Annotated in this window: 53 protein-coding genes and 2 pseudogenes (1 of these 55 cut by a window edge); 37 read left to right on the top strand and 18 right to left on the bottom strand. The window is 59.4% G+C overall.

The genetic code is table 11. The features are described from left to right. Positions 1–167: the 5' end (the start) of an SDR family NAD(P)-dependent oxidoreductase gene (locus tag ACY9XZ_RS16315; protein WP_463458078.1), read on the bottom strand. The gene continues 610 nt to the left of window position 1, outside the view; only the first 167 of its 777 coding nucleotides appear in the window; it begins with the start codon at positions 165–167; its stop codon lies off the left edge, out of view. 103 nt (positions 168–270) lie between these two features. Here ACY9XZ_RS16315 and ACY9XZ_RS16310 point away from each other — a divergent pair, with 103 nt between their 5' ends. The 8 genes from ACY9XZ_RS16310 to ACY9XZ_RS16275 all read left to right on the top strand — a co-directional run bounded on the left by ACY9XZ_RS16310 (position 271) and on the right by ACY9XZ_RS16275 (position 7,020). Continuing rightward, complete coding sequence (locus tag ACY9XZ_RS16310) at positions 271–906, top strand: IS6 family transposase (RefSeq protein ID WP_463458077.1); 636 nt, start codon at positions 271–273, stop codon at positions 904–906. A gap of 57 nt (positions 907–963) precedes the next feature. Further along, positions 964–1,776, top strand: coding sequence for an alpha/beta fold hydrolase (locus tag ACY9XZ_RS16305; RefSeq protein ID WP_463458076.1), 813 nt, complete (start codon positions 964–966; stop codon positions 1,774–1,776). Positions 1,777–1,816: 40 nt separating this feature from the next. Further along, on the top strand, positions 1,817–2,443 hold the full coding sequence (locus ACY9XZ_RS16300) for an FAD-dependent oxidoreductase (RefSeq protein ID WP_463458075.1): 627 nt from the start codon (positions 1,817–1,819) through the stop codon (positions 2,441–2,443). 107 nt (positions 2,444–2,550) lie between these two features. Beyond that, the gene (locus ACY9XZ_RS16295) at positions 2,551–3,720 is read left to right on the top strand and encodes a thiolase domain-containing protein (RefSeq protein ID WP_463458074.1); all 1,170 of its coding nucleotides are present in this window, start codon (positions 2,551–2,553) and stop codon (positions 3,718–3,720) included. Then, positions 3,717–4,667 (top strand): hypothetical protein, encoded by a 951-nt coding sequence (locus tag ACY9XZ_RS16290; protein ID WP_463458073.1) that lies wholly within the window; start codon positions 3,717–3,719, stop codon positions 4,665–4,667. The genes ACY9XZ_RS16295 and ACY9XZ_RS16290 overlap by 4 nt, the downstream gene beginning before the upstream one ends. After that, the gene (locus ACY9XZ_RS16285; RefSeq protein ID WP_463458072.1) at positions 4,667–5,080 is read left to right on the top strand and encodes a Zn-ribbon domain-containing OB-fold protein; all 414 of its coding nucleotides are present in this window, start codon (positions 4,667–4,669) and stop codon (positions 5,078–5,080) included. Before ACY9XZ_RS16290 ends, ACY9XZ_RS16285 begins: the two co-directional genes overlap by 1 nt. Before the next feature lie 69 nt (positions 5,081–5,149). Further along, entirely contained in the window at positions 5,150–6,013 is an 864-nt protein-coding gene (locus ACY9XZ_RS16280; protein ID WP_463458071.1) for a branched-chain amino acid ABC transporter permease, read from the top strand. Beyond that, positions 6,010–7,020 (top strand): branched-chain amino acid ABC transporter permease, encoded by a 1,011-nt coding sequence (locus tag ACY9XZ_RS16275; RefSeq protein WP_463458070.1) that lies wholly within the window; start codon positions 6,010–6,012, stop codon positions 7,018–7,020. The genes ACY9XZ_RS16280 and ACY9XZ_RS16275 overlap by 4 nt, the downstream gene beginning before the upstream one ends. Positions 7,021–7,086: 66 nt before the next feature. On the opposite strand, the gene ACY9XZ_RS16270 is transcribed toward ACY9XZ_RS16275, so the two are convergent. Continuing rightward, complete coding sequence (locus ACY9XZ_RS16270) at positions 7,087–7,785, bottom strand: ABC transporter ATP-binding protein (protein WP_463458069.1); 699 nt, start codon at positions 7,783–7,785, stop codon at positions 7,087–7,089. 1 nt (position 7,786) lies between these two features. Beyond that, positions 7,787–8,512 carry an ABC transporter ATP-binding protein gene (locus tag ACY9XZ_RS16265; protein WP_463458068.1) on the bottom strand — a complete coding sequence of 242 codons (726 nt, stop codon included), beginning with the start codon at positions 8,510–8,512 and terminating at the stop codon, positions 7,787–7,789. A 171-nt stretch (positions 8,513–8,683) separates the two neighbouring features. Between ACY9XZ_RS16265 and ACY9XZ_RS16260 the strand changes: the two genes are divergently transcribed. Beyond that, on the top strand, positions 8,684–9,919 hold the full coding sequence (locus ACY9XZ_RS16260; RefSeq protein ID WP_463458067.1) for an iron-containing alcohol dehydrogenase: 1,236 nt from the start codon (positions 8,684–8,686) through the stop codon (positions 9,917–9,919). 93 nt (positions 9,920–10,012) lie between these two features. Further along, complete coding sequence (locus tag ACY9XZ_RS16255) at positions 10,013–11,491, top strand: CoA-acylating methylmalonate-semialdehyde dehydrogenase (protein WP_463458066.1); 1,479 nt, start codon at positions 10,013–10,015, stop codon at positions 11,489–11,491. Between the two features lie 79 nt (positions 11,492–11,570). On the opposite strand, the gene ACY9XZ_RS16250 is transcribed toward ACY9XZ_RS16255, so the two are convergent. Then, positions 11,571–11,999 carry a nuclear transport factor 2 family protein gene (locus tag ACY9XZ_RS16250; RefSeq protein WP_463458065.1) on the bottom strand — a complete coding sequence of 143 codons (429 nt, stop codon included), beginning with the start codon at positions 11,997–11,999 and terminating at the stop codon, positions 11,571–11,573. 134 nt (positions 12,000–12,133) lie between these two features. Between ACY9XZ_RS16250 and ACY9XZ_RS16245 the strand changes: the two genes are divergently transcribed. The 3 genes from ACY9XZ_RS16245 to ACY9XZ_RS16235 all read left to right on the top strand — a co-directional run bounded on the left by ACY9XZ_RS16245 (position 12,134) and on the right by ACY9XZ_RS16235 (position 14,400). Further along, on the top strand, positions 12,134–13,309 hold the full coding sequence (locus ACY9XZ_RS16245) for an LLM class flavin-dependent oxidoreductase (RefSeq protein ID WP_463458064.1): 1,176 nt from the start codon (positions 12,134–12,136) through the stop codon (positions 13,307–13,309). 97 nt (positions 13,310–13,406) lie between these two features. Continuing rightward, positions 13,407–13,805, top strand: coding sequence for a VOC family protein (locus ACY9XZ_RS16240; RefSeq protein WP_463458063.1), 399 nt, complete (start codon positions 13,407–13,409; stop codon positions 13,803–13,805). Positions 13,806–13,995: 190 nt separating this feature from the next. Further along, positions 13,996–14,400 carry a DUF120 domain-containing protein gene (locus ACY9XZ_RS16235; protein WP_463458062.1) on the top strand — a complete coding sequence of 135 codons (405 nt, stop codon included), beginning with the start codon at positions 13,996–13,998 and terminating at the stop codon, positions 14,398–14,400. A gap of 28 nt (positions 14,401–14,428) precedes the next feature. On the opposite strand, the gene ACY9XZ_RS16230 is transcribed toward ACY9XZ_RS16235, so the two are convergent. Further along, positions 14,429–14,977, bottom strand: a complete 549-nt coding sequence (locus ACY9XZ_RS16230; protein WP_463458061.1) for an HIT family protein — start codon at positions 14,975–14,977, stop codon at positions 14,429–14,431. Positions 14,978–15,199: 222 nt separating this feature from the next. On the opposite strand from ACY9XZ_RS16230, the gene ribB reads away from it, so the two are divergent. Next, positions 15,200–15,889 carry a 3,4-dihydroxy-2-butanone-4-phosphate synthase gene (ribB, locus tag ACY9XZ_RS16225; protein WP_463458060.1) on the top strand — a complete coding sequence of 230 codons (690 nt, stop codon included), beginning with the start codon at positions 15,200–15,202 and terminating at the stop codon, positions 15,887–15,889. Between the two features lie 194 nt (positions 15,890–16,083). Here ribB and ACY9XZ_RS16220 read toward each other — a convergent pair whose 3' ends face one another. Beyond that, entirely contained in the window at positions 16,084–16,275 is a 192-nt protein-coding gene (locus tag ACY9XZ_RS16220) for a hypothetical protein (RefSeq protein ID WP_463458059.1), read from the bottom strand. A gap of 2 nt (positions 16,276–16,277) precedes the next feature. Beyond that, positions 16,278–16,883, bottom strand: coding sequence for a XylR N-terminal domain-containing protein (locus ACY9XZ_RS16215; RefSeq protein ID WP_463458058.1), 606 nt, complete (start codon positions 16,881–16,883; stop codon positions 16,278–16,280). A 146-nt stretch (positions 16,884–17,029) separates the two neighbouring features. On the opposite strand from ACY9XZ_RS16215, the gene ACY9XZ_RS16210 reads away from it, so the two are divergent. From ACY9XZ_RS16210 to ACY9XZ_RS16200, 3 genes are all read left to right on the top strand, one after another. Continuing rightward, on the top strand, positions 17,030–18,253 hold the full coding sequence (locus ACY9XZ_RS16210) for an iron-containing alcohol dehydrogenase family protein (protein WP_463458057.1): 1,224 nt from the start codon (positions 17,030–17,032) through the stop codon (positions 18,251–18,253). A 273-nt stretch (positions 18,254–18,526) separates the two neighbouring features. Continuing rightward, positions 18,527–19,528: a TatD family hydrolase gene (locus ACY9XZ_RS16205; protein WP_463458056.1), complete on the top strand. Its 1,002-nt coding sequence runs from the start codon at positions 18,527–18,529 to the stop codon at positions 19,526–19,528. 447 nt (positions 19,529–19,975) lie between these two features. Next, complete coding sequence (locus ACY9XZ_RS16200; protein WP_463458055.1) at positions 19,976–21,193, top strand: CaiB/BaiF CoA transferase family protein; 1,218 nt, start codon at positions 19,976–19,978, stop codon at positions 21,191–21,193. Between the two features lie 2,662 nt (positions 21,194–23,855). Here ACY9XZ_RS16200 and ACY9XZ_RS16195 read toward each other — a convergent pair. Then, entirely contained in the window at positions 23,856–24,686 is an 831-nt protein-coding gene (locus ACY9XZ_RS16195) for a PHP-associated domain-containing protein (RefSeq protein ID WP_463458054.1), read from the bottom strand. A gap of 390 nt (positions 24,687–25,076) precedes the next feature. Between ACY9XZ_RS16195 and ACY9XZ_RS16190 the strand changes: the two genes are divergently transcribed. Both ACY9XZ_RS16190 and ACY9XZ_RS16185 read left to right on the top strand, forming a co-directional pair. Continuing rightward, on the top strand, positions 25,077–25,325 hold the full coding sequence (locus ACY9XZ_RS16190; RefSeq protein WP_463458053.1) for a hypothetical protein: 249 nt from the start codon (positions 25,077–25,079) through the stop codon (positions 25,323–25,325). Between the two features lie 191 nt (positions 25,326–25,516). Further along, positions 25,517–26,689 carry an AI-2E family transporter gene (locus ACY9XZ_RS16185; protein ID WP_463458052.1) on the top strand — a complete coding sequence of 391 codons (1,173 nt, stop codon included), beginning with the start codon at positions 25,517–25,519 and terminating at the stop codon, positions 26,687–26,689. A gap of 255 nt (positions 26,690–26,944) precedes the next feature. Here the strand turns inward: ACY9XZ_RS16185 and ACY9XZ_RS16180 are convergent, their stop codons facing one another. Continuing rightward, the gene (locus ACY9XZ_RS16180; protein ID WP_463458051.1) at positions 26,945–27,163 is read right to left on the bottom strand and encodes a DUF1328 domain-containing protein; all 219 of its coding nucleotides are present in this window, start codon (positions 27,161–27,163) and stop codon (positions 26,945–26,947) included. A 653-nt stretch (positions 27,164–27,816) separates the two neighbouring features. On the opposite strand from ACY9XZ_RS16180, the gene ACY9XZ_RS16175 reads away from it, so the two are divergent. Then, a complete protein-coding gene (locus tag ACY9XZ_RS16175) occupies positions 27,817–28,893 on the top strand; it encodes a Gfo/Idh/MocA family protein (protein WP_463458050.1) in 1,077 nt (358 codons plus the stop codon). 116 nt (positions 28,894–29,009) lie between these two features. Here the strand turns inward: ACY9XZ_RS16175 and ACY9XZ_RS16170 are convergent, their stop codons facing one another. Beyond that, positions 29,010–29,759, bottom strand: a complete 750-nt coding sequence (locus ACY9XZ_RS16170) for a sugar phosphate isomerase/epimerase family protein (RefSeq protein ID WP_463458049.1) — start codon at positions 29,757–29,759, stop codon at positions 29,010–29,012. A 157-nt stretch (positions 29,760–29,916) separates the two neighbouring features. Beyond that, positions 29,917–30,744 (bottom strand): hypothetical protein, encoded by an 828-nt coding sequence (locus tag ACY9XZ_RS16165; RefSeq protein WP_463458048.1) that lies wholly within the window; start codon positions 30,742–30,744, stop codon positions 29,917–29,919. 151 nt (positions 30,745–30,895) lie between these two features. Here ACY9XZ_RS16165 and ACY9XZ_RS16160 point away from each other — a divergent pair, with 151 nt between their 5' ends. From ACY9XZ_RS16160 to gvpH, 4 genes are all read left to right on the top strand, one after another. Next, the gene (locus tag ACY9XZ_RS16160) at positions 30,896–31,663 is read left to right on the top strand and encodes an NAD-dependent epimerase/dehydratase family protein (RefSeq protein WP_463458047.1); all 768 of its coding nucleotides are present in this window, start codon (positions 30,896–30,898) and stop codon (positions 31,661–31,663) included. Positions 31,664–32,757: 1,094 nt separating this feature from the next. Further along, positions 32,758–33,087 (top strand): DUF7344 domain-containing protein, encoded by a 330-nt coding sequence (locus ACY9XZ_RS16155; RefSeq protein WP_463458046.1) that lies wholly within the window; start codon positions 32,758–32,760, stop codon positions 33,085–33,087. Positions 33,088–33,170: 83 nt separating this feature from the next. Then, on the top strand, positions 33,171–33,899 hold the full coding sequence (locus ACY9XZ_RS16150; protein ID WP_463458045.1) for a helix-turn-helix domain-containing protein: 729 nt from the start codon (positions 33,171–33,173) through the stop codon (positions 33,897–33,899). 314 nt (positions 33,900–34,213) lie between these two features. Then, a complete protein-coding gene (gvpH, locus tag ACY9XZ_RS16145; RefSeq protein WP_463458044.1) occupies positions 34,214–34,705 on the top strand; it encodes a gas vesicle protein GvpH in 492 nt (163 codons plus the stop codon). A gap of 60 nt (positions 34,706–34,765) precedes the next feature. On the opposite strand, the gene ACY9XZ_RS16140 is transcribed toward gvpH, so the two are convergent. Next, entirely contained in the window at positions 34,766–35,407 is a 642-nt protein-coding gene (locus ACY9XZ_RS16140) for a helix-turn-helix domain-containing protein (protein WP_463458043.1), read from the bottom strand. Positions 35,408–35,802: 395 nt separating this feature from the next. Here ACY9XZ_RS16140 and ACY9XZ_RS16135 point away from each other — a divergent pair, with 395 nt between their 5' ends. The 4 genes from ACY9XZ_RS16135 (at position 35,803) to ACY9XZ_RS16120 (ending at position 37,166) form a co-directional block, all read left to right on the top strand. Then, on the top strand, positions 35,803–36,135 hold the full coding sequence (locus ACY9XZ_RS16135) for a hypothetical protein (protein WP_463458042.1): 333 nt from the start codon (positions 35,803–35,805) through the stop codon (positions 36,133–36,135). A 154-nt stretch (positions 36,136–36,289) separates the two neighbouring features. Next, positions 36,290–36,589: a hypothetical protein gene (locus ACY9XZ_RS16130; protein ID WP_463458041.1), complete on the top strand. Its 300-nt coding sequence runs from the start codon at positions 36,290–36,292 to the stop codon at positions 36,587–36,589. Positions 36,590–36,675: 86 nt separating this feature from the next. Further along, positions 36,676–36,945 (top strand): hypothetical protein, encoded by a 270-nt coding sequence (locus ACY9XZ_RS16125; protein WP_463458040.1) that lies wholly within the window; start codon positions 36,676–36,678, stop codon positions 36,943–36,945. An 8-nt stretch (positions 36,946–36,953) separates the two neighbouring features. Further along, on the top strand, positions 36,954–37,166 hold the full coding sequence (locus ACY9XZ_RS16120; RefSeq protein WP_463458039.1) for a hypothetical protein: 213 nt from the start codon (positions 36,954–36,956) through the stop codon (positions 37,164–37,166). Between the two features lie 9 nt (positions 37,167–37,175). Here ACY9XZ_RS16120 and ACY9XZ_RS16115 read toward each other — a convergent pair. Beyond that, positions 37,176–37,298 (bottom strand): annotated as a pseudogene (locus tag ACY9XZ_RS16115) (TIGR03557 family F420-dependent LLM class oxidoreductase); the annotation flags it as partial. A gap of 93 nt (positions 37,299–37,391) precedes the next feature. Between ACY9XZ_RS16115 and ACY9XZ_RS16110 the strand changes: the two are divergent. Beyond that, on the top strand, positions 37,392–38,951 hold the full coding sequence (locus ACY9XZ_RS16110) for an FAD-dependent oxidoreductase (protein ID WP_463458038.1): 1,560 nt from the start codon (positions 37,392–37,394) through the stop codon (positions 38,949–38,951). A gap of 167 nt (positions 38,952–39,118) precedes the next feature. On the opposite strand, the gene ACY9XZ_RS16105 is transcribed toward ACY9XZ_RS16110, so the two are convergent. Continuing rightward, entirely contained in the window at positions 39,119–39,757 is a 639-nt protein-coding gene (locus ACY9XZ_RS16105; RefSeq protein WP_463458037.1) for a phosphatase PAP2 family protein, read from the bottom strand. A 199-nt stretch (positions 39,758–39,956) separates the two neighbouring features. Here ACY9XZ_RS16105 and ACY9XZ_RS16100 point away from each other — a divergent pair, with 199 nt between their 5' ends. The 4 genes from ACY9XZ_RS16100 (at position 39,957) to ACY9XZ_RS16085 (ending at position 42,990) form a co-directional block, all read left to right on the top strand. Then, positions 39,957–40,409 carry a DUF4112 domain-containing protein gene (locus tag ACY9XZ_RS16100; RefSeq protein WP_463458036.1) on the top strand — a complete coding sequence of 151 codons (453 nt, stop codon included), beginning with the start codon at positions 39,957–39,959 and terminating at the stop codon, positions 40,407–40,409. 1,027 nt (positions 40,410–41,436) lie between these two features. Continuing rightward, positions 41,437–41,943: a YciE/YciF ferroxidase family protein gene (locus tag ACY9XZ_RS16095; RefSeq protein WP_463458035.1), complete on the top strand. Its 507-nt coding sequence runs from the start codon at positions 41,437–41,439 to the stop codon at positions 41,941–41,943. A gap of 347 nt (positions 41,944–42,290) precedes the next feature. Next, the gene (locus tag ACY9XZ_RS16090; RefSeq protein WP_463458034.1) at positions 42,291–42,659 is read left to right on the top strand and encodes a DUF5789 family protein; all 369 of its coding nucleotides are present in this window, start codon (positions 42,291–42,293) and stop codon (positions 42,657–42,659) included. A gap of 91 nt (positions 42,660–42,750) precedes the next feature. Next, entirely contained in the window at positions 42,751–42,990 is a 240-nt protein-coding gene (locus tag ACY9XZ_RS16085) for a PRC-barrel domain containing protein (RefSeq protein ID WP_463458033.1), read from the top strand. Positions 42,991–43,389: 399 nt separating this feature from the next. Here the strand turns inward: ACY9XZ_RS16085 and ACY9XZ_RS16080 are convergent, their stop codons facing one another. Continuing rightward, positions 43,390–44,700, bottom strand: a complete 1,311-nt coding sequence (locus ACY9XZ_RS16080) for a hypothetical protein (protein ID WP_463458032.1) — start codon at positions 44,698–44,700, stop codon at positions 43,390–43,392. Between the two features lie 60 nt (positions 44,701–44,760). Then, positions 44,761–45,048 (bottom strand): DUF7553 family protein, encoded by a 288-nt coding sequence (locus ACY9XZ_RS16075; protein WP_463458031.1) that lies wholly within the window; start codon positions 45,046–45,048, stop codon positions 44,761–44,763. Positions 45,049–45,182: 134 nt separating this feature from the next. On the opposite strand from ACY9XZ_RS16075, the gene ACY9XZ_RS16070 reads away from it, so the two are divergent. Further along, a complete protein-coding gene (locus ACY9XZ_RS16070) occupies positions 45,183–45,536 on the top strand; it encodes a DUF7344 domain-containing protein (protein WP_463458030.1) in 354 nt (117 codons plus the stop codon). Positions 45,537–45,969: 433 nt separating this feature from the next. On the opposite strand, the gene ACY9XZ_RS16065 is transcribed toward ACY9XZ_RS16070, so the two are convergent. Then, positions 45,970–50,757: a PAS domain S-box protein gene (locus tag ACY9XZ_RS16065; RefSeq protein ID WP_463458029.1), complete on the bottom strand. Its 4,788-nt coding sequence runs from the start codon at positions 50,755–50,757 to the stop codon at positions 45,970–45,972. A 559-nt stretch (positions 50,758–51,316) separates the two neighbouring features. Here ACY9XZ_RS16065 and ACY9XZ_RS16060 point away from each other — a divergent pair. From ACY9XZ_RS16060 to ACY9XZ_RS16050, 3 genes are all read left to right on the top strand, one after another. Beyond that, complete coding sequence (locus tag ACY9XZ_RS16060) at positions 51,317–51,820, top strand: FxLYD domain-containing protein (protein WP_463458028.1); 504 nt, start codon at positions 51,317–51,319, stop codon at positions 51,818–51,820. Positions 51,821–52,103: 283 nt separating this feature from the next. Then, positions 52,104–54,014 carry a hypothetical protein gene (locus tag ACY9XZ_RS16055; RefSeq protein WP_463458027.1) on the top strand — a complete coding sequence of 637 codons (1,911 nt, stop codon included), beginning with the start codon at positions 52,104–52,106 and terminating at the stop codon, positions 54,012–54,014. A gap of 565 nt (positions 54,015–54,579) precedes the next feature. Next, a complete protein-coding gene (locus ACY9XZ_RS16050) occupies positions 54,580–55,677 on the top strand; it encodes a glycosyltransferase (protein WP_463458026.1) in 1,098 nt (365 codons plus the stop codon). A 400-nt stretch (positions 55,678–56,077) separates the two neighbouring features. Here the strand turns inward: ACY9XZ_RS16050 and ACY9XZ_RS16045 are convergent. Next, positions 56,078–56,217, bottom strand: a pseudogene (locus ACY9XZ_RS16045) (IS5/IS1182 family transposase); the annotation flags it as partial. Positions 56,218–56,786: the final 569 nt, after the last annotated feature.

Raw genomic sequence — 56,786 nt, 5'->3', positions numbered from 1 at the left:
TCGATGGCCTCGAGCGTCGGCGTGGTGTTTGCCGTGTTCGGGGTGTCCTGAATGTCAGCGACGACGATGTCGGCGCCGTGGTCGGCCAATTGCAGTGCGATTCCGCGTCCGATACCGCTCGCACCGCCGGTGACGACGGCGGTCTTGCCGGTCAGAAGGTCTGACATACGTTCACAATCCATTGGTTCAGGTATTAAAACTACGGTCGCAGTACCCCGGTCGTGTTTAGTTAAGCGTGAAAAGTGAGGCGGGAGAATTTCTTGGTGCTCTATGCCAGAAATCGCCCGCCTCAGCGGTAGTAGAGACTGGATTGATTTGGATTTTGTGGAGCGCGAGCGGACACCCGAGCCAGCGATGGCGTTGGGTATTCAATCGCATGTTGCGGGCCTTTCGCTGTCGAATACCGTCGAATTACTCGATTGTCTGGGTGTCCAACGCAGTCGGAAAGCCATTCACGATTGGGTGCAGAAAGCCGATTTACAGCCCAAATCTGGACAATCACCGAATCAGATCGCGCTCGACGAAACGGTGATTCGGATCAACGACGACCAATTCTGGCTGTACGCTGCCGCCGATCCTCAGTCGAACAAACTGCTTCACATCCGGTTATTTGCGACAACTACGACCACTCTTACAGAAATTTTCTTGCGCGAACTGCGTCAAAAGCACGATGTCGAATCCGCCGTGTTTCTCGTGGATGGCGCTCAACACCTCCAAACTGCGCTTCAACGAGCCGGGCTCCGATTTCAGATGTGTCGCCACGGAAATCGAAACGCTGTCGAACGAATTTTCCGAGAACTGAAACGACGAACCTCGTCGTTTTCGAATTGCTTCAGCCACGTCGAACCGAAAACAGCCGAAAAGTGGCTCCAGAGTTTCGCTCGCTGGTATAATGCTCCAAACTAAACACTACCAGTACCCCGACGAAAACATCTATGGGCTCCCGTTTTGTTATACAGTAGCATGGTAACGCACACTATCGACGGTGCCGACGGGGTCTCGCTGGCAGTTGAGGAGGTCGGAAGCGGCCGGCCAGTCGTCTTGATCCACGGCTACTCGCAGAGTCGGCTGTCGTGGCGCAACCAGTTCGAGTCCGATCTGACGGAAGACTTCCGGCTGATCGCACCGGACAACCGTGGCCACGGAGAGTCGGACAAGCCACATGATGCCTACGAAGACTCGGACCTGTGGGCACGGGACCTCGACGCGGTGTTCACGGAACTCGATGTCGACGACGCTATCTTGGTGGGTTGGTCCTACGGCGGGCTGGCCGTTCTCGACTATCTCGAGGCCTTTGGCACCGACCGGGTCGCCGGGCTCAACCTCGTCGGCGGCGTCTCCGAGATCGGGACAGCGGCCGGCAACGCGCGCCTCGGGCAGTCGTACCTCGATCTCATGGAGGGATTCGTCTCGACCGACGTTACGGAGAGCGTCCGGACCTTACAGGAGTTCGTCGATCTCTGTGTCTACGACGATCTCTCATCGGCCGACCGGGCCTACATGCTCGGATACAATGTCGTCGTGCCGCCCCGCGTCCGAGATAGTCTGCGGGACCGAACCGTGCGACACGATTCGACGCTCGCCGCCCTCGACATCCCGGTCCTGATCGTTCATGGCGAAGAAGACGCCGTCATGCTCCCAAAATCCGCGCGGGAATACGAGGCCCTCGCTGACGACGCGACACTGTCTATGTATCCGGAGACTGGCCATACGCCGTTCTGGGAGTCGCCAGACCGGTATAATCGTGACCTCCGGCAGTTCGCACGCGACCTGTAGGGCAGAATCTTTTTTACTCCGGTCGGCGGGATGGTAGTGTATGCCACCACTACCGATCACGAGAATCGAGACCGTCGGTGAGCGGACCGTCGCCATCGAAGTCGAGACGCCGGCGGACTTCGAGGCCTATCCGGGCCAGTTCGTCCTCGTTCGGGCGACCGTCGACGGCGAGGAGGAGACGGGCTACTACACGATATCCTCGCCGGATGTCGCCGGGTCCTTTGAGATGACCGTCGCAGTCGATCCCGACGGGACGCTCGGCCCCTGGCTCGTCGAGCGGACGCTCGGAGAGGAGATTACGGTCGAGGGTCCGTTCGGGGATATACAGTATACCGGAGAGAGCGACGCGTTCGTGTTTGCACGCGGGCCGGGCATCGGGCCAGCAGTCGGTATCGCTGAACGGGCCCGAGAGTTCGGCCACGACGTGACTATCGTCCACAGCGGACCCAACCCACCCCACGGGAAGCGGCTCGCTATGCTGGAAGACCGCGGCGCGACCGTCATTCGCTCGAAAGACCTCGACTCGACTGTCGAGTCACTGTCCTTCGAATCGGTTCCCACCTACGTGTTCGGTTTCCAGGATTTCGTCGACGAGACGAAGGCGGCACTGACTGCTGCCGGCATCGACCTCGGCGCCGTCGAAATCGAGAGCTTCGGTCCAGCCTGACCACAGCACACCGCGCTTTCCCGAACTGTCGTTTCGCTCGGGTTGAGAGCGGAGCGCGACCCTCCTGATGGAAACTGTTTTACTCCCAGGACGTACAGGTCAGTGCTATGCAAGACGTATACGTCGTCGGAGCGGCGCAATCCGACTTCGGTGCATTCCCGGAGGAATCGTACCGCTCGCTGTTCGCGACGGCCTTCGAACACGCGCTCGACAGTGTGGACGGCCAGCTCGACCGAACTGACATCGATGAGGCGTTCCTCGGGACGCTCGGCGTCGGCGGCCGCCAATTGGGGCTGAGCGCGCCGAGCGTCACCGAGTACGCGGGGCTCGACGGGACATCCGCGACCCGCGTCGAGAACGCTTGCGCGGCTGGGGGCTCCGCCCTGCGCCAGGCGGTCCAGTCAATCCGTGCTGGTATGGCAGACGTCGCGCTGGCTGGCGGTGTCGAAATCATGACTGACATGAGCGGCGATCGGACCCGCTACTGGCTCGGCGTCTCTGGCGAGACCGAGTGGGAGCGAATGGCCGGGACGACCTTCGCGGGCGTCTACGCACAGATGGCCGACGCTCATATGGGCAAATACGGGACGACGCGGGAACAACTCTCCACCGTTGCCGTGAAGAACCACAAAAACGGTGCGAAAAACCCCCACGCACACCTCCGATTCGAATGCTCACTGGAGGACGCCGTCAACGGGACCGTCGTTGCAGACCCCCTGAACCTCTATGACTGCTGCCCGACGTCCGACGGGGCGGGCGCAGCCATCCTCGCGAGCCGCGAGGTTGCCGAAGAGCTGACCGACGAACCGGTCCGAATCACCGGGAGCGGCCAGGCCAGCAGCCGTGTCGGCCTGTTTCAGCGGCCGTCCTTGACAAGTATTCCAGCCTCACAGGGGGCCGCCGAGGAGGCCTACGACGACGCTGGCATCGGTGCCGAAGATGTGGATTTCGCCGAGGTTCACGACTGTTTCTCCATCGCGGAGCTTCTCGCCTACGAGGACCTGGGTTTCTGTGCCCCCGGCGAGGCCGGTGCGTACATCGAGAGTGGTGCGACCGAGCCCGATGGGGAGCGGCCGGTGAACCTCTCCGGTGGCCTCAAGTCCAAGGGCCACCCCATCGGCGCAACGGGCATCGGCCAGGCCGTGGAAGTGTTCAAACAGCTTCGGGGTGAGGCGGGCGACCGCCAAGCCGACGGGCTCGAACGCGGGCTTACGCACAACGTTGGTGGCTCCGGCGGCGCCGTTGCCGTCCACGTCTACGAGGGGGGATGGGCATGACCGCAATTGAGAATGTCGGCTCCTACCTGCCGACCTACCGTATCACGGCCCAGGAAATCGGCGAGGCCTGGGACGGGTTTCGCGCCCGTGGCATTCAGGAAAAGCGTGTCCCTGGCGCCGACGAGGATGCAGTGACGATGGCTGTCGCGGCCTGCAAGGACGCGCTTGCCGACGCATCGGTTGACCGAGACTCACTGACGACGCTGAGTGTGGGAACGACGACGCCGCCGCGGGAGGAGGGTGACATCGGGACCACTATCGCCGAAATTCTCGGGCTGGAGGACGATGTCGAGGTGTCGGTCCACACGCAGTCGACTCGTGCCGGAACGCGAGCACTACTGGCGGCAGTTCGGGCCGACGATCCGGCGCTGGCGGTGGCGGCAGACTGCCCGCGCGGGGATCCAGATGACGCAATCGACCACGCTGCGGGCGCTGGCGCAGTCGCCGCCGTGACCGGTGACAGCGGCCCGACCGTTCGAGAGACCGCGAGTTACACCCGTGAATTCCCCGGTACAAGGTTCCGGCAACGGGGATCCGAGTCCGTCGAGACGTACGACGCGACTGCCTACGAACGCGAGGCGTACACGTCGACCATCGACAGTGCGCTGGGGGCACTCGACGACGTGCCCGCCGCGCTCGCACCGACCGCGCCGGACGGGAGTCTTCCGGGACGCGTCGGCAGATTGGTCGACGACGGTTCTGTCTATCACCTCGCTGCGGAACTCGGGGACACCGGCGCAGCGAGCCCGCTGTTCGGCCTCCTGGCTGCGTGGGAGGCAGGCGAGGAGACCACGGCAGTGCTTGGCTACGGCGCAGGGGCGTCTGTCGACGCAGTCGTGGTCGAGGGAACGCTTGATGTTGACTGGGCGCGCCCAGCGACAGATATCTCCTACCCGGAGTACCTCCGAAAACGTGGACACGTGCTGTCGGAGGGGGGTGACCACTGATGGGGGCGTACCTGAGTGTCCCGACGTGGTGGCGCAACCTCGACGGCCGGTACCGGCTAGTCGTCGGCGAATGCGGGGAGTGTGGTGGGTACACGTTCCCGGCTGAAGGGGCCTGCGTCGAGTGTAACGCCATCGATGCGCTGACTCCGGTTGAGCCCGAAGGTACCGGAACGGTGGTCGCACAGACGATCATCGAGAGCGGTGCGCCGCCGGAGTTCACTACCCTGCTCGACGCCGAAGGGGCAATCGGCGTCGTTCTCGTAGAACTCGATGAAGGTGTCCGCGTCCCAGGCATGCTGACGGACTGTGACCCACACGATATCGGGCGCGGCGACCGCGTCACAGCGGTCGTGCGCCGCATCTACGAGCAGGAAGGCATCACCCGGTACGGCGCGAAGTTCCGGCCGGATTGACGCATGATACCAGTCACCAAAAAGTATAAGAAACGCCTCGTCACACAACTGATTAGGATCCGATAGATTATGGTCGCCAATACACTCGTACGCATAGGTGCATTAGCAGTTGATGGGCTGAGCCTGGGCCTCCTGTACGCGATGCTGGGCCTCGGAATCACGCTCGTCTTCGGCCTCGGTGGCATCCTGAATCTGGCGCTGGGCGTTTTCACCGTTATCGCCATCCTGCTCGTCGTCGAACTCACTGCGAGCCTCCCGGTCGCAATCGCAGCCGTGTTCGCAATCGCAGTTACCGGCGGTTTGGGAATGGCTCTCGAACGGTCAGTGCTGCAACTGGTCTACCGCTCCGAAGGCGACGAACGGCTCCTGCTGGGTATTTTCACGACGCTTGGCCTCTCAATCGCTCTTCAGGGTGCGCTTTCGCTTCGCTACACCGGTGAGTTCGCCGTCCCAGTGGAGATCCCCTCCATCGAGGTCTTCGGTGCGTTCATCCGGGGAAGTTCCATCGTCATCATCGTTCTCTCGCTGGTGATTCTGCTCGCGATGTACCTGTTTTTCAGCAGAACCTACACTGGGCTCGCGACGCGGACCATCATGCAAGACGAAACCGGCGCGGTCTACTGCGGTATCGACACGAGCCGGATGCGGACGTTCGTCTTCGTGTTGAGCATCGTCATCGCCGCCGCCGCGGGCGTCCTCTATGGGCTCTCCTTCGAGACGAACGTCGCCGGGGCGTTCAACCTGACCATCACTGCGGTTATCGTCTCCATCGTCGGCGGCGTCACGAGTATCCTCGGTGTGGTCGTCGCGGGCGTCGGTCTGGGAATCCTCACGACGTTCCTGAGCGCGTATCTCGGTTCGTATATCTCGACGATTGCGCTGTTTGGGGCCGCGATTGTCACTCTGGTCCTCAAACCGGAGGGAATCCAATGAACCGGAACTGGTATTACCTTCTACCTGTCGCCGCTGTTCTCGCGGTCATTCCACCCGCCTTCTTCGCACCGGGAGAGACCTACCTCGCGCGTGTCTTTATTCTGATGGTCCTCTATGCCATCCTCACGACGGCACTGAATCTCGTCTTCGGTCACACGGACCAGTTGCTTCTGTTTACGGGTGCGGTCGCAGCCATCGGGGCCTATACGACAGCGTTGACGGCACAGTGGCTCGGAATCTCGCCGTGGTTCTCACTCCTTCTCGGTGCGTTGCTTGCGGGTGTTGTCGGTGTCGTCGTGACCTACGTAGCAGCGATTCGAGAGCTCACCGTCATCGTCATCTCGATTCTGACCCTGGCGCTGCAGTTCTCTATCATTGAACTGGTCAACAGCCTCCGAGACATTACCGGCGGCGTCACGGGGTTACCCTTCGATGGGCTCACGATCTCGCCGCTGGTGAACCTGCCGTGGTTCACCGAAGATATCGTCCTCTTCTACACGCTCGGCGTCGTGCTGCTCGGCACGCTGGCGGTCTACCAGTACTTGATGAACACCCGATATGGATTGGCCTTCGAGATGATTCGCCAGGACGAGACTGCGGCAAAGTCGGTCGGTCTGAACGCCGTGAAGTACAAAGTCATCGCCGGCTTTGTCGCCACGTTCGCCATCGGTCTCGTCGGGCCATTCTTCGCGCAGCTCTCCGGGTTCGTCTCTCCGGGGACGTACCAATTCAACAACATCGACGTGCTCATCCTCATCATGCTCATCGTCGGTGGCCTCCGGACGATGTACGGCCCGCTCGTCGGTGCAGCCATCATCATCCTGCTGAACGAGCAACTCCGGTCGTTTGCCGAGTTTCGCTCCATCCTGTTCGGCATCCTGCTCGTCGTCCTGTTCCTGTACTTCCGTGACGGGGTCGTGCCGTTTGTCGATGAGTACCTCGACAAGTGGGATGTCAAACGACGCGCACAGGGCCTGATGCCGGGTTCGCGGGCACCAGAGCGATAGCGTTGCTTCGTCTGGCAGACAGTTTCCGATACTACATCGGGGTTTGTCGCCGAAGGCCGTACAGCTTCACCCGCTCAGGTAGCTTTCCTTGACGTGGTCGCTCTCGAGCAGTTCGGTTCCGCTTCCCTCCGTTGCGATGCGACCGTTCTCGAGGAGGTACGCCCGGTCCGAGAGGTCCAATGCCCGGTCGACGTGCTGTTCGATGAGAATCACGGTCGTGTCCTCGCTAATCTCCTCGATTTTGTCGAATACGCGCTCGGCTAACTGTGGTGCAAGCGCGCCGGAGGGCTCGTCAAGCGCCAGTATCTCCGGCTGTGCCATGAGGCCACGACCGATGGCAAGCATCTGCTGCTCGCCGCCGCTGAGAGTGCCGGCCTTTTGCTCCCGGCGGTCGTCGAGCACCGGGAACATGTCGATGACTTCCTCGAAGGTCACCCTGAACTGCTCGCGTTCCGTATAGGCGCCCATCTTGAGGTTTTCGTAGACAGTGAGGTCGTTGAACAGGTTCCGCTTCTCGGAGACGTGGACGAACCCTTCTTCGACGATTTTGCTGGGAGACAGTGCTGTCGCCTCTTTCCCGAACAGTTCGATGCGGCCACTGGTCGGTCTGAGAACGCCCGACATCGACTTCAGAAGCGTCGTTTTGCCGGCACCGTTGGGGCCTACGATGGCGACGACGGAGTCGTCGTCCCGGATCTCCAGCGAGAGGTCCCACAACACCTGTAGGTCGCCGTAGTGGACGTTGATGTCGTCTACTGTGATCATGTCAGGCCTCCGCCCCACCGAGGTATGCGTCCGCCACCTGTCGGTTCTGCTGGATCTGACTCGGCGGTCCCTCAGCGATTTTCTGTCCCTGGTTGAGAACGATGATCCGGTCGGTCGAGTTCATGATGGCGTCCATGACGTGTTCGATCCAAAACACCGAGATGCCGAACTCGTCGCGCGTCCGTTGGAGATTTCTGGAGAGCTCGTCGAGTTCCGTCGGCGTGAGTCCGCTTCCGATTTCGTCGACGAGGATGAGCTTCGGTTCCGAGGCGAGCGCGCGAGCGAGTTCGAGTTGCTTCCGGTGGGCGATTGTGAGGCTGCTGGCGTCCTCGTTGGCCTTGTCTTTGAGACCGATGAACTCGAGATATTCCCACACGTTCTCGCGTTCTTCCGCGAGCGAACCCGAATCCTCCTTGCCGAACATCGCCCCTGCGAGGACGTTGTCGACTACCGTCGACTCGTTGAAAGTCCGCGCCGTCTGGAACGTCCGCGTGATACCCTGGCGTGCGATTTCGTGGGGTGCCTTCCCGACGAGCTCTGTCCCGTCAAACGTAATCGACCCCTTCTCGGGTGTGTATACGCCAGCGATGGAGTTGAACAGGGTCGTCTTCCCGGCGCCGTTGGGCCCGATGAGGCCGACTATCTCGCTGTCGTCGATACTGAGGTCTACGTTGTCGACGGCGGTGAGGCCGCCGAACCGTTTGGTCACTCCGCTAGCTGTTAACATAGACTGCCATATCCCGCATGCCAACATAAAACATAGGGTCCGTAGCCTGTTCTCGCAGGAACTGCCGCCTGTCGACGTACGATTTCCCGCGCTCTGACGGGCCGAGACAGCGGGAGGTCTCATGTTCGTGCACCCGGAAGAATTAATGGGAAACCCGAAATTGAGTACGGTGTGACGTACGAGACCCCGCTCTCGCGAGAGACACGAACAGTCGTATCACCGAGTAGCGTCGTGGTCGGTGCCGGCGCTGTCGAGCAAGTCGGCGAGTACGCCGTCCGTCACGGGACCACTGCGTTGCTCGTTGCGACCGACCAGATCTTCGAATTCCACGGCGACAGGGTCATCGATGCACTCGACGCCGCCGGCGTCGAATCTGTCACCTACACTGACGTCAGGCCAGACCCGACGGTCGAGAACATCGAGTCAGCATACGAACTGTGGAATCGCCACGAGTGCGATGTCATCGTCACGCTTGGTGGCGGGTCGTCGATTGATACGGGCAAGGGAGTCGGTATTCTCGCCAGTAACGACGGCCACATCCGTGATTTCGGCGTCGACAGGGCCGGCTATGAGGGCGTGTCCGAGCCGACGCCGCCGCTCATCGCCGTCAATACGACCGCCGGGACCGGGAGCGAGGCGACACGGTCGGTCGTCGTCAGCGACGAGTCGACGTCAACGAAGTTCCTCATCGTCTCGGAGAATGTCGTTCCAGATGTTGCCATCGAGGACCCGGAGCTCACCGTCTCGCTGCCCCGTAGCCACACTGCCTTCACTGGCATCGACGCGCTGACTCACGCTATCGAAGCCTACGTGTCGGTCAACGCCTACGACATCCCCGATGGCTATGCCGAGGAGGCCATGGAGCGCATCGCCCGTTCGCTGCCCGTCGCCTGGGCCAACGGCGACGACCTCGACGCCCGCGCGGACATGCTCATCGGCCAGCTCCAGGCCGGTCAGGCCTTCACCAACTCCTCTGTCGCACTTGTCCACGGGCTCGCGCGGCCGCTGGGCGCACAACTTCACATACCGCACGGCCTGGCGAACGCGCTCATACTGCCCTACGTGGTCGAGTTCTCCGCGATGGCCGCGCCGGAAAAGTACGCGACGGTTGCTCGCATCCTCGGTGTTGCTGACGAGTCGGATAACACCCGTGAGGCCGCGGACAAAGCTGCCGAGGGGATTCTTCAGCTCTGTGAAGACCTGGACCTCACCGGCTACCTCGACGACTTCGGCGAGGTCCCGTCCCGGGAGAGGTACCTCTCGGTCGTCGACGAGATGACGCAGGATGCGATCGACTCCGGCTCGCCGGCCAACAACCCGCGAAAGCCAACTGCCGACGAGATTCACGACCTCTACGTCGATATCTACGACGACGCCCTCGCTCCCGACAGCCCCCGCCGCTCCTGAGAGTACTAGGCCTGACTGGCTGCTGGCGTCGACCTGGAGCACCGGAACTGTCGAATCCAAACTACTAATTGGAATGCTTTGGAACTGCTGGGTATGTCCGACCCACAGCAAAGCGGAGAAAACCGAGTACAGAACTACATCGGCGGCCAGTGGACGGACGCCACGGGCACGGATGGCATGGATGTCGTCAATCCCGCAACGGGGGAGACGCTCTCCTTCGTCGGATTCAGCACTGAAGCCGATGTCGATGAGGCCGTCCAGCGCGGGCAGGAGGCCTTCGAGTCGTGGAGCGGACGCCCTATAGAGGAACGCATCCAACCGCTGTTCGAACTGAAGCAACTGCTTGAGGAGCATCTCGACGATCTCGCAGAGGTACTCGTCGAGGAACACGGGAAGACACTCGGTGAGGCACGGGGCGAACTCCGCCGGGGCATTGAGAACGTCGAGACGGCCTGTGGGATGCCGACGCTGATGCAGGCCGGTCACGTTGAGAACGCCGCCCCGGAGATCGACGAGACGGCCGTCCGGAAGCCGCTTGGTGTCTTCGCGGCCGTCACGCCGTTTAATTTCCCCGGAATGATTCCGCTCTGGTTCCTGCCCTATGCTGTCGCCTCGGGCAACTCGTTTATTCTTAAGCCCAGCGAGCGGGACCCGCTCACGGCGGAGTTCATGTTCGAACTCATCGACGAGGCTGGATTTCCCGACGGCGTTGTCCAACTGGTCAACGGTAGTGTCGACACTGTCGACGCGCTCATCGAACACGACGGTATCGAGGGCATATCTTTCGTCGGGAGCACCCCCGTCGCGAAGACCATCTACGAGAAGGCCGCTGCGAACGGAAAGCGGGTCCAGGCACAGGGTGGCGCGAAAAACCACATCATCGTCTCGGAGACGGCTGACCTGGAGTTTGCTGCCCGGAAGAGTGTTTCATCAGCACTCGCCTGCAGTGGCGAGCGGTGTCTCGCCAACGATGTTGTCTGTGTCGAAGAGAGCGTCTACGAGGAGTTCACGGATCTCGTCGTCGATATCGCCGCCGACCAGGTCGTCGGCTACGGTCTCGACGAGGGAACCGACGTCGGCGCGCTCATTACGCCCGAACACGAGAAAACCGTCCGGAACTACATCGAGACGGGCGTACAGGAGGGTGCTAACCTCGTCCTCGACGGCCGCGACGTGTCCGCCGACGGGTACGAGGACGGCAACTTCCTCGGTCCCTGCATTTTCACCGATGTCACGTCGGACATGGTCATCGCCCGGGAGGAGATATTCGGACCGGTCCTCAGTCTTATGCCCGTCGCCGACATCGAACAGGGCATCGAGGTGCTGAACAGCTCGGACTTCGGGAACGCCGCGAGCCTCTTTACGGGTGCGGGCTCCGAGGCACGGAACTTCCGTCACAACGCGCAGGCGGGCAACCTCGCGGTCAACGCGGGCACGGCCGCCCCGATGGCCTTCTTCCACTTCGGTGGCCAGAAGGATTCTTTCTTCGGGGACCTGCACGCACAGGCCGAAGATGTCGTCCGTTTCTACACCGACGAAACGGTCTACATCGAGCGCTGGCCGGACGCCTGAGCGATTTCGGGAAAACGACTGCAGCCCTCCCCCGTGATTGTGTCGGCATCTTTCCGGCCTGTTCGGTCGAGGTGTCTCCTCAGAGCCAGGGGTACTGGTCCGTGTCCTTCCCAGCGTAATCGGGGTCGAGGTATATGAACAGGCGCTGGATCTCGCCGTCACGGACCTCGAAGACGTCACACCAACGGCCGCCGCCAGGTGTACCGTCCGGCTGCCATTCGATTCCCTCGGCTGTCTCACCAGTGCTCGTCCCCTCCACGACGACTGTGTCACCGTCGATCACGTAGTTGAACGTCTCGTAGTCGTGCGACATCGCCGTCACGAGCGAGCCGACGTCACCGAACATCTCGCCGATTTCGTCGTGCCCAGTTGCGATACCCCACTTCGGGTAGAACACACGCGCATCGTCGGCGAACAGTCCGAGGAAGTCCTCGCCACGGTCGAGGCGCTGGAAGTATTCGAGAACGATGCTCTTCCGTTCGATAGCTGGGTCTGCTGTGTCACCCATACCATATCCGATACGGTCGTATTTCTATAATACTTCCGGCGCGACACTTCTCCCGCCCTCGGGGGCCGCATCGCAGGATGTGGAATGTTAACCCCTGGGCTAGTATTAAGTGAGTGGAATCTTCAATGGCTGGTATGGAGTTGTTCGACTTCCATATCATGCCGTACCAGTGGGTGAACGACCATGCCTGGCCGTTCCCCAACGATAAATGGGACAGAGAGAAGGGGTCCAAGCTGTACAAAGACTACCTCAACCAGTTGGAGTATAGTGACGAACTCGGCTTCGACGGTCTCGGCGTCAACGAGCACCACTTCTCGGCGTACGGCTTGATGCCCTCGCCGAACATCATGGCCTCGAATCTCGCGGCCCGGACGGAGGACGCGACCATCGCCTTCTTCGCGAACGTCATCCCGACACGGGAGAACCCGGTACGACTCGCCGAGGAGATCGCGATGCTCGACAACATGACTGAGGGCCGCATCATCAGTGGCTTCGCCCGTGGTATCCCCACCGAGTATGCCTCCTGGAGTGTCCCCATGGAGGAGTCGCGTGACCGCTTCGAGGAGGCCTGGGAACTCATCCTCAAGACGTGGACGGCAGACGAACCCTTCGACTGGGATGGCGAGTACTGGCAGTACGACAACGTCTACACATGGCCACGCCCCTACCAGGATCCACATCCCCAGCTCTGGATGCCAGCCGAAAGCGAGGAATCGCTACGCTGGGCCGCCGAGAAAGACGTCGGAATCGGTTCCGTCTTCAACTCCCCACAGGAGATGCGGGAGATATTCGACGAGTACCGTGAGTACGCCAACGAGGAGGGCAACTCGGTTGGCGACGACAAGTTCACTGTCAGTCGGACGGTCTACGTTGCCGAGACCGACGAGAAGGCCGCTGAAGAGGCCAAAGAGGCGCTTGAATATCACTACAAGAACATCACTGCGGGGGTCCACAAAGGAGCGACCGCATGGATGATGGGCGACGACGAGTACGACCCCGAAAAGGAGGAGACCTACATCGAGAACCTCCATCCCCACGGCGAACTTGCGTGGAATTTCGACTTCGAGGAATTCGCCGACCGCGGCGAGGTTATCGTCGGGAGTCCCGAGACCGTCGCCGCCGAAATCGAACGGCAGTACGAGGTCGTCGGTGGCTTTGGCCGCTTTGCCGGCCAGTTCACTTTCGGCAACCTCAGCCACGAGAAGGCGATCAGGAACCGCGAACTCTTCGCGGACGAGGTCATGCCTGAACTCCGGCGTATGGGGCAGGTCACTGGCGGTACCGCGCAGACAGCCGGCGCAGACGACTGACTTCCCGCCTTCACCAATCGTCGTCAGCCGTTCGCGGCTTTGCTTCGCACTTTTTTTGAGATAGTCTTAAACGATAGCGACCCGGTTGTAATGATGCATGAGCCCATCACTGCACCAGTCGCTGCTGATGGTGACTGACCTGGATGCATCGAGCGAGTTCTACGAGGACATCGTCGGCGTTGAACCAGACGTGGTCAGCGACGGCAACATCGAATACGACAACGGCCAGGCCACGCTCGTCTTGGAGTCGGATTTCGGCCCGGACGTGCTCGACGCCTTTGGCCTTGAGGAACCCGGCGACGACCGCGGTGACGGTGTGATCGTCGCAATCGAGGTCGATGGTCCAGACGAAGTTGACGCTGTCTGCCAGCGGGCGTACGACTCTGGGAGGGCGGTCCGGATGGATCCGACCAACGTGGACTGGGGCCGGCGTATGGCACTTCTGGCCGACCCGGACGGGTACACGGTCGAGATCTCGGCTCCGCTCGCTGACTGAGCGAAACAACGACGCTGGTACCGACTGAACTGATCTACACGAGACGTCACTGGTGTCAATACCTCGACGGTGATCTATGGGTAAGATATATTATCGCCCGTTGTGATGAACGAACAGGCGACATGCCACGAGTAGACATACCGCCCCACCGTCGAGTGTGGACAGCGAAATTTCCCTGGAGGGGGTGTCGATGAGTCTGACGGTTTCGGGCACGGTGACCAGCGGTTTCGGGCGAGGCAAAGAGTTCGTTACGATGGAGGGGTACGCCGACCAGTTCTCGGAGTTACTGGGCTACGCGCCGTATCCGGGCACGCTGAACCTTGATCTCGACTCGGATATCGGCGAGGATCTTGACACACTCGAATCCATTCGTGTGACCGAATGGGAGACCGATACCAGCACGTTCGGTGCGGTTGATTGTTATCCAGCCTCACTAGGTCCGGCTGATGACTCGCTTCGGGTACACGCCATTGTTCCCGACAAGACCGACCACGATACGTCCACAATCGAACTCATCTCACCGGTCCGGTTACGTGACCAGTTCGATCTCGTAGACGATGAAGAACTCGAAGTCTCGATCTCTTCACCACGGTAAGTGACGCAGGGGGGAGAACGGAAAGAGTTCAGCCATGATTGATTTCTACGGCTCCCTCCTCGCCCTCCGCCTGGACGCTGTCCAAGTCGAGTAACGCATCTCGAAGGCGGACGTATGTCTCGTCGACTGCTTCTTCAACGATAGCGGTGTTTGCCGTCAGTGGCATGAACGACGTATCGCTCTCCCACCGCGGGATGACGTGTAGGTGGAGGTGGTTGTTTATCGATGCCCCACCCGCACTCCCGATGTTACACCCGAGGTTGAATCCGTCCGGCGAGAGGCCGTCAGTTACTGCCTGCATCGCTACCTGTGCCGTCTGCATATAATCGAGTAGGGTGTGCTCGTCCAATGCCTGGAACGCACCGGTGTGCTCGTACGGGATCGCCATCACGTGTCCCGGGTTGTAGGGTCTATTGTTGAGCAACACGTACGACGAATCGCTCCGGGCGACGATGTTATTCTCGCGGTCGTCGTCTGCCGCCGGCAACCGACAGAACGGACACTCCGGACCACTATGATCCTCGGGGCGGTCTCTCGTGACCCATTGCATCCGCCATGGGGCGAACAAGGCGTCCATCGGCGTTACGTTCGGCTGAACCCATAATAAAACGTCTGGTAGAACAGACCCGGCTATACGCTTCTGACTGCCGTGAGACCATCGATATACCCTCTAGTAGCAGTTTTCCCTGTATCACATGGCATCTCGGAGGAATATTTATTAGACGTACTATCCAATAATAGTTCATGCGCAATCACAGTGTGCGTTTTCGAGAGGTGACCCTCCGTGTGGAGTGACAGCATGCTCCCGGATAGTCGAAGTTACAGGCACAACGAGCCTGCCGACGGGCTTGACAATGCGATAGCGGCGTTCCAGCAGGGGGATCCGGTTCTCATTCACGATGCAGCCGACCGCGAGAACGAAGTCGACCTCGTCTACCCGGCTCATACCGTGACATCGTCTGACGTCGCCCGACTCCGGAACGACGCCGGCGGCCTCATCTGTGTCGCGCTCTCGTACGACGTGGCAGAGACGTTCGCCCTCCCGTTTGCGGCGGAGGAACTGAGCCACCCGGCTGGATCCGAGATCGGCATCGAGTACGACGACCGGTCGTCGTTTTCGCTGACAGTCAACCACCGGGATACGTTCACCGGTATCGTCGACAACGACCGTGCACAGACGATTTCTATGCTTGGTGAAGCGGCACGAAATCCTGACGATGTCGACTTCGCAGCCGAATTCGACACTCCCGGGCACGTCCATCTGCTCAAAGCCGCCCCGAATCTCCTTGAGGACAGGCAGGGACACACGGAACTGGGTGTCGCTCTCGCCGAGCTGGCAGACGTACCCCCTGCTGCCGTCGTCTGTGAGATGCTTGACGACGAGACCGGTGGCGCGCTCTCCCGGACCAACGCCGCTGCCTACGCCGGTGAGAACGACTTCGTCCTGCTTGACGAATCGACTATCATAGACGAAGTGCTAGGAGAGTAGTCCTGTTGCGGCTGAGGCATTCGATAATCGGTTCGGACTGCCTGGGCCTGCACCTGATGGGAACCGTCCGTTCTCGCGGTTGAACAGGAGCACGCCGGGCTGTGCCAACTAACCGTTACACATCGTTTCATCCTCTCGGACGCCACGAAGGTTGCCTACTGTGTCCTCTCCAGTCCGTACAACAGTACCGTCGGTCAGAATCTCGGCGGTTCCTCGCCGGTGATACGCTCAATAGCTGAGCGGAGCCGCTCGATGTTTTCATCCGAGTCGGCCTCGACCGAAGCCCTGAGGATTGGAAGGCTGGTCGCGCGCGCGAGTTCTTGTTTCGTCTCGATACCGTACTCGCTTTCGACGTAGTGGTAGTATTCGAGTAGTTTCTCAGCCATTGTTATACATCGAGCAAATCGCCGTACGCCTCGCGGTACATGTCTGCTTCTGCGCCCCACTCGTCGGCAATTCGTGACTCCATTGTACAGTATTCGTGGCCCGCACCGATACATTGCTTTTCCACCGAAATAACGGGGGTATCCATCATCCCCGTCCCGTACCCCGCGGCATATCCTATTTGTGACCAGCAGACTGGCTCAACGGACTCCTCGTAGAACATCCGGTGCTGACTCCCCTCGTAGGAGTTGTACCAGTGCCCCCTGACGTGGAGGATCCCTTCGTCAATATCGATCTCCACATGGGTTGTCTCCGCGCGGCAGATGCCTTGATAGGTATGCAAGCGCGGTGCCATCTCGAGCAGATCGCGGTCAGTGTCCCAGTCGTAGGCGACCCTCATCTCTAAAGCATCGGAGAACCCCGCCCGGAACCCGAACCGGAGGAAAATCTCCCGCGCACGCTCGAATCCTATTTCTTCGATGATTTGATAGCGTAAGAGCCCGAGGGCGTCCGCGTGGAGGATAACCATGCGGTCGCTCCCGTAGGTCGTTATCCCCCGTTCGAGGTCGAATTCGAGGTCGCGGATCAGGTCGAAGTCCGATGCTTTCATTCTTATACGGCAATACTTGCATCGCGTATTAATATTTTTTACCAGTTGGAGTACATGTTTCCAGTTCCGTGTCATCATCCACTTCTAGCTGACCTGGTTGTGGAGACACTATTATATGGATACGTGTGCAAGTCGAAAGCAGTAGAATGGACGGCAACGCCTACAGTTTCGAGTACCAACCGGGTGCGATTCATCACGGTCCCGGAGTAGTTGCAGAGATTGGGTCCGAACTGCAGCGACGAAATGCTTCACGTGCGCTCATCGTTACCGACGCCACGCTCGCTGACGTACCTGCGGTCATGGATCCGCTCCGTGATGGCCTCAGCGACCGACTGCATGGCGTCTTCGACGATATCACACCTGAAAAGTACCTCCGAGACGCCGCCGCCGGAGCCCGTCTCGTTCGTGATGAGGACATCGACGCACTGGTCCCGCTCGGGGGCGGCAGCAGCCTCGACATGGCCAAACAGATCAGCGTACTCGCGGGGCACGATCGACCACTCGATGATGTCACGGACGAAATTCTCGACCGGCGGGCGATGATTCTCCCGGACGATGAGGTGGCTCTCACGGACATCTTCGCCGTTCCAACGACACTCCCCGGCGCTGACCTCTCTCAGGTCGCAGGCATCAAATTGAGCCTGGCTCCCGAAGGGGAGGCCAAGGACGAGATTCCAAGTGCTGGTGTCTCCGATAGCAGGCTAATGCCGGCTGCGGTCTTCCACGATCTTGACCTGTTTGCGACGACACCGAACCCGATCCTCGCGCGGTCAGCGATGAACGGCTTCGATAAGGGCATCGAGATGCTGTATACCCGGCACCACAACCCGCTTACCGACGGTACTGCGATTCGCGGCGTCAGATTACTTCACGAGAACCTCCCCGCACTCGGCAACGATTCCACTAGTGAAGAGGATCTCTCACGGATCTTGCAGGGTATCGCTGCCGCTCAGTACGGCCTGTCGACGCCAAATGCGTACCGGGCGTCGGTAATTCACTCGTTCGGTCACGCAATCGCCCGGAACTACGAGGTTCAGCAGGGGGTCGCCCACGCTATCGCTGCCCCCCACGTGCTTCGCTATCTGTTCGAGCAACTGGACGGGCGTCGTGACTTGCTCGCCGAGGCCTTCGATGTACGGGATGCGGCCACGACACCGGATGAGACTGCTGCTGCCATCGTCAACGCTGTTGCCGAGACACGTGATGCGCTTGACCTTCCGTCGCAACTCCGCTCAGTCGACGGAACCGAGAAGAAGGATTTCCCAGCCCTCGCGAAGGCGGTCATCGAGGACCCGTTCATGGACGCAGGGCCAGAAGACCTCGAGGCCGCACAGGCAGATATCGAAGCCGTGTTTGAGCAGATGTGGTAGGGCGGTGGTCGACAACCAGTTCTGCCAGTCGAATACTGGGTCATGTTGTCGCCCGCATGACGACGGTTGCGACGTCGAGTTCTCGGAAGCGTTCGGCTTCCAATACCCGCTCCCAACCGGGCTGTGGGCCCGGAGGTAGACGAGGGATTCTCTGAATGCGGTCGCGGCTCGTCCGGTTTCTCCAGGCCGTACGTTGGGAGATCTCTTATTTCGTTGGTCGTGGGGGCGCCATCCGGTGCCAATCTTCAAATCCCTCTCGCCCTCATATCCGATATGACACAGCAGCCGACCCGCCGGCCGACCGACGAAGCTCACCTCACCGACGGTGAATTCTCCCCGCCACCGTCGCTTCTGAACCTCCCCTGGATAGATTGTCATAATCACGCACAGACGCTTTCGTGGGAGGACCGGGAGCGGTACTCACTTACCGGCTGTCAGGGGATGGTTATGGTTGCGTCAGGGTATCACTGGACGCCGTACAAACCGGTCGAAGCCGAGGACATCCGCTTTCTCTGGGACGATGTGATCAACCGACGCCGGACGATCGAACGGAACCACTTCTTCGATGCCCGGCTCGCTTTCGGTGTTCACACCGGCGTTCCGATAGCCAATCCTGACGCCCTCTTCGCGGCGATGGACGAGTACTGTCGTGTGGAGCCAGTTGTTGCTCTCGGCGAAACGGGCATCACGCCCACACAGCACGTTCAGTCCTGGGGGCTCGACGAACAGCGCACGGTCGTCGCGACACAGATGGAACTCGCCGCCGACCACGACCTACCCATTATCTTACACACGCCGAACCAACGGCCCGCGGACCGACCGACCTACCGGCCGGGCGTCGGGACCCCCGGCTACGAAAAGAACACTGACCTGACCCAAGCCCCGGTACTCACGGGAGAGAATCCGGCCCTCGAAGCGGTTCGGATGGATATCGACGTCGCCAACGAAGTGGGGCTCCCCGAGGACCAAATCGTCGCATCGCACGCCGACCCGAACAACGTCGACTTCTTGTTGTCGGAGACGGACTGCTACGCCAGTTTCACGCTCGGATACCCGTGGTTGACTGGTGTCACTGCCGCCGATGTCGCCGATGCAATCGACCGATACGGACCCGACCGGATTCTCGTCGAGACGGACTGCGCGAATGTCCTCCGCACCGATGTCCGATCGGTCAAACGGGCCATCCTGGAGCTGTACCGCCTGGGCGTTGACGAGGATGATATCCGACAGGTCGTGCTGACGAACCCGTCCGATGTGTTCGGGTTCGACTACTGACGCCGGTCGTAATTGTCCTGTTTTGCCCTGAGACCAACTCCGTCACCGGCAGGTTACTATCTCGATTCGACGTGAGTTTTCTGCTGTTCACCGTACCGAGGATGTCACTGGTTCCTCGCCGTTAGGTCCGTTATCGCCTCGTGTTCGGGGACAGCGCACTGGATTATAGTCGTATCCTCTACAGTCTCGTCACGAAGACCTCCTATCCGTTGAGCCTGAAATCGACGCATAGCTAGTCGTATCGAACTCGCTCCTGATCACCCGATCTCCCGAAACGCCAACCCGACCTTGCGAAGGTTTTACGCACCGGTAATGCGATGACCTATCACGGATGAGTTCCAAACACACGTCAGCCGAGTACGACAGCCGAGCGCCCACTGTGCTGGCTGTTTCGGATCTTCACTGGATACCATCACCGTACACAAACGTGGTACTGGGGGACCAAGTATGACTGCCACCGGAAAGATTCTGGAAGGCGTCAAGGTGGTCGACCTCTCGACGTTCGTCACCGGCGGCTTCTGTTCAGCGATGCTCGCCAATCAAGGGGCGGAGGTCGTCAAGGTGGAACAGCCCGGCTATGGAGACGCAGTCAGACACTCGGGGCCGCCGTTCATCGACGGTCAATCGCCGTACTACTGGACATTGAACTATGGTAAAAAGAGCCTCGAACTCGACTTAAAAAACCAGAGAGCGAAGGAAGCGCTGTACGAACTCGTCGCCGAAGCCGACGTTTTCATCCAGAACTTCCGGCCCGGGACTGCAGAGCGCCTCGATGTCGACTACGAGACCCTATCGGAATACAACGACGACCTCATCTACCTCGCGATCTCCGCGTTCGGACAAACGGGGCCCTGGAATAAGCGCTCGGGATACGACCTGCTCATTCAGGGAATGGGTGGAATCATGGACGTGACTGGCGAAGAGGGCCGCCAGCCGGTCAAAGTCGGTTTACCGATGACCGACCTTATCACGGCTATGTGGGCTGCCTTTGGAACGATGACCGCACTCTATCGCCGGGAACAGACCGGTGAGGGTGAGTACATTGACCTGGGAATGCTCGAGGCGACGCTCCCGTGGCTGACGAAACAGGCCGGTATGGTGTTCGCTGGCGAGGAGACGCGGCGGATGGGAACCAAAGATCCGGTACTCGCGCCGTACCAGACGTTTGAGACGAAGGACGGGTACCTCAACATCTGCATCCTCAACGAGAAGCTCTGGGGCGAGCTCTGCGAGGCACTCAGCCGGCCTGATCTACCGGCTGACGACCGTTTCGAAATGAACAAAGACCGCGTCGAGCACATAGACGAACTGGAGGCAGAAATCGAGGATACCCTCACAGAAAAGACCACGGACGAATGGATCGAAATCATCGCGGAGGACGCCGGCGTCCCGGCCGGGCCGGTCTACGACGTTGAAGAAGCCCTGAACAACCCACAGATAGACGCACGGGGGACGATCACCGAGATCGAGCATCCGGAGCTCGGCGAAGTTCCGGTCATCGAACACCCGCTCCGGTATGACAACGCGGATAGCGGATTCGACTCCGCACCGCCGCTGCTCGGTGAGCACAACCGTGAGGTATTCCGCGAACTCGGGTATTCCGAGGCGGAAATCGAGGCGCTGGCAAACGCTGGCGTGTTCGGCTCTGCAGACGATGAGGAGTAGGCACCCGACGCCTGCTTCTCTGACGCTGGGATGAATTCGAACCGAGGCTGCGCAACCGATCCTTGAACAAGCGATAGTCGCTGCAGAGCGAGCATTCGCTGACTCTCCGTACTCTCGAAACGAGATTACACCGCTCCACGTCGGTGATCCCTTCGCTAAAGAACACAAAATGTAGACTGGATTGATAATACCCTGTTCTCTAGATTCGGGAACGAAGGGTCGAGGACCGATCTGAACGAAAACACGAGTCACACCTGCACAAAAGCTTCCCAGCTTTTCTGCAAGTGGATAGTCTGACCTTGGGTGTCGCGCTCCGCGCCGAGATTTGGGCCCGACACCGGGCGGCGGCTCAGGAACCGTCGTACAGAGAAACCACTCTCTCGTCGGCTGCCAATCCTACACCCCAATGAGTACGAAACTTCGGCCATAGACTTCGTTAGCGACCTGCAACAGATGGCCGTCCAAGTGGTAGCTCGTCCCACCGCGCCCGAACTATCGAACCGACTGCCGGCTCCCATCTCAGTGGCTGAGCACAAACAATCACCACTGCCGGGTCGCCCAGTATCTCCCCGTCGACGAGCCGATGAAACAGCATGATGGTCGTCGGGGACTGAGTCTCTCTTGCTGCTATCGAGCTGTACCTGAACGCGCAAGCGAGATGTTAATGGCCATCCCAGTTGCAGAAATCGGACTTTTGACAGATGAAAGAGTCACCTATCCAAATATAGGCCTCAATACAACCCGTTAGCCGATAGGTACGTACATAAAATCAAATATATAATTATTAATGGAGCATGTGAATGTATATTTCTGACCGATCCTTTGTACACATCACAGAAACCTATCTAACTATTTTATTCTGACGAGAATATATGATTTATGGGAAAATTCACATCCATATAGTCTTGATAGAGATATACTGCGCACCTTCATTTTCCGAAATTCACCGTACTAGGTTCGCGTACACATGTCTCCCGTCACGTGGAGGGAGCGGCCTCTCGGAACTGTATCCGTGAAACACCCTGAAAAAGGACGAGCACCACTTCACCCGCGAGAAGTATCAGACTGAAAGCAAGGACGCCATCTGACATGGACGCTTGGTTGGAGACGATGTTTCTACTGACCCAGGCGAGAGTTAAATAGTTAGGCCGAACGTTCAATCGCGGAAACCGAGTAGGCCTGTAACGGGCACCGTTTGACGTCCTGTTTCGGTGTCCATTCAGCCCCCGACCCCATTCCCCCAACAGTATCGGTTCGCCCGATACTGTTACCATAGTCATACTGTCGGCTGTAAGTCTGTGAAGAATTTCGCCACCCCGGGATGGCGACTATCTTGAAATAGTTACAGCCGACAGTATCAGAAAGCAATCATTTGCCTGTCCGTTCTCCGAACACGTTCTCGTCGGCACTGTGCTTAGCGGCAAGCGGCTACCGTGCACTCGGGTAGTTCAGGCAGGTCGTCACCCACGCGGATATCATAAACTCGCTCATCTGATCAGTCGACGTACATATGGTCATATTGATGATTCGTTCGGATTACTGGAACCCTGGTAATCGACTGCCAGAAATGAGATAACAACTGTACACACATTATTTCTAAGGGCCAGGCTCAGGAGGATGATTGGTCGTTTGGCCGCTACTTCCGTATCGAGGATAAAATTCTACTGTTAATGACAGTGATCCTGTGACGGCAGCCCCTAAACGGGCATCGCGAGCGTGGCGAGCGCTCCACCCTCGATTTCACGGCGGCTTCGAATGCGCCCCGGAGCACTCCGTGAAGACTAAGATGGGGGTTCACGATTCCGTGGTTCACGGTTGAGCGTCGGATCCTCGATCGTAATAACGAAAGTACCTCGAAACAGATCGGTCGTAATGCATTGGACGAGGTTCCATCGACAATCATGGTGTCGCTTCTGTGACGGACGAATCGTCGCAGGAGGACTGCACACCCTGCTCAGAATCCCTGCCTGCCGCCCACAAGAGGGGACACTGCTGACGACTAGAGGAGGCGAACCGTTCCACCTGGATAGTGATATTTGGGACCGCAGTAAGCGAATGCGACAGAGCAAACACTGCCGCTGATATTTGAAAACCGCCGATGACGCTCATCGCCGAGATGTGTGAGGAACGCTGAAAAGTGTAGTGCCGGCATCTGAAAGCAAACTGCTATGGAAACTGATCACCGGGAGATTGCTCAACGGCCGGCCGCTTCCATGGACCGAGTGCACGCCTGGATGCCAAGGCTAACCAATTAGGCCGAACGGTTAAACGAATACCAATAAAAAGAAAAATTGTGAAATATGTCCAACACGTTCAGTCGCACGTAGCCGAGCGACTGGATGAATCGGCTGATCGGGTCCACAGTGGCAGCGCGGTGCAGCTATACTGGTGTCCAGAGTGTGAGACAACGTTCCTCACGGACGTGATGAGTGTATGCCCCAAATGTAGCTGCCCAGTCACGATGACTCCCGACGAGCGGACACTGGGCTATCACTCTGAAGATTTAGTTTGAGTTCGCGGTCTGGTTTCTACTACTGGCTCTCCCAGCGAGTGTCGACGGGTGCGAACAGTGACCCCAACGGAGGTACTGGAACCTCATACAGGGGTCTCGTTTCTCGCCGATGACGTGTGGGCCGGGAGAGCCTCACCGTTCGCCAATCAGTCAGGGGGAGTTACCGGAGGGAACCGTATCCATCTCGCCGTCTTCGGTTCCATCTTGTGAAAGTGATCCGCCCTGATTCTCGATCTCGCCCGGCGGCACACCGACTCCAGGGGTTGGGGGGGCCCCTTGATGATCGAGCCATCCCTTCTGAGTGTGCAGGAACCGGTACGCTGCTCGAAGCATGCGATGCAGACCCGTGTCCTCGACGTGTGCGTCGACCCGTCCGTTGCGGATCGCGTCCACGACGGCTTCGGGCGTGGCTTCGACGGCGTCGACGGTCGTGTACGCGCGTCCCACCTCGATGGGATAATGAGCGTCGCTTCCCCCGACGAGCGGGAGATCACGCGCTTCGGCGAACCGGCGCACCTTGGCAAGGGATTCCGTGCCCTTCCCATTGAGTTCGACCGCGTCGAAGTCGGCGTCAGTCTCCCGGACGGTGCTGTTCCGAAACGGGTGGGCGATGATGGCCGCACAACCCCGATCGTGGGCGATGTCGACGACCTGTTCGGGGGTGAGGGTTCCCGCTTCGGTCAGTCTCGGCGGCGACGGCCCGACGACGAGGACGTGGCCCCGGGTGGTTGTCACTTCAATTCCCGGGATAAGCGACGTGCCAGCTCCGCCGGCGCTCAGCTCGCGATAGTAGTCGTGGTTGGTTGTGGCGACGGCGTCTAGCCCCCGACGCTGGGCCATCCAGGCTAGCATCTGAGCACCAAGAGGGTCGTAGACCGGTGCAAGATTGCCGAATCCATGAAAGAATCTCGTGTGTGCGTGAAGGTCGACTGTGATAGTCACGTCTAGATGCGGAGAGGAAGCCGCTTGAACGTTCGGCATGATACTGCGTGTTTCTCGGATATCAGTCGCCTACGTCGTGGGGTTCTTCACGTCGTCGGGCGACGCCTCAGTAGGAGATATCGCCACGTCGGTACACCGCTCACCGCCGACCCACCAGCACTTCAGCACGGCCCGTTTAAGACGGTTGAACCTCTGTTCTCGAAACGGTCGGGGAACGGGACGCCAACAGCGGTGGAGAGATTACCAGTTGGTCGCTTCGGAATTCTGGGGACGACAAGAACGAGTCCGCGTGAAACGAACGACGTATACTTTCGCGAAGATCGTCCCGGGTTCTGGATACATGGGGTCCGCCTGGGAAGTGTCATTAATTTATCCAACTCGACAATTTCCCACCGGGTTCAAGACCCCTCGATGTGTACTACCAAGGGCATGGACCGACCATTCAACGACGACGACCGAGAGAGTCGTGTAGTTACATCCGACGGACAGCGGATCGGACGGGTCCGGGAGGTCGATAACGACCGAGCAACCGTAGAGCGGTCCAGCGACGACGATAGTCTGACTGACGAAATCAAAGACCTGCTTGGCTGGTCCGACGATGACGAAACCCACGAAATTCGCCGGGACCATGTGGATCGGTACGAGGACAACGAGCTTCACCTCCAACCACGACGATAAGAAGTATCGGGGATGGATATCGAAAGCACGAACCCTGCCGGAAGCACGAACGTCCGGCGATTGAAACAGCATCTCGCCGTGGGAGAAGCGGTCTCCTATCGACCGTTTTTCGATGGCACCTTTTTTGCCCGCAATCCGAACCGAGACAATCAGAGTATATCTGAGAACCCACAGGTCGAGGCGACCAATCTATGACGGGTCCGGATCGAAACATCGTCTTCTGGTGGATCTATGTGGCTGTGCTGGCGGCTGCAGCGATTTTTATCGCATACTCGTTCATCGAGATACTCGTTCTCGGTCTGTTCGGATACTACGCGACCCGGCCGATACGCTCTCGCTTCAAGAGGGTCGTCGAATCCAAGCGCATGGCCGCCGGGCTAACGGTACTCACCGTTCTTATTCCGATATTACTGCTCACACTCTATGCTGGTGTTCGGATGTTCCAGCAAGTTCAGCGGCAGTTTGAGGGGAGTGTCCTTTCGAGGCTCGCGTCGCGAGTCGTCGGCGTCGACGTCGAAGAGAGCAGTCCAGGGGAGTTGCTCAGAGATCCGCCGTCCGCCGACCAACTCACGGATTTGCTTTTCGGGACTGCTGTCGAGCAGGGGTTACACGTCCTCGACCTGCTGTTCGGGACGGCCCTCGTACTTGGGCTCATCGTGACCCTGGCGTATGCGTTGCTCGTGTACGACGATGCGCTCTCGGAGGCGTTCGCCGAACTCGTCGGTGGGCCGGACGAGACCATCTACTCCTACGCGCTGGCAGTGGATACTGATCTCGAATCCATATTTTTCGGTAACTTCCTGTTCGTCCTCTTCATGTCAGGATTGGCAATAGCGGTCTACGCGACGACCAACCTCGTTGCGCCACAAGAGGCTCAGATTCCGATGGTGTTTACGCTCGGAGTGTTGACAGGGGTCACTAGCCTCATCCCCATCGTCGTGAGCAAAGTGGTGTATCTCCCCGTTGTTGGGTACCTCGCCATCAGTACAACACAGACCGGAAGTAGCCGCTTCGTTTTCGTTGGGGCCGTCCTCGTCGGCTACTTTCTCGTACTCGACATCCTCCCGCAGTCGTTCATCCAGCCGTACATCTCTGGGCGACAACTGAACCCGATGGTCCTTCTCTTCGCGTATATACTCGGTCCCATCCTGTTCGGGTGGTACGGATTCTTCTTTTTGCCAATCGTGTTCGTTCTCATACTTGAAGCGGTTCGGATCGTCCTTCCCGAACTCCTCCACGGCGACCCTATCAAGTCGGAACCCGGCATTGCTGAAGGAACCGGTGCGGACGCGGAGGAGATACAGGAAGACGATACCGACACGGGCACATCGGATACTGATGAGTTGGATTCGGCCCAGGGTTGACCTGAATCCCATTTCGTCGTCGGCCGATCCACCGACTGGCGGATGACGCCTGCAGTATTCGAACGAGCGACGGACCGCATCAGTGCAGCGGGTGTGGCAACCTCCGCCTCGCCGACGAATGGGATGGCTCGTATTGCTGATGATTGAAAACCCATCACTGTCCTCCTATTCTCTCGAAAAGAAGCCTCGATACGCCGTTACACGAGGTGTCTTGACTAACTTCCCACGGCTGCTTCGAATCCAATTCCGTTCTGGTCAGAAGAGGAAGCTGACGACAGCGAGCACGACGAAGATGATGACGAGCCACTTCGCAATGTCCATACTGAGTCCAGCGACACCACTCGCGCCTAGTACTCCCGCGACGAGCGCGAGAACCAGGAATAGTATCGCGAGACCGATGAGGTCACCGCTAAACTGGAGGAATACGTTCTGTACTGTGAGCAGGCTACCGGTGGCTAGCTGTGCGAGTGCCATATCGTCAATTCAAGACGGAGACATATCATACTTTGGGGGACATGCTCCAGTGGATCTTTCGGAGCGGCGTAGTTCTCGCCGAATACCCCGTCTATCGAGGTCGAAGGCTTCTCTGTGGGGCGACAGCAGTGATATTTGATGCCAACGTGTCATCGCGTACGCCGCGACCCACCTGTCGATCCGCTCCGAAAACACACTGGTCACCAGCACTGCACCAAGTACGCTCGTACCCAGGACGAACAGGATCATATGTGACACTCCGTAACGAAGGATTTTGTTCGCCAACCCTGATTCATACATTCGTAGACCCTATCTAAATTCACTCTGAGTTCCGGCTCGGTGTGGCTCTTCGCTAATTGATTGATAAGAATTAATTACCAAATTGATAGTATTGGTAATCTAATCCAAAGTGAACCTTGGGTTGCCTTACTCACCACTGTCAGAGAGTATAATTGGATAGTAACTGACCACTAGTCAGATGTGAATAGATGGCACACGGAAATAATGAGTATATTTAGAAACCCCTTCGGCGGTAGTATGAACAGCAACCAACCGTTGGCCGCGACGATAAATACGACATTAACCGAGAAATCAGTACCGCGCTGGGGAGTACCACAGTTCTCTTCGCAATTTAAGAAAGGGGTGACCCAATCATGACGACGTTCGACATTGCCTTTATCGGAACGGGAGCCAACCCTGATGAACCCTCCGTCGATGGGTTTGCGATGGCTTACCGTCACGCCGAAGCCTACGAGCAACTTGACAACTGTCGACTTGTCGGCTGTGCGGACATCGTTGCGGAGAACGCCAGTGCGTTCGCCGAGCAGTTCGGTATTCCGGCTGATGGCGAGTTCACCGACTACGAAGAAATGCTTGCCGCGTTGGAACCCGACATTGTCAGCATCTGCACGCCGCCCGCGACCCACGCAGATCTCGTCATCGGGACCGCAGAGAGCGGCGTCGTCGATGCGATCCACTGCGAGAAACCGATGTCGCTCACATGGGGCGGCAGCCGCCGAATGGCAGAGACCTGCGAGCGCGAGGGCGTCCAGCTTACGTTCAACCACATGCGTCGTTTCGGCGATCCCTTCCGGGTCGCGAAACAGCGACTCGACGACGGTGTGATCGGTGACCTCCGTAGTATCGAGTACAACTGGGGCAACTTCTTCGACAACGGCACCCACGCCGTTGACATGTGTAACTACTTCAACGATGAACACGGCGCGAAGTGGGTCATCGGCCAGCTGGACTACCAGGAAGAGGATATCCGGTTTGGCACGCACAATGAGAATCAAGTTCTCGCGTGCTGGGAGTACGATAACGGCGTCTACGGGAGGGCCGCGACCGGTCCCGCCGCCGACATCGCCGAGAGTGACTGGCGACTTGTCGGCAGCGAAGGTTTCATCGATGTGCATCTGACCGACAAGCTCGCTGTCAATGTTTACACCACTGATTCGGACACCTGTGAGGAACTGACGTTCGAGGAAATGGCCCCAGGAACGAACTGTATCGCCCGGGCGATCGAAGACATCGTCGACGCACTCGACTCCGGGCGTCGCTCGGAACTCGACGCGAAGAACGCACTCAATGCGACCGAGATCATCTTTGCCGGCTACGAGTCCGCGCGTCGCCGCGGTCGTGTCGATCTGCCGCTGGATATCGACGACAATCCGCTTGAATCGATGGTCGCGGACGGACAGCTTTCGCCCGCCTCTTCGAGCAGCAACTGAGAGGGATTGGTGTAGCAAGTTCCGAGTATGTGATGATTCTGGGGTCGGCAACGCTCGGAAATCATCTACAGCACTCCGTGTGAGCAGGTTTGTAGGGCTTCTTTGACGAATACCGGCTAGTCCATTGCTCGCTGAAACGCCTCGACCGCTTCGACGACAGCCGGCGTCGGATCGTCCGGGTCGAGCTCGTACTCGATGATGAGCGGCTGTGCCAGCTCTGTCTCTTCGTCGAGCATGTCGAGCAACTCAGGGATATCCAGTTGCCCGGTCCCTGGAACGACCTCTGTTTCTTCATCAACGAAGTCTTTCACGTGGAGCGCGAGGACGCGCTCGCCGAGACGTGGGAACACGTCGGCGGGGGCCTCCCCGGATCGGAAGAAGTGACCGGTGTCGACACAGGCCCCCAGCCGGGTATCGTCCGTCTTGTCGAGGACACGTGTGACATCGGTTACAGTCGAGTAGGTCTCACCCGGACCGTGATTGTGGATCGCCAGATCGAGGTCAAACTCCGCGCCGACGGAGAGCAATCGCTTGCGCACGGCGTCATCAGCCGGTGGGAACTCGAGTGAACAGTACTCACCCCCCAACTGGTCGATCATCGACATAGTTTCCCGGATGTCTCCTTCGTCGTCGTCAGCGTCGAACCCCACGACACCGTAGCCACAGATGTCGAGACCGGCGTCTGCGAGGTCCTGCTGGATCGAATCAAGTGCTTCGCCTTCGACGTCGGGCGTGACGTGCTCGTGGCACAGTTCGATAGCCGAGACGTCTGTGTCTCCGAGTTCCCGGCACAGTTCGGGCACACTGAAATCACGATATGTGAAACTCTGGACGCCGAGTTCGTACTGGCGTGCTGGATCGTTCATCGCTTCCCTCGGAACGACTGTCCGTGCTCTGAGGCCTGTAAATATACCTGGCAGTGCATCGTCAGTGTGTTGTCTCGTTATCGGTTAGTTATGGGACAGTTAAACCACGTACGCGCAGAGAACTGGTTCGCCGGCGAACTGACCCGACAGGGAACTATCACTCCCGTTTGAACGCCGACGCCGAGTCATTCGTGATGCCGACTGAGACCGATCCCGCGGTCGTTTGTCCGACCCGCTCGATGTTACTCCCGACAAACGCCGCGTCGATGCGCGTCTCTACCGGTACCTCGTGTCGCCACAGTGTTCCATGGACGTTTGCACCGTATAGCATCCCGAACCGGTTGATACCGCTATTTTCGCCGGCGATCCTGACGCCGTCGGCGCAGGCTTCGACGTTGAGCCACTCCACGACGTTCGCCATCGAGTACCCCTGGAAGTCCATTGAGAGGCCCTGTCTACTGCTGACCGATCCGGTAATCCCTCCGAACTGAAACTGTTTGAGTTCGAGTGCGGTGCCGCCGAGGCAGTTGTGAACCCCGAAGTGGCGGGTGTTGAGGACGTGATTGAGCCGACAGGCGGCGGTCGCATCGGGCGACCCATTGTTCGTCGCAAACGACAGCTGACAGCTGTTGTACGCGTCGGCACACGAATCAGCCCCCAGTCGGAAGAGTACGCCGTCGCGCTCGCCCTGGAACCGAACGCCCTCAATCGCGAGGTAAAAGCGGTCGCCGCCGCTCGAATCGACGAGTGAGAACCCGTCGCCCTCACCGATGCCGAAGTCGAGGATGCTCGACCCGAGTCCTGCGCCGCGGATCGCGACATTGTCACCGAGCGCGTCGTAGTCGGCGAGGTCGATAGTCGTCGGGTCACAGTCGTGGGTTCCCGGTGGGACCCAGACGATACCGCCCTGCTGTTCATCGAGCCGTCGGAAAGCGTCCGTCCAGCCATCCTCGCTGAGGGTGACGACACCCGAAAGATTCTCCATAGTAGTGCCTTTCCGGAACGACTGAATAGTATATAGTACTTAGTACGGAAATCCACCGAAAACGGGCGTCATCTCCGGGGCATACCTCGGTCGTTTTGACTCGTGGTTTCGTTGCCACACCATCAAGTTACAATGCTGGAACGATAACCGGATGGACATGCACGTCGCGATTACTGGCGCGGCCGGCCAAGTCGGCCGCGTCGCCGCCGACGCGTTCGACCGAGAGCAACTCACCTTGTTGACACACCATGATCACGACGGGATGAACAGTGAGTTGCTCGATGCTACGGATCGAGACGCCTTCGTCGATGCACTCGACGGTGTAGACGTGCTCATTCACCTCGCGTGGATGACGGATGATCGTTCGGACTGGAGTGAGAGTGAGGAGGCGGACCTCCGGATTGTGACGAACGCGATGGCGGCTGCTCGTGAGAACGACCTCGACCGGGTCGTCATGGCCAGCTCGGCGCACGTCCACGGGATGTACAATCGCGACCATCCGTCGAAGTTCGAATCGACCGTCGAGCATCCGACGGCGGTCGTCGACACGGAGACCCCGCCGCGACCGGACTCCTACTACGGCGTCGCTAAAGTCGCCACGGAAGCCCTCTGCTCTTATAACGCTGATCGGTACGACCTCGACATCGTCGTCGTTCGAATCGGATGGCTGATGTCACGGGAGGAGTTGCAGGATCTGGAGTCAGAGCCCGCGGACCGTTTGCGCTTCGCCCGCGCGATGTGGCTCAGTCACCGGGACTGTAAAGCGTTGTTGCGTGCGGCCACCCGGACCTCGATCAGTCACTCGCCGGTTATCGCGCACGGGATCTCCGCCAACAGCGACCGATATCTGACTCTTACAGAAACGATGCAGGAACTGGATTACCGACCACAGAACGATTCGGCGGCCGTCCTCGAATAGCGACCAGTCTACGGCGAACAGGGCGACCTGTACCGTGATACCTTGCTACGACAGTCTGTGTCCAGCACGCGCTTACTGACTGTGCCAGCAGTGACGGACCATGCCTCGCATGAAAAGGGTTCGTTCTCCGATTGTCGAGGCGAATTCAAAGTGTCCGAAACTTGCGTCGGTACTGCTGGGCAAGCCTATCTGTGGCGGGAGTCGCAACCGAGTGCAATTTTTCCAAGATCAATTACATAACACACAGTGTTTAAACGCGGGGGTGTAAGGTTCAATTTGTGGGGCCGGTAGGTGCCGCTCTGCCAATGAGCAAAGCATCTGAAATCACCCCCAGCGGATACTTCGCCCCTAACTATAGGCCGTTGCTTTGTCTGAGGCGTATAGACGCTACCAGTCCTGTGACGGGTGAGCAGACTGCCGGAGTGCCAGCTCACCGTCGAGTGGCGACCCTCTGACGCTGTACTGCCAAGTGACGTGATTAAACTGGCAGTGGACTCGGGGATTTGGTTTCCTAGACCGAAACGAAGTCACCCTACAGCGGACGTCCCGGTGTGTACCCGGTCAGAGCAGAGTTCTGGAGTTTGCCGCCCTGGAGGAACTCGGCCAACAGTCGATCCAATTCAGCCTGGGATCGAAGCCGGTCGAAACCTACTGCAAAAGATAGGATTCGAGATGTTGACGAACGAGCCAGTCTCACCGGAATTTCGAGGCGATCCCGGTGCCGGGAAATCGGTGGCACGGAAGTTACGTCTCGAACAGGCCAGCAATCTCCGGCAGGACATCGGAAGCATAGCCGTGTCGGTGCTCTCTGTTTCTTAGCGTGCATGAACGAAGCGATTCCCTGAGTATCAGTCCCTCAGAAAGCATCCTCGAATGACTGGTTCTAAGCGTCAAGCTCACTGATGAAACAGTAGGAGGACTCTCGTAGTTGACCGCAACTCCAGGTCCGCGAGAAAGCCGTACGTCGCAGTATCGGCGCTGTCACGTCTGGGGACCAACCCTCCGGGTCGGTCCCTAATACTTTAGCCGAAGGTTGTAAAATAGTGGTGCGACAGGGATTACGTATCGGGTCAGCGCCCGAGACGGAGAGGACTATGATCCACCACATCCCCGAGAACCTCACCGAAACGCTGAGACACGAGATACTCGCAAGCGAGATGCGCCGGTGTGTCATCGAGATCTTCGGCGTCACACACGGCCCAATCGAGAGTACGCTGGGCGAACTGGCGAACGACATCGACCGATACTATTCCGGTACCGGCAACTGGAGCTCTCAGACGATTCTGGTCCGGTTACACCACGTTCACCTTCCGCTGCTGGACGACGCCGGGCTCATCGACTACGACGAAGAGACTAAGCAGGTCAGTCTCAGGGCGGCTGCAGCGATGGCACAGCTCGCGAGGACTATTCCAGAAGCGAGGTAGCCCGTTCCGTGTGAGCCGCTGTTAGACGCTTAACGATTAGGCAGCATCGTTATGCAAGCTGACGGTCTTGTAAATATAGAATCATGAATACTGTAGTCAATCTTCGGATCCCGGCCGAAGAGTTCGCACTGGCCCAGTCCCTGGCGGACAACCCCCGCGCAGGCTTCGAAATCGGTCGGGCCATCGCGACGACGTCCGAGGACAGCATATCGTTCCTGTGGGGGTCGGGGATGGACCTCGACGGCGTTTTCGAGTCGCTACAGGATGACCCGACCGTCGCCGATGCGGAGGTCATAAGCAAGTTTGACGACGAGTACCTGTTCAAAATCCATTGGGCGACGAGTGTGCAGGTGCTGTTCAAGACCCTCCTGAACAGAGCTGATTCGGCGCTTTTAGACGCGTACTCCAGCGGCAGCGAGTGGCAGTTACGACTTGTCTATCCGTGCACGGAATGTTTCGATGCGGTCGAGCAGGAGTGTGCCGATCTGGGGAGGGATTTCGAGGTCGAACGCATCTACTCGCTTTCGGAGGCGTTCGCCCCTGACCGATTCCATCTCACCGAGAAGCAGTACGAGACAGTCATGGCTGCCTACGAAGCAGGATACTACGACATTCCTCGGAAGATCAAACTGAAAGAACTCGCCCGACAGCTGGGGATCTCTCACCAGGCGCTCTCCGAACGGTTGCGGCGCGCCCACGAGGAATTGACGATAAACAGTCTCGGGAAGGACTTCGGCGGCCCCATCGATACCGAGTCCGCGTCCGAGAGACAGGTAGACGGACTGCCCCTCGCCCAGGCGGAGTACGAGTAAACCGCTACGAAACCGCTGGCCGCGCTGCGTGACCGGGACGACCGCCCTCGGTTTCGCGGCGGGGTCGCCGCTGGTACGTCCGACGCGGCAGGCTTGCAGCCGCCCGATGGGTGTGATAACTGACCACGAGGTCCGCATCCGTAACGTCTGATCGGGGCTGTGAAGCGTAGAAAACCCCGGCTCTCGAGCAGAGGCGTCGACGGCATAGTCGCCATATCCGACAGTGTCGTGATATTCGCTCCTACTCCCCACCGCCACCTTGCATGCCCACGGGGGGAGTATTACTGTGGCCAACCGTTACCCAGGAGGTAGTTATGACTCAATCGCCCAAATATCACGCGGCGCGACCGAGAATCTCGCCCGATGCCGGGTGCGATGCCAGTCGAGAGGTTCCCGACGTGGCCTCGTTCGTTGCACTATTGCTTACAATCCGACAGTGCATCCAGCTGTATCGAGGTGCGAGCCAGTGCGAACGCGACGGACAAACCGTCATTTACACGACGATTCCACACCCCTCGCTTGACGAGTCGGCCGAGTCTTCGACGAGGCGGCCAATAGCCAGTGACGGTGGGGAACCGTTGTTCGACTCCCGCGAGACGGAGAGTGGTTTAATCGTCATCGCCGATCTTCAGGGCGTCGTCAGGAACGACCACGCGACTGAAGTCGACCTTGCCGACGATTCGCTCGTGCTCACGATCGACGACAGGTTCGTCTGGCGGGTCCCGATCGAGGACGACCGGACGACCATCACTGACGTCTCACTCACGAACGATATCCTGGAGGCGCGAATCGATGTGGGCGAATAACCCGTCCACGGGGAGGATAGCCGCCGTCGGCTCCGCGTGCGGTCGAGCCATTCGGACTGATTATCGCAGGGTCTGTTCGATCAACGTTCGGTGACCGCGGCGGAGTCGCTCGGAGAGCGCCTGATGGGAGATGTCGAGGTCCGCTGCGAGTTCCTCCAGACTGCGTTCCCGTGGGATGTGGTAGTATTCCGAGTCGATCGCGGCGCTTAGGGCCTCCTGCTGCTTGTCGGTGAGGTCTGAGCCGCTCCGGTCGATCGATTGTGCGATGCCTTTGACCTGGTGGATCTTAAGATCGATGCCGTAGTCCTGGCAGATTTCATAGATTTCGGACACTGAATCGTGGGACGGGAACAGGACTCGCAGGTTCCACTGGCCATTCTGTCCACACGCGTTCAGCAACCGCCCGTGTTCCAGCTCCAGGATGTGGACGATGAGTCGGATGCGGGTCTGCCAGCGGATCCGGTAGAGACTTTTCTCGTCCTGCTCGACGAGCCGCGTGACGTCACTGGTGGACGGATCGTCCTGGAGCGTCTCGTGGAGGCCCTCCATGTCAGGCCCGGACGCCCAGACAAAGGGGAGGGCGTATTCGCCATCGTTGGCGACAATCGGCGCGGTCTCGAACTCCGTCTCCGGCATCCTGTCGAACGTTTTCTGGAGGGCAAACTGGTTGGCTGAGACCGTTGCATCAACAATGGTTCCCATACGAGAGTCATTCGACGAGTACGGGTATTACTACACGGAGCATATTTTCACGCAGAGACGCTATATTCCTATTATATCGAGTAACCACGCACAAGGCGCGAATAAGCTGATGTTACTTAACGAGATATTCAGCGATGTCGCCGAACTGAGAGTGGCCTGCGGAAGCGCGGGCGATGGGAGCGACCCTGCAACTGCTACCCGGCATATTATAACGGAGTGTTTCCAGCTGGTTCCCATGACAGGCGACGACACGAAGGTCACTGCAGTGTCACTGCGGCCCGGTGCGTGGACAGGGGCTACTGGATGTGCGGTGACGCGACGACCACCTACTTCGCGCCTGGCCTCGCTGTTTCATCGGCGTCACGTCGGCGAGTCTCGTCGCCACCACATTGACGTTGGCAGTCACCGGAGTGTTCACCATCGTCGCCGTCACTATCTCGATCACCCAATTCGTTTTCTCCCGCGTCATCGGACCGCCGTCGAAAATCCGAGACTGGATCGACAGTGTCGAGGGATTCCGGTTACACGTCGCGGCTAACGACCCCACGCTGCAAGTCAGCCCGACCATACCAGCCGACTTCCGCAACGCGCCGCTCCGCGCACTCAGCAGTCGCGTTGCGGAACTCGAGATCCTCAAACGAGCCACACACAGCTCCCGCAGGAACGATATCGAGGAGTTGCAGTCGACACTCCAGAACATCTGCGAGCAGGCACGGAAGGATCTGTAGCGGTCCAACCACCGGCTCTTTCGCGCTCTCTCGCCACGCTTGACCAACGAGTTTCCCCCATCTCAACACTGTTCGGGAGACCAACGCCCAGTCTAGCAAGTTGCCGGCCGAGTAGCAGCAATCGCTGGAGCGAGTCATCGAGACGCTCGAAGACGTGAACATCGCGCGTCACTATTTCAAGACGCTGACCATTCACGAGGAACTTGCCACCGTCTCCCGCCTGCTTCTCCTGACGGGACTCCCGGCTGTCCTCGTCAGCATCGGTATCACTCTCCTGTACTCCGCCGACACTGTCTACTTCGGCGAGACGGCGATGCGCGTGGCAGTGAGCGTCGGGCTGGGTATCGTGCTCCTGCCGTTGAACGTCCTGTTTGCTTACGGTCTCCGTATGGGCACAATAGCCAAGATGACGACGACTTTCGGGGCCTTCACGCCCGTTGACGAGATGCCATAGAGCGCTGTGACAGCGGTCGGGAGTTGTCCGCCGGAGCACGCGATTGCAGGTGGATGACTTTTGCCGTCCCACCCGAGAGGTACGGTATGGCACAGACACCAGATGCGAGCGTCGTTGAAGAGAGTGAAGACTTCCTGCACGTCCGCTTTCGGGACCCCGACAAGTTCGATACCATTCGAACACCAGACTGGGCCGCGAACGCTGCGGGGAGCGTTGAGGAAGGAGCGGAAGTCCGTACTGGCAAGCGGGAGGATTCTGACGACTGGCTGGTCCAGAGCGTCCTCATCCCCAGCGACGCCGACGAACAGTCGGCGAGAGACAACGCCGAAGAGATCGTCGCCAAGATCGAATCCTGACTGTCGTGATGAGAGCCTATCCTCGTCATCGAACTGTTCGTGTTCCCCTCGAACCTGATGTCGAACTGGCCCAGCCTGGCGGATCCAACGATCCGGTCATCGACCTCCTCCGGACCGCGGTGGTTATCAGCACTCTGGGCGTCCTCCCGGGGGCGTTGGCCGGCGGCGTCGAGAGCCGAAACGTCATCCGCCACCTGGCGCTTTTCGAAGCCCGCCCCTGACACCGACGCTCAGTCGAACGACGGGGCGTCTTCCTCTATGTAGAACTCAAGGAATTCCGTCTGGTTGTCGCCGATCTGGTGGAGATAGACGTGGTCGTACCCTGCATCAATGTAGTGCTCGATGGAATCGACTCACTGGCGGCCGGAGGTCGCCATGCCAGAGCCTGCCGTGCCCTTTTGTGTCCGTACGGTGTGGGTTGGTGTATCTGACCGGAGGCTCACAGTATGTCAAGAGATGCCAGCGACACGACGGACGAACCACCAGGCGAATCGACGTCGATCTGGCTCGCGACAAGCGAGGCGACGGACTACGACGCACTCGAGGACGGCATCCACGCCGATACGGTTATTATCGGCGGGGGTATCGCCGGACTGACAACGGCGTTTCAGCTCGACCAGGCCGGGCAATCCGTCGTGGTTCTCGAACGGGATCGCATCCTGACCGGCGTTACTGGCTATACGACCGCCAAGCTCACCTCGCTCCACGGTCTGGTCTACGACCACCTCCTGGACCACTTCGATGAAGACCTGGCCCGGCAGTACGCGGACGCCAACGAGGCCGCTATCGACGCGATTGAGACCACGGCCGAAACGCTCGACGTCAACTGTAACTTCGAGCGCACCCCTGCGTACACCTACACGGAGTCGGCCGACATGAGCGGGCAAATACGTGACGAGGTAGAGGCCGCTCGCCAGCTCGGACTGCCAGCGAGCTACGTCGAGTCGACGGCGTTGCCTTTCGATGTTGCGGCCGCTATCCGGTTCGACGACCAGGCACAGTTCCACCCACGCAGGTACCTGCTCGCGCTCGCCAGAGAGATCGACGGCGGTTCGAGTCACGTGTTCGAGCAGACTCGGGCGACAGACATCGATCCGGGACGCTCCTGTCGCGTGACGACCGATCGCGGCCAGGTGGCCGCCGACGATGTCGTCGTGGCGACGAACTTCCCGATGTACGACCACGCGTTCTACCACGCCCGGCTCTATCCGAAGCGTTCCTATGTGCTTGCGCTGAAACTTCGCGACGACCCGCCGACGGGGCTCTACTACGACCCGTCGGAACCGTACCTCTCGGTCCGGCCGCTCCCGACGAGCGAGGGACCGATGGTGCTCGTCGGCGGCCAGAACCATCGGACAGGACACGGCGGGAGCACGCAGGACCGTTATCAGGCGCTCGAGCGCCGTGCGCGTGACCGGTTCGACGTCGAGTCGGTCGCGTATCGGTGGGCTACCCAGGACTACGTGTCCGTCGACGCGGTCCCGTTCGTCGGGCGGCACTCGCCCCGAAGCGACCACGTGTATGTTGCTACGGGCTTTGGCGGCTGGGGGATGACGAACGGGACCGCGGCTGGCCGGCTGCTCGCCGACCGAATCCTCGGGCGGGAGACGGACTGGGACGACGTCTTTCGACCGACGCGGTTCAACTTCGGTGCATCGAAGACCGACCTCGTCTCGCACAACAAACACGCCATGAGTCACTTCTTCGAGGATCACATCAAGGACCCGCCGTCCGCTGCGCTTCCGGACGTCGCGCGCGGTTCGGGGGAAGTCATGGAACTCGACGGGGAGTCCGTCGGCGTCTACCACGATGAAGACGGTGAGTACCATCTTGTATCGGCGGTCTGCCCGCACATGGGCTGTCGCGTCGAGTGGAACGACGGGGACCGGTCGTGGGACTGTCCCTGCCACGGGTCACGGTTCGACTACGACGGGAGCGTCCTGCACACGCCGGCTGTCGAGGATCTAGATCGGTACGACATCGACGAGTTCACGACTGACGAGTGAGCTGAGGGCAGCCAGTCGCGTAGCGGACTCTGCACGACGCCGCGAAACTGGCGCTCGACGACCGTGTCATGCTCCGATCCAGGATATCTTGGCCAGCCGTGACGCTGTCCGGGCAGGACAGATCATGGTGGTCTCCGCTAGATTTGGGTGACTGTTCATAGGCTCTCTCAGGTGAGTGAGGTGGTCACGGCCGGCCGCAGCGATCTGTTGTTGGCGAACCAGTAGACGGGGAGTACGACGACCACCGTTATCACGAACGCGCCGATGACCTGTGCCCACGTGTGGGCGTCGAGGTAGATGCGATTGGGGACCATCACGACTGGGATGATCAAAAGCGGCCAGTATTTTCGGTCGACGAGCGTAAGATACAGCGTCGGCATCAGGGCTGTGATGACATGGCCGGAGACGTTCCAGAACGGCGAGAGCAGCGCGTACGGTATCGTCACGACCAGCAGCGCCTGCATCGCGGTCGGGACGAGCTGTCCCCAGTCATACCGGCGCCAGACGAGCCACGTCACGAGGCTAGTGATGAACAGGCCGCCGGCCACGAGCGCATCGACTTCCCAGGCGTTCCCTTTCGTCGTCTCCATCACGCCGGACCCTGTGACGAGCATGAATGCGGCTGCAGGGAGGAGTGACGCAAGCCCCGCGCCCAGAAAGACGCCGACGCGACGCCACAGAGCCGACCGATTACGGTCCTGTAAGGCCCATTCGTAGCGGATGAGGAGCAGCGTTCCCACCCCGAGGACAGTGATGGGATGGAACACGTACGGAAACACCGTCATAAATCCCTCAAGGATGTCCATCTCTTAGAGAGACGACGACGAGGAGTAAAATCCCCCTGTTTGCCTTTTCAAGTCACACGTTTCCTCGTCACTCACAGAGCCGACGGGGACTCGCGATTGGGCCATACTCCCGGAGGGAGTTGGGCCGGTGACAGAGCGATCCGGCTGGCTTTCGCCTGCCTGCCGAGCCGTTATAGTAGTCGTCGCCCACAGATACTGTATGGACAACGCGACCGACGAGGGACAACTCGATTTAGAATATAAAATAGAGCCTGAACAGAGCGAGGAATCGTCCGGGGACGGAGCGGCAGTACCCCTTTCCACCGGCCGAGAGGACCACCCAGGTGTCGATCGGGCGCGGACCGTAAGTCGTCTCCTGGATGACGCCGTCGAGGTTCCGGGAACGAACTTTCGGATCGGGATCGACCCGATCCTTGGGATTCTCCCGGTCGCAGGCGACCTCGTCGCAGCAGGTGCGTCACTGTACATTATCCTTGAGGCGGTGAGAGTTGGGATGCCGCGGAAGGCGATAGGGAAGATGCTGGCGCTCCTCCTCGTTGATTTCCTGATCGGATCGATACCCGTCATCGGCGTCGTGTTCGACGCCTTCTGGAAGCCTAACCAATGGAACGTCTCTAGACTCGAAGATTACGTCGAACAGATGTCGTCGTAATCCCGAGACGCGCCTGGAGTCCCTGCCACAACCGGCAACGATGCGTTACCGCCCCACTTGTCCGCTTACTCCCCGGGACAGGCGTTTGAACAACAGTAGCTTCGTCCCCCCGCTGCCGTACGCTACCGCGGCGGCGTTCCCATCCACGTGCACCGAGACGGGGAGTCCTTGCGTTGGGTCGACAGCCCCGTGCTTATTCAGTCCCTTTGGCGGCTCATACTCTCGCACTTCTACTGTCGGGACTATCCGGCGAAGCATTTGTGCCAGCCATGGTCTTACTGAGCACACTGTATATTGCCACGAGAGAGAACGGATGTCTCAGTCGGCGCAGCGGTCGCATCGCCTGTTTTCCGGTAAGTAGGAATTACCTCACAGTGGTCGGATCGGGGTGTGGTAAGCCGGGCTTGTGAAACGTTCCCATTGGCGTTCGGTTTCGAGAAATAGCACAGTCGAGTCGCGATGGGAAGTGGTCGTGTTTTCGAGAAAAAATAACAGCAGTACACTTGTTACTACGACGTTCCCGTGTTAAACCATCCCAACCATCGTGGGACAGAAACGTATTGTAGATACGACACGACACACACGGAGTGATAGCACACTTGATATAGTAGAAGTTGAAAGGCATCGCCCAGATGATCGCACGCAGTCGTGTTCGACTGTGCAAACGCTCTCCCAACCCATTTTAGCCAGTACCTATGCTATCAGCGGAGCACCATTAATCACTCCACAGAATCTGTTTGGGCAGTGGCGAGCCGGAGGTGTATGCTGTGAAGTTTAAGAACCGAACTATCTATACAAAATATAATTTATTATAGACGTGATAGTCCGCTGGGTTACTAGAATGGGCGGCTGCTGTTGGTAGACGTTGACCTCATGTTGCGGCCGGGGCTGCCGATCACCCATCACGGAATCACCTATACCGAGGTATTCGTCGTCGCCGTGGCCCTCGTCCCCGCGCCCTCTCGTGGCTTGCGCCTGCAGACCGGTATTTCTTGCCCGCGGAGGAAGTAATCCGACTGCAGTCACTATGACAATGTCCACACTCCGCGAACTGTTCGTGCACGACCTCGAAGACATCTACTACGCCGAGGGAGAGCTCCTCGACGCACTGTCGGAACTGGCCGACCAGACGGACGACGAGCAAGCCGCACAGGCGTTCCGTGACCACCGGGAGGAGACTCAAACCCACATCGAACGGCTGGAACAGGTGTTCGACATGCTGGGCGAGGAACCGGATACGGAGGAATGTGACGGCATTGAGGGACTGATTACCGAACACGAAAACTTCGTCGAACAGGATCCCGACGCGGAGGTACTCGACCTCCACAATCTCATCGCGGGGCAGAAGACCGAACACTACGAAATCGCCGCTTACGGGAATCTGGCGTTGCTCGCCAATCGGCTCGACATGAGCGATGCGGGCGATATCCTCCACGAGACCCTTGAGGAGGAGAAAGAGGCTCTGGAAAAGCTCGCGACACTTACCGAGGAATTCGAGTACGCCGACGTCCGCGAATCGGCCACTGCGGACTGACCCGGTCCCAGCCGCAGTCCCCCATTTTTGCTCGGGTGTGAACTGCGCCCGGATGGATATTCGACCCGCCGAGCCGACCAACCGTGCGCTGATCAGCGCAATTGCGGATATATTGTTCCGGTCAGTGTGCGCGCTCAGCGATAGCAATTCAAGACGACTCTTGACGCGGCGTTCTCTGATGACGGCTTCGTCCACGCGACGATCGACGGACAGCTGTCACTGCGCTGGCTGCAGGGATTGCCCGAGGCTGAACCGCCGGAAGTAGCGTTCGAAAACGATGCCGGCGATGAGAGATCGCAGGCGTGTGCCTGCCACATCCCTTTGCGTGTTGCTGGCCAAACGGGTGTATGGCAGACGACCCAAATTCATCTGAACCTTCGCCGGAGCGTGCGCAAAAGCGGGCTGTCGAACGACGGCACGAACGCACGGAGACAGTCGAAGACGCCCTATCGAGGGTCAGTGGGCTGTTCGAGGAGGAAAAGTACCCGGTGACCGCCGAGGAACTGGCAGTCGAGTACGGCGATGAGATCCTCGACCTTCCCAACGAGACGGAGTCGTTAGGATCGGTGTTTGACCGACTGGTCGACGAGGAGTTCGCGTCGCCCCAGGAGGCGCGGGAAGTGGTCTACCGCGAGTTGACCGGTGAGGCGGCCGGATCCGAAGAGTACAACGAACAGCGTGAGCTCGACGAACTCGAAAGCGGATCCGGCGACTAGCAGCCCGAGCGCTCTTGAAAGTCGCCTTTGGCCGGCCGCTGCTTGTCCATACAGGGCCAACGCTTTTGCAGAACGCTCCGAACATAGTGGTATGGGAACTCCTATTTCAGCGGAGGACGTCGGCAAGCGAGTCGTTAACGACGGCGACACGATCGGACGCGTTGTGACGTACGAGGCGGAAACAGCCTTCGTCGATCCTGATCCAGACCTCAGTGACGTAGTCAAATCGAAGTTCGGGTGGGCCACGACGAACGAGGAGACGTTCCCACTCCAGCGGGAACTCGTCGACGAGGTCACGGACGACGAGATACGGCTCGTCGCCAAACAATGATGGCGGATGGGACGGCACCACTGCCCGCCTACGGTGACGAGAACGAAGCATCTTGAGAAGCGCGGCCGTCTGAACAAAGCGATGGAGTAGCGTGTGAGGAGAACGGAGAAGACGACTATGACGGCAGCGATGGCGAGAGCGTCGGGGTGTGCCACGCCGTGTAGATAGACGTCGAAGTAGTTATTTGGGGAGCCTCGGTCGATCTAGCGCTATCACTACGTGCTATCACATTCGTTTGGTCCTTGGTGCGGACTCGTGGCGTGAGCGGATCGCCATTGACGAGTTCCCCGACGGCGATTCATAGTCCGTGGCTCCGAAGACGAGTCCTTTCGAGAGCGGGGAGATGACGTTCGTTTAGAAGGTGAACGCCAGATCGCTGTCGACGGGCGGCGCGCTACCTCACCCCTGGTCTTTGCCATCGACCATGAGGACGACTTTGTCCTCGTCGATGCGGGCGATGTGATCCGGGTGGATCGGATAGGAGTCCTCGTCGTGCTCACCCCAGCCCAGCGCAGTCTGGATTCGGTCGGCGATTGAGGGGTCGGGGTCGACCCACAGCTCGCCATCGACCACCTCGACGACTATCCCGAGTTTCGTGCCCTTCCGGTCTTCCACGGGTTTCCCTTCGTCGTGGTCGGTAACCATCAAATTCTCATCTACGTCTGCCCGGGCCGTCTCGGCGACGTTCTCGGTACCGGTCTCGTCTCTCGCAGACGTCTCCGTCTCCACGGTTCGCTCGCTGGATCCCCGGTCGACGTCGTACTCTCCTTCCTCGATGACTTCGCTCTGGACAATACTCTGTGAGATGGTGTCGGCAGTCATTGTTTCGGTGTCCAAGATCTCACCTGTCAGGGTCCGTTGGACGTGCATCTTCTCCTGTCGCGTCTGGCGTCTGAATAGGCGGGTTTCGATGACATCGTCTTCGCGGAAGTGGCTCTCGACGTGTCCGTGGTCGATGGCGGTCTCGGGGGAACCAACCAGTTCACCGTCAAGGATCGTCCGTGTGACGCCGTCGATATCCACCGTCTCCCGCAGCGTTTCCGTCTCGATCGTATCCTCTGTTGCCACGTCCGTGTCGACGATCCGGCTCTCGACGGTAAGGCGCTCGACGACCTCGCGTTCGAGTTCCCATTCCTCATCGACGTCGATCTCGACGTTATGGGGGGCAGAAACGCGTGTCCCGCTCTCGAACCACGACTCGTCGGCGCCGGTCGAGTTGGGAACCTCGGACCGCTCGGTCGAGCAGTCCGCGACCTCGGTAGAGAGCAGACGGGCCTCGACGATGGCCGACTGGAGCCCTTCCTTGTCGACCACCTTACTCTCGATGGTCGCCTCCTCGACGATTACGTGTTCGACGACCGTCCGCTCGGAGAGTTCGGTCTCGACCGTCTTGCCCTCGGTGAGTTTCTGCTCGACCGTCTCTTCGTCGACCGCTGCGTGGCTCACGGCATCTGACCGATCAATAACGTCGATGGTACCGGTGTCGCTGTGCTGGATGATGAGCTTGTCCTCCGCTCGTATCTCTCGCTCGAACTCATCCCAGGACAGCTCCTGGTAGTCGGACTCGACATCGGACTCGTGGACGACCGCGAGTCGCTCCTGTCCGTCCTGTTCGAATCGGACGGGGACGAGTGGTTCCGAATCTTCCCATTTCTCGACGGTCCGCGAATCTGTCGTGATGTGACTCTCGGCGCGTGGATCTCGTGACATCGGGTATTATTCTAACCTATTACGTGATAAGCCCGAGGCTTGCGAGAGACGGGAACCCGCTTAGCGCCAGTCCTGTGCGTGTTCTTGCCGGAACTCGTCGATCTCCGTTCGGGCAAGCTTGAGTTTTTCGCGGATGGTCCCATCCGTGTGGTCACCCAGTTGTGTGAGTTGTCGCTCGATTTCCTGCAGACGCTCGCCTTCCTCTTGATCGTCCTCGAGTTCCGCGTCGCCGGAGAGCTGCGCTAACCCCCGCTCGATGGAGTCGAGTTGCTCTTTGACCGTCGGATCGTCTGTGCGCTCACTGGCAGACTGCACTGCGTTACGAGCGAGCCGGAGACTAGGTGCCATAACGGTTCGTACACCGCCCGGACGGAAAGAATCCCGGGGTCAGTGGTTGTTCTAGATGCCCAGAGCGGTCAGTTGCCCTATTCATTTAGGCCAACATTTCATGCTGGTCGATGGAGAATACGTCTTACGCTACCATGCCCAATCCCTCGACAGACGTAAACGACAGTACCATCGGCCACGACGGAGCCGACGCCGCCGATGTCTACTCGGACCCCCACTGCCGATACCTGCTCGATTACCTCCAGGAGGAGCCTGGGGCTGTGGCTGTCTCAGCGGCGGCCAGAAACGTCGTCGCCCAGATTACGGAGACGCCACCCGACTGCGTCTCCGACGGCGTCTTGCGGCGCGTCGAGACGTGGTTTCACCGCGGGCTGCTCCCGACGCTGGATGACGCCGACATCGTCGATTACGACCCCGACGCAGGGACTGTCAGCGTTCACGACACCCGCGACACCGCCCGGGAAATCAAGAGCATGAGCTCGTCCTGAACCGTGGCCCCCGATGTCAGGCAGTTACTCGGTCCGACGACGGAACTCGGTCGTCGCGTCGACTCGATCCTGCTCGGTTTCGGACGGACAGCCGATGCCGCCAAGCGGGGTCAGCGTAACGATGGTCGGGACCCTCAGATCACATCACAAGTCGATTCTTCGTGGCGCTGTCGACAACGGGAGCGGCGCCGTCGGTCGCGGGGTCGGTGATGTTCCGCACCGACGATGGCCCCAGCCCGGGTGTTACTCATGATGTGTGTCGGTGGATTTGCATGACGTGACGCAGGCTGTTAGAGGCTACTTTCGGGATCGGTATATCGGGTGCGGCTGGAGAGCATGCTGTTCGTGGTGGCACGCAAGAGGGTGACGAGGGAGCCCAGATACAGCCAGGTTATAAAGAGGATCACGCCGTAGAGCTGGCTTGGCTGGCTGCCTACAACGCCGGAACGATCGAGTCGAAGATCATTTTTTCGGCCTTTCTGAGGTGTTGGTGGAAGGTCGGTGCCGACACCTGCAGCGAATCCGCGACCTCTTGGCCCGTGACATCTCGCGGCCACTCGAAGAACCCAGCGTAATAGGCGGCCTGGAGCGCCGCTTTCTGCCGGTCGGTCATCGATTCGCTCAGTTCGTACGACATTGAGGGAGAGACCCGAGTCTCGCGCTCAGTTTGCTGTCGCGTGACCATTTGTGCGGACGGAAACGTCTCGGTAACGGCATCGATAACTGTCCGAACGCCGTCCCCGGGTGGTAGCTGCACGGTCATGTGGTAGGTCCCGTCTTCGATTCCGGCGTCGGCAATGGTGCCGCCGACAGCGGTGATCGTCGAGAGGAGCGGCGAGTCCGAGAGGTGGATCTCGAAGTCCCGCGTTTCGGCCGTCTCGTCAGCATCACGGAACGTGATCGAATCCCAGTGGATGTGCTCAGCTAAGGACCGGAGCGCCGGCACGGCGTTTTCTGCCGCGGTACCGAACATGATGAACTCGTCCTCGGAGATCGAGACGGCTTCGTCGAACGTGACCGTGCCCGCGGACTCCTCGATGTCCAGCAGGGAGAAGAGACCCGTCACGTGGAACCCGAGTTCGACGACCTCGTCCGACAGGAGCGCGCGCTTGCGCTCGACCGCGGCGATTGCGTGACCGACCACCTCACCGAGTTGTTCGAGGATCGCGCCTTCCCGCCCCCCGAATGCGTCTGTTCGGGTGGCATAGATGTTCAAGACCCCGTAGGTGGTCCCGTCGTGGACGATCGGGATGGCGGCGGAGGAGCGGTAACCGTATGCTTCGGCCTCGTCTCGCCACTGGTCGTAGGTGTCGTCGTTCCGGATGTCCTGGCACCGCTGGAGTTTGCCTGTGCGGAACGCACGCCCGGTCGGTCCCTCACTGTGGTCGTCGTCCGAGTTGACCGAGATGGTAATGTCCTCGAGATAGTTTCCGACGCCCGCTTCGGCCTGGACGGTGACTTCCTGTGATCGGTGATCGACTTTGCCGATCCAGGCGAACTCGTACGCGCCCGACTCGACCAGTCGGTCACAGACGACGGATTCGATCTCCTCGCGCGAGGACTGGGAGATCGCTGCGTCGCTGATGTCGCGGACGATGTCGTTGAGGCTGTTCAGCACCGCGAGCTGCTCGCGCTGCCGGACCAGTTCCTGTTCGTCCCGGTGGCGCTGGATCGCCGACGTGAGGATGTTTACCACCGATCTGACGACCGTGACGTCTCGATGGGAGAACGACTGGGGTTTGGTGTCGTAGATTCCGAGAATGCCCCAGGGGTCGTTCTCCGGGCCAATAGTGACGGTGATGCCGCTTTGTATGTCGTGATCCGTGAGTAGATCCCATCCGGTAAAGCGTGTTTCCGTAGCCAGGTCAGTCACGACCACCGGTTGGTCTCTGGCCAGCGTATACGCCGCTTGGGAGTCGCTGTCGGTCGCCGAAACGGTGGTTTCATCCACGACAACGTCGTCCAGCCCGACGGTGTGGCGAAGCACGAGCGACTGTCCGTCGTCCGAGCACTGGAGTATCTGACAGTGAGTCGTATCGAGCGTCGCCGCCAGTTTCTCTGCCGCCGCCTCCATGAGCGAGTCGATATCGCGGTCTTCGAGCGCATGCTGGCCGAGTTCGGTGACGACTTCCTGCTGGGTTATTCGACGCCCTAGTTCCTGTTCGTGGGCGACCTTGGACAGCGCGGCCTCGGTGGTCGCCGCCAGCAGTTCCATGAGCTGCTGGCTGTCCGTATCGAACGCATCGACGTCCCGAGAACCGAGGATGAGCACGCCGAACCGCCCGAGGGGCATGAAGACACAGGTTCGGAACTCCGAGAACGGTGACTGCGCCTCGGACTCGGACCAATCGGTCACGTCCTCGCAGTATCGCGTCGCGCCATCGACATAGACCGTGCCAGTGAAGGTCGTATCGTCGGCCGGGATGGACGGAAGCTCGGCGTCTCCGGACGGGGACTCGATCGTCGTGGCCGTCGGATGCAACTGCTCCGAGGATTGGTCGTAGCGATAGATGACGCCTTCAGCTCCCTGGAACAGGTCAGCGACCGTGTCCATGGCTGTCCGGGAGACATCGTCGGCCGTCTCGACGGTGAGCAAGCGTTTCGACATCTCGTTGAGGCCCTTGAGCTGCTTTTCGAACTGTTTCCGGTCAGTAATGTCTCGCTGGACGGCGATGTATTGTGTGATCGACCCGTCTTCGTTCCTCACTGGCGCGATTGTCTGTTCGGCGTAGTACAGCTCGCCGTTCTTTCGCCGCTCGATCACTTCGTTTTCCCAAACGTCGCCGGCACTGATCACGTCCCAAAGCTCTTGATGGTAGCTGTCGCCACGGGCCGAACCCAGTAGCGAGAAGGACTTGCCTTTCGCTTCTGTTTCGTCGTAGCCGGTGATCGCTTCGAATGCGGAGTTGATGTAGGTGACCGACCCATTCGTGTCGAACATACAGATCGCGTGGCCGGATGCTTCGACGGCCTGCTTGAACTGTGCGAGCTCGCGTTCGCGCGCTTCCCGCTCGGAGATATCACGGATGACGCCACACCGGCCGGACTCCTCGTTTTGGATCGGGTACCTTGCCACGCGGGATTCACACGGAATCGTCTCGCCGTGCTTCGTGTGGATATCGAGTTCGATGTTCGCGATGTCGCGGGTGCCGTCAGCGATCTCTTGCGAGAGCGATTCGGAGAGGGGCGTGATCTCGTCGTCGTGAACCGTCGTCGCGTGTGCTCCGAGCAGTTCCGAACGGGAATACCCCGTCATCGAACAGAACGCGGCGTTGACCATGATGAAATTCCCGTCCGCGTCGACGGCGTAGATGCCGTCGTCGACAGTCTCTACGATCTGTTCGTACTGGACGAGTTGCTGTTCCCGCTCTTTCCGGTCGGTCACATCTCGAAGGGAGACCGAGAGCCCGTCTTCGGACGGATAGATGCTGGCTCTCACCCACAGTTCGAGCGGAGGCAAATAGAATTCGATGGGAGATTGCGACTGCGTGTCCATCGCCTCATGGAGCGCGTCGAACAGTTCTGTCTCGCGTATCTCGGGGAACGCCTCCCAGACGACAGCCCCGAGGAGCGCTTCCTCAGACTGGTCGAAGAGGTCCTCCGCACTGTCGTTGAGATACGTGAACCGGAACCGGTCGTCGAGGCCGAAGAACGCGTCGTCGATACGCGAAAAGACGTCGTTCAATTCCCGTTCCAGCTCGTCGCGTTGGCGCTGGAGCCGTCGCTCTTTCTCCTTCCGGTCGCGGATGTCCCTGGCGATGCCGGTCAACCCGATCACCGAACCCTCCTCGTCAGTGAGCGGACTCCCGCTGAACTCGTAGGGAATCGTCTCACCGTCGCTGGTCAGCACCGACACTTCGATGATGGTGCTTTCCCCGTCGAGCACCTGCTGGATAGCATTGTCAAGGGCGTCGGCGTCCTCGTCTGCGACGAAGTCTTGGGGACGCATCTCTTCGATCGTCTCGTCCTCATACCCGGTCACCTCGCCGAACCGATCGTTCCACCGCAGGAATCGCTCGTCCGGGTCAAGGGCATAGAGGATGTCGCGCTGATGGTTGAGGACGCTGTCGGTGAATGCCTTCTCCTCCTGTAACTCGCGGACCCGCTCGCGGCGTTCCGTCATGTCTCGTGTGACTTTCACGTATCCCGTGAGCTCCCCGTCGTCGTCGTGGACGGCGGTGATTGTGGCAGTCGCCCAGAACTGAGAGCCGTCTTTCCGAAGACGCCACCCTTCGTCTTCGGTTGAGCCGGTCTCTGCCGCTATTCGGAGGTTCGCCTCTGGGACGCCGGCCTCCCGGTCCGCATCGGTGTAAAATTTCGAGATGTGCTCGCCCACAATCTCGGAGGCCTCGTAGCCCTTGATCTGCTCGGCACCACTGTTCCAACTCCGAACGTGGCCCTCGGCGTCGAGTCGGAATATTGCGTACTCCTCGACGGCGTCGATGAGCGTCTGGAGTTGCGTCTGTTCCTTCTGGTGGGCCTTCTGCGACCGTTTTTGAGCCGTAACGTCGTAGTACAGCTCGATGCGGCCGCCCGCGTACGGGCCGTCCGCTATCGGTCTGCTTCGATGCTCGAGCCATCGTTCCGCTCGCTCCCCGTCAGCGCTGACAAGACATTCAAAGTCCCGCGCGTTTGTGTTGTTCTGGTATGTGGACAGGACGAGTTCGCGAAACCGGTCCTCGTTTTGGACGCTGGGTGCGATTTCAGTAGCGACGAGGTCACGTTTGTCCTGTCCGAGCACCCGCTCTCGGTCGATACCGAAGTACCTCCCGATGGCGCTGTTTGCCCAGACGACATTGAAATCGGCATCGAGAAGGAACATACCGACTTCGACCTTGTCGAACAGGTTACTGAGGGAGTCGACGTCGGAACGCTCCGGCATTGGGACGGCATCGTCGCTTCGACCCTGCTGGCTGGCCGTTGGTTTCGGGGATGAATCGGCCGCGCTCTGCCCCGAACTCCGCTGGTCGGCGGTAGGCAGATCGCGGTCCCCTGGGCCGTCGGCTCCGCGTGAGAGCCACCAGATGCGGTCGGACGAACCGATGTCCTTGCTATCGAGAAAACCACTGTCGTCGAGCTGACTGAGTCCCTCTTGCGCCTGCCGGTAGGACTCGGAGATCGTCTCGACGACTTCACTCGTCGTCAGCGGCTCTCCCGGGTCCGCCGTCTCGAAAACCGAGAGTATCTCGCGGAGTCGATCAGATATGGCCGGCTCGGGCATTACTCAGTCCCCACACCGAACCGATATTAAACCTGTGCCGACGGAAACACCCAGTTCAGCGGCGTGAAGAGGAGAGCCGCCGAATCAACGTCTCAGTTAGTATATTCACCCGTCTCAGCAAATGTAGATAAGTAATATAATAGAGTAAACACTAACGTGTTAGCGAGGGGGGAAGAGCCTTGATAGCTTGATAGTTCAGCGGCCAGCCGACCGACGTATCCAGATGGACGTGAGATACCACGTCGGGCGCAGAATGCCCGTCGGTGGGCGTCGCCAGACCCATGGCGGGGATGTATCGATGTCGTTACCGTTGAAAACTGCTATCAATGACTCAAGAGGTCGTTCGGGAAAGCATGCTGCTGCAGGCTCCTGCCAGGCCAGATGGCAGCAGCCAGCGGTGCACTCGCTTTATTACGGGGAGAGACGGGAACCGTCTATCTGGAGGAGCTGAAATCCGTACGCAGACGGCCACTACCAGCCGATATCTGTTGGAGTTCCCATTGAAAGCCCAAGCCGTATCTGTCATACACAGTTACGACGGGGTGTGGTAGATAAACCAATGAAACGACGCACGTTCGTTACGTCCCTCGGAGTTACAGTAGCCAGTACTGCACTCGCGGGTTGTAGCGGGGACGGTCCCGATGAGGGCGAGGTCACCGATGACGGCGGCGATAGTACCGATGCCGGTGGCGGCGCTGAGTCCGGCGACGAAATGAACAGCGAAACAGAAGGCAGCGAGGGAGAAATCGCCTCTGAAGAGATCGAAGAGACCCCGGAAGGTCTCGAGGTCTCGAACAGCCAGCTGAGCGAAACGGACAGCGGTGCCAGCGTGACGGGAACCGTAACGAACACCGGCGAGAGGTCCTACGAGTACATCGAAGTCGAGGTGACGCTAAACGACGGCGACACCATCCTTGGCGAGTGGGCTGATACCAGTGAGGAAGAGTTAGATGGTCTCGGTTCCGGGGACACCTGGGACTTCGAAGCAACGTTCGAAGACGAGGAAGTGAACGAGGCCACCGGATACACGATTTCGCTTGACGGTGTCCTCGCGGACGATTGACTGGCCGGGACACCGGCTTCCGGGAGGGAAACGACCACCCCCAGCGATTAAGCGCACGCTTCCGACTGTTCTCCCCGTGACGTGGGCCCGTCTGGAACTGGCGAGCAAAGCGGCGTTATCGACTGGTTCTGACAGAGACTCCTAATCATCTGCGCCTGGTTGCTGCCGGCCCCCTTCGGAAATCACCATCTACTGTAGGTGCGACCGGTGCAGTTGCTGTTCTGTGTAGAGAAATTGTGAATAAGTGACAACTATTATTGACCTTTGGCTGTAACATACAGCGATGCGTCTCGACCACCTTGAGCGGCTCCACGATACGATCGAACCGCCCGACACTGAGGACACTCTCCATTTCTGGTGGATCTATGCCGCTGCCGACGGCGATTACAACGGGCGGCCCCCGTCGGATGCTACCTTCATCCCGTTCCACGCCAGTAACGAAGGGATCGCGTGCGTCGATGACGTCGCCCGTATCGCGGTCGCCTATCTCAACCACCACGACTGCCGGGACGACGCTCACAGTCGCAAGCGAGCGCGCCAGGCGCTCGAGTACGTCCTGTACATGCAGCACTCCGACGGGACCTTCCTCAACTTCATTACGGACCCGGAGATGAACGAGACGGTGTTCGGTGACCCGTCGCCGGACGTGGTGGACGGCATCAAGGTCGACGGGTCGATGACCAGTATACCAGCGCTGGAGTTCTGGTCGTCGCGGGCCTGCTGGGCACTCGGCGAGGGATATGAGACGTTTTCGGGTGTCGATGCGGAATTCTGCAACGACCTCGAGGACGGGATTCATCGCTTTCTCGATGCCCTCGAGGCGGGGCCGTTGGATTCATACGGCGAATACGAGACACAGCGGGGCAAAAAGATCCCGTCGTGGCTCCCGAACAACGATACCTACGGCACCGCGCCAGCGGTACTCGGGCTGGCATCCTACTATCGGGCCTCAGACGACGGCCGGGCGAAACGTATTCTCGAACAGCTTGCGGATGGAATTTTCGAATGCCGGAGCGGCGATACCGTCTCCCCGCCGTTCAGCACACATCTCGGCTCGCCGCCGGGAACGCCGTGGCACACATGGGGGTTGCGGCAGTCCGCTTCGCTCGCCCGAGCGGGTGACGTGCTCGACAAGCGCGAGTACGTCGAATCAGCGCGTCGCGAGGTCTCGGCACTCCACACCTTGCATCTCAGCTCGGAAGCACAGATCGCGAGTTTCGGGCCGGCACCGCTGGTGTACCACCAGCTCTCGTATGGCACAGACGCGCTCGTCCACTGCTGTACCGAGCTCTGGGAGGCCACCGGTGAGACAGCGTTCGCCCGTCTCGGTGCCCAGCTCTCAACGTGGTACTGTGGCAACAACGTCAAGGGCGCCGATATGTGGGACAGAGAGACCGGGCGGGGGTTCGACGGGATCTACCAGGACGCAATCGACTGGAAAGCCGGTGCGGAATCGACCGTTGCTGCCGTCCGGACCATGACCGACGTCGAGCGATACCCAGACCCGGTGTGCATGGACGAACCCGTCGCCACGACCGAGGACCATTCCTATACGCTGTATGACGCCGAACACGGAGCGATGGACTCATGGACCTCGCGTCTCGACCCGGAGGGAGCGCAAGCGGTGTTTTCCAGCGGTCGGATCGTGAAAATACTCCGGCCCGGGCGCTTGCGCCTCGACCAGGACCTCGCCCCGGGCGAGTATCGCCCGTATGTCGTCGTACAGGGGACGATCGCTCCAGAGGCGAGGGTAGTCGTCACTATCGGTGACCAGCGCCGGACCGCAGACATCGCTGGCCGGTCGGAAATGTACTACGAGATGCTGCCACTCGATCCGGTCGAGGTGGCGACCGACGATTCGGTCAGGGTGACTTACGAGGGCGATCAGGATCGGAACGGAAGAGTCGACGCGCTCGTCTTCCACCCGGCAGTGGCGTGGCGAACGATCGTTGGCGACGGTGGCGCGAGTTCGGCCGCCATCGCACGAAGCGTCGTCCCCGAGCGCCGAAGCGTCTCGATTCCCGTCCAGGCCGACGACTATGATTCGGTGACCGTGCAGTCGCTCGACGAGGAGGGACGGGTCGTGCGCGGTCGGGAGGCGACCGTCGGCCGGGGCGATGATCCTACCGAGCGGACCGAAGTGAGCGTAACCGTCGAGCCATTCGGGTTCACACTGGTCCACGCGACCGACTGACGGTTCCAAATGCCGCCACTGGTTAGCGGACTCGGCATCGAGGTTTTGCGGTTCGTCCACCGTGATGAGCCAGTCGGTGTGGATGACGCGACCGATCTTCCTGCGGCGCCTGGGATAGCGATGCACATAGTAGCCGACCGATATCGCCCTACGCCTACATATGAAACCTACCTAGTAGGTCTCCGTAGCCTGACGTGGTTATCGGCAGGTCAAGCGGGTTGATATGGCCGGCTTCCGAGCCCCCGGCGAGGAGTATATCCGTCTTGTTTACTATGCAAGCAGTAGCATATTACGTGGGCCCCTCAAACCCTAGAACGTCGTCAGTGCTGTGAAGCTTTGGTGTGCGTGAGGGACGGCTGTCGTTCGTGAAGAGCGCCCGGCCCCACGCTCGATTAGCCGCAGCACCATCGACTTCCACTTTCAACATATGATTCAAGAACACCTCGCTGACTATACTCCCGAATTACACCGGTCGCAGAGTGATTCACAACGCATCACAATGCTTTCGACTCCCGGCGATGGTTCGTGCGGGATCGGTACGTACACGTGTGATCTCATCGAAGGGATGGATAGTATCGCCGCCGAAATCGAACCGATCCCGCAGGACGATCGATCGCTCCGGAACTTTATCCGGCTGGCAGTGCGCGCCTCCCGTACGAGCGGGGACGTGAACCACGTACAGCACGAGTACGGCCTCTTTCGACGCGACGGGTCGCAGTATCCGGGCGTGATGGGCGTTGTATTCTTCCCGCTACTGTACCTGTTGTCATCCCTTCGGTCCCAGAAGATCGTGATAACTCTCCACTCGGTCATCCGGTTCGAACCGGACGAGGCTCCCTTTTCGGTTCGCCTCTACCTCCTCCTGATGCACAAGCTCATGGTACTGTGTTCCGCCCATCTCATTTTTCTCTCGCCGGACTGTGCGTCGAAGTTCCAGGGCGATATCGACCTAGAGTCCGAGGATTTCACCCTGCTCTCACACGGCGTGAACACGGACGTTTCGCCGTCCATCTCTCAGGACGAGGCCAAACGGGCGTTCGGGTTCGAACCGGATGAGAAGGTCGTCGCCATTCCTGGTTTCATGCGACCACCGAAGGGCCACGACATCTTCATCGAGGTCGCCAGAGCCTTGCCCGAGTACGAATTCATGATCGCAGGTGGCGCACGACCGAAGGGTGCGGACTTCGACTTTGCCGAATCGGTCGCAGCGGACGCACCGGACAACGTGACTATCACCGGCGTCCTCGACGAGGAGGGCTACTGGACCGCACTCGCCGCGCCGGATCTGGCCTTGCTTCCGTACCGCGTTGTCTCCCAGAGCGGAACGTTCAACGCCTGTGCGACGCGAGAACTCCCTGTCCTGGCCAGCGATGCCGAGTACTTCACTCGTATCCAGTCGACGTGGGGCGCACCAGAGACAGTCGACATTTCGGAGACGAGTGCCATTGTAGCCCAGGTCAAGGAGCTGCTCGAGAATACGTCTCGTCGCCGCCAACTCGCTGAAATTATGGCGGCGTACAAAGAAGCCAATAGCTTCGAACAAGTCGGCAAAGACCATCTCCAGATCTATCAGCACCTCAGGAATGGGACGCGTGGCGAGCTCGATGAGGTGAAATCGGCCCCCGAATCGGGACCGGCCGTTTCGGCGTCCTCGAGTCCCTGACCCCAGAGTCTGCTGCCGGATTGACGCTGCAGCCGTTTGCGGTACTACAGGTGCATTTGAGGGCGTTTGCACAATCGGTCGTACGACCAGCGTACGACATTGTGATGATGTTTCAAATTCAACGATAGCGAGAAAACCGCTTCCCGGCGAACCGCCGACCGACAACGAGGGCTTACCAGTGATTCCGGAGAGACTCTGTCCCGTCGAGTATCTGTCCTAGTACGACAGGGCCGTCCTCCGGCCCAGTTCACGAGTAGAAAAAACAACAGGACCGCGCCAGGCAGCCACCGACTCGGGTATCACGCTATCACGGGGCGTGGTGGATCAGCGATCGTCGGAGACAGCTATCACCGAATTTTCGGTGTCCGTTGTTGTTAGTGCTCCGTCTCGTCGCTCGGGAGTGCATTCGTGTTCGCTCGCTCGAAGCGGGGGCAAACACGTCGTACTCCGGGCGAAACTCGAACTCAAGGTGTTCGAACAGCGGGCCTGTCTCGATACCCGCCGCAGTCAGAACTCCTCTACCGAGACTCCGTCTTGCAGGGCGTTGGTACTGCAGGAAACAGTTTCAAAACCCTGTGGCCTCGCTTGGTACTTTCTATGTCACCCTCGAAACAACGTTAGCTATTATTTGCCGTCAAGACCGGTGAATGACCGTACTCACCAGTCACCTCGACCTGCACGAGCAGATCTACCGCTCGCCAGATCGAGTAAAGGAGACACATCAACTCAAAGTAAAAACCTATCCGAAATCTTTTGACGTGGTAAAAGATGTGAAACGCTTAATATACATGTGAACTACGTCAATATCTTATCATATACTCAAATTTGAATTTGGAACATCCGAAGATACATCTAACTGGTAGTTCGTGATGTCATATGGCCCATCGTTCTCGATGACTCCACATTATATTCTCACTATCGCTGGGCCACTCAACGGATTGGGATTCTTGTTCTTCAATTTCGTGGCGTCCTGTGGGCCAGCCGGGTATTCAGAGAGCGAATCACCGTCCAGTAGATTTCAATATGTCATCTTCGGATGGCAGAACATTGATATCGTCTCCGGTATCGGCTGTGAAATAACGTATCATCCGCTTATTCTGCTCGGAACG

It is taken from the genome of Haloarcula sp. HT12 (assembly GCF_055271655.1).
The sequence above is the reverse complement of the archived record's forward strand: the minus strand, read 5'-3'. Positions and strand labels throughout refer to the sequence as shown.

Excerpts from the sequence above, each read along its gene's own strand:
- ACY9XZ_RS16210 (WP_463458057.1), top strand. The coding sequence starts at position 17,030 with ATGGACGGCAACGCCTACAGTTTCGAGTACCAACCGGGTGCGATTCAT.
- ACY9XZ_RS16250 (WP_463458065.1), bottom strand. The coding sequence starts at position 11,999 with ATGGGTGACACAGCAGACCCAGCTATCGAACGGAAGAGCATCGTTCTC.
- ACY9XZ_RS16085 (WP_463458033.1), top strand. The coding sequence starts at position 42,751 with ATGGGAACTCCTATTTCAGCGGAGGACGTCGGCAAGCGAGTCGTTAAC.
- ACY9XZ_RS16205 (WP_463458056.1), top strand. The coding sequence starts at position 18,527 with ATGACACAGCAGCCGACCCGCCGGCCGACCGACGAAGCTCACCTCACC.
- ACY9XZ_RS16255 (WP_463458066.1), top strand. The coding sequence starts at position 10,013 with ATGTCCGACCCACAGCAAAGCGGAGAAAACCGAGTACAGAACTACATC.
- ACY9XZ_RS16180 (WP_463458051.1), bottom strand. The coding sequence starts at position 27,163 with ATGGCACTCGCACAGCTAGCCACCGGTAGCCTGCTCACAGTACAGAAC.
- ACY9XZ_RS16275 (WP_463458070.1), top strand. The coding sequence starts at position 6,010 with ATGAACCGGAACTGGTATTACCTTCTACCTGTCGCCGCTGTTCTCGCG.
- ACY9XZ_RS16060 (WP_463458028.1), top strand. The coding sequence starts at position 51,317 with ATGAAACGACGCACGTTCGTTACGTCCCTCGGAGTTACAGTAGCCAGT.
- ACY9XZ_RS16070 (WP_463458030.1), top strand. The coding sequence starts at position 45,183 with ATGCCCAATCCCTCGACAGACGTAAACGACAGTACCATCGGCCACGAC.
- ACY9XZ_RS16170 (WP_463458049.1), bottom strand. The coding sequence starts at position 29,759 with ATGAACGATCCAGCACGCCAGTACGAACTCGGCGTCCAGAGTTTCACA.
- ACY9XZ_RS16200 (WP_463458055.1), top strand. The coding sequence starts at position 19,976 with ATGACTGCCACCGGAAAGATTCTGGAAGGCGTCAAGGTGGTCGACCTC.
- ACY9XZ_RS16095 (WP_463458035.1), top strand. The coding sequence starts at position 41,437 with ATGACAATGTCCACACTCCGCGAACTGTTCGTGCACGACCTCGAAGAC.
- ACY9XZ_RS16195 (WP_463458054.1), bottom strand. The coding sequence starts at position 24,686 with ATGCCGAACGTTCAAGCGGCTTCCTCTCCGCATCTAGACGTGACTATC.
- ACY9XZ_RS16165 (WP_463458048.1), bottom strand. The coding sequence starts at position 30,744 with ATGGAGAATCTTTCGGGTGTCGTCACCCTCAGCGAGGATGGCTGGACG.
- ACY9XZ_RS16140 (WP_463458043.1), bottom strand. The coding sequence starts at position 35,407 with ATGGGAACCATTGTTGATGCAACGGTCTCAGCCAACCAGTTTGCCCTC.
- ACY9XZ_RS16065 (WP_463458029.1), bottom strand. The coding sequence starts at position 50,757 with ATGCCCGAGCCGGCCATATCTGATCGACTCCGCGAGATACTCTCGGTT.
- ACY9XZ_RS16185 (WP_463458052.1), top strand. The coding sequence starts at position 25,517 with ATGACGGGTCCGGATCGAAACATCGTCTTCTGGTGGATCTATGTGGCT.
- ACY9XZ_RS16295 (WP_463458074.1), top strand. The coding sequence starts at position 2,551 with ATGCAAGACGTATACGTCGTCGGAGCGGCGCAATCCGACTTCGGTGCA.
- ACY9XZ_RS16110 (WP_463458038.1), top strand. The coding sequence starts at position 37,392 with ATGTCAAGAGATGCCAGCGACACGACGGACGAACCACCAGGCGAATCG.
- ACY9XZ_RS16280 (WP_463458071.1), top strand. The coding sequence starts at position 5,150 with ATGGTCGCCAATACACTCGTACGCATAGGTGCATTAGCAGTTGATGGG.
- ACY9XZ_RS16290 (WP_463458073.1), top strand. The coding sequence starts at position 3,717 with ATGACCGCAATTGAGAATGTCGGCTCCTACCTGCCGACCTACCGTATC.
- ACY9XZ_RS16190 (WP_463458053.1), top strand. The coding sequence starts at position 25,077 with ATGGACCGACCATTCAACGACGACGACCGAGAGAGTCGTGTAGTTACA.
- ACY9XZ_RS16285 (WP_463458072.1), top strand. The coding sequence starts at position 4,667 with ATGGGGGCGTACCTGAGTGTCCCGACGTGGTGGCGCAACCTCGACGGC.
- ribB (WP_463458060.1), top strand. The coding sequence starts at position 15,200 with ATGCTCCCGGATAGTCGAAGTTACAGGCACAACGAGCCTGCCGACGGG.
- ACY9XZ_RS16215 (WP_463458058.1), bottom strand. The coding sequence starts at position 16,883 with ATGAAAGCATCGGACTTCGACCTGATCCGCGACCTCGAATTCGACCTC.
- ACY9XZ_RS16175 (WP_463458050.1), top strand. The coding sequence starts at position 27,817 with ATGACGACGTTCGACATTGCCTTTATCGGAACGGGAGCCAACCCTGAT.
- gvpH (WP_463458044.1), top strand. The coding sequence starts at position 34,214 with ATGACTCAATCGCCCAAATATCACGCGGCGCGACCGAGAATCTCGCCC.
- ACY9XZ_RS16270 (WP_463458069.1), bottom strand. The coding sequence starts at position 7,785 with ATGATCACAGTAGACGACATCAACGTCCACTACGGCGACCTACAGGTG.
- ACY9XZ_RS16080 (WP_463458032.1), bottom strand. The coding sequence starts at position 44,700 with ATGTCACGAGATCCACGCGCCGAGAGTCACATCACGACAGATTCGCGG.
- ACY9XZ_RS16220 (WP_463458059.1), bottom strand. The coding sequence starts at position 16,275 with ATGGCTGAGAAACTACTCGAATACTACCACTACGTCGAAAGCGAGTAC.
- ACY9XZ_RS16240 (WP_463458063.1), top strand. The coding sequence starts at position 13,407 with ATGAGCCCATCACTGCACCAGTCGCTGCTGATGGTGACTGACCTGGAT.
- ACY9XZ_RS16155 (WP_463458046.1), top strand. The coding sequence starts at position 32,758 with ATGATCCACCACATCCCCGAGAACCTCACCGAAACGCTGAGACACGAG.
- ACY9XZ_RS16230 (WP_463458061.1), bottom strand. The coding sequence starts at position 14,977 with ATGGACGCCTTGTTCGCCCCATGGCGGATGCAATGGGTCACGAGAGAC.
- ACY9XZ_RS16300 (WP_463458075.1), top strand. The coding sequence starts at position 1,817 with ATGCCACCACTACCGATCACGAGAATCGAGACCGTCGGTGAGCGGACC.
- ACY9XZ_RS16100 (WP_463458036.1), top strand. The coding sequence starts at position 39,957 with ATGGACAACGCGACCGACGAGGGACAACTCGATTTAGAATATAAAATA.
- ACY9XZ_RS16120 (WP_463458039.1), top strand. The coding sequence starts at position 36,954 with ATGAGAGCCTATCCTCGTCATCGAACTGTTCGTGTTCCCCTCGAACCT.
- ACY9XZ_RS16150 (WP_463458045.1), top strand. The coding sequence starts at position 33,171 with ATGAATACTGTAGTCAATCTTCGGATCCCGGCCGAAGAGTTCGCACTG.
- ACY9XZ_RS16105 (WP_463458037.1), bottom strand. The coding sequence starts at position 39,757 with ATGGACATCCTTGAGGGATTTATGACGGTGTTTCCGTACGTGTTCCAT.
- ACY9XZ_RS16310 (WP_463458077.1), top strand. The coding sequence starts at position 271 with ATGCCAGAAATCGCCCGCCTCAGCGGTAGTAGAGACTGGATTGATTTG.
- ACY9XZ_RS16305 (WP_463458076.1), top strand. The coding sequence starts at position 964 with ATGGTAACGCACACTATCGACGGTGCCGACGGGGTCTCGCTGGCAGTT.
- ACY9XZ_RS16075 (WP_463458031.1), bottom strand. The coding sequence starts at position 45,048 with ATGGCACCTAGTCTCCGGCTCGCTCGTAACGCAGTGCAGTCTGCCAGT.
- ACY9XZ_RS16055 (WP_463458027.1), top strand. The coding sequence starts at position 52,104 with ATGCGTCTCGACCACCTTGAGCGGCTCCACGATACGATCGAACCGCCC.
- ACY9XZ_RS16160 (WP_463458047.1), top strand. The coding sequence starts at position 30,896 with ATGGACATGCACGTCGCGATTACTGGCGCGGCCGGCCAAGTCGGCCGC.
- ACY9XZ_RS16125 (WP_463458040.1), top strand. The coding sequence starts at position 36,676 with ATGGCACAGACACCAGATGCGAGCGTCGTTGAAGAGAGTGAAGACTTC.
- ACY9XZ_RS16265 (WP_463458068.1), bottom strand. The coding sequence starts at position 8,512 with ATGTTAACAGCTAGCGGAGTGACCAAACGGTTCGGCGGCCTCACCGCC.
- ACY9XZ_RS16050 (WP_463458026.1), top strand. The coding sequence starts at position 54,580 with ATGGATAGTATCGCCGCCGAAATCGAACCGATCCCGCAGGACGATCGA.
- ACY9XZ_RS16090 (WP_463458034.1), top strand. The coding sequence starts at position 42,291 with ATGGCAGACGACCCAAATTCATCTGAACCTTCGCCGGAGCGTGCGCAA.
- ACY9XZ_RS16235 (WP_463458062.1), top strand. The coding sequence starts at position 13,996 with ATGAGTCTGACGGTTTCGGGCACGGTGACCAGCGGTTTCGGGCGAGGC.
- ACY9XZ_RS16245 (WP_463458064.1), top strand. The coding sequence starts at position 12,134 with ATGGAGTTGTTCGACTTCCATATCATGCCGTACCAGTGGGTGAACGAC.